Below are 54,604 nucleotides of genomic sequence, written 5' to 3' on the forward strand. Positions count from 1 at the left end.
GCGGCCCTGCTCGACGAGGCGGCGCAGGTCGCCGTCGGTGAAGATGCCCTGGACGCGGTCCTCGGCATCGACGATCACCGCCATGCCCAGGGCCTTGGCGCTCATCTCGCGCATCAGGTCGGTGAAACCCATGTCGGCCGCCACGCGTGGCAGGGCGTCGCCGCTGCGCATCAGGTCGCGCACATGGGTCAGCAGCTTGCGGCCCAGGGCGCCGCCGGGGTGGGAGCGGGCGAAGTCCTCGGCCTTGAAGCCGCGCGCATCCAGCAGCGCCACGGCCAGCGCGTCGCCCAGGGCCATCTGGGCCGTGGTGCTGGCCGTGGGAGCGAGCTGCAGCGGGCAGGCCTCCTCGGCGACGGCACTGTCGAGCACGACATCGGCATGGGCCGCGAGGCTGGATTCGGCGCGGCCGGTCATCGCGATGATGGGAATGCCCAGGCGCTTGAGGACGGGCAGGATGGCGTTGAGCTCGTCGCTCTCGCCGGAGTTGGACAGGGCCAGCACGACGTCGCCGCCGGTGACCATGCCGAGGTCGCCATGGGCGGCCTCCGCCGGATGGACGAAGAGGGCGGGCGTGCCGGTGGAGGCCAGCGTGGCGGCAATCTTGCGGCCCACATGGCCGCTCTTGCCCATGCCCATGACGGCGACGCGGCCACGGCAGGCCAGCACCAGCTCAATGGCGCCCGCAAAGGCGTCGCCCAGGCGGGGCACCAGCTCGGCGAGGGCGCGGGCCTCGACCTCGAGCGCCTGACGGCCGATGCGCACGGCGCGCTCGGCGGCAAAGACGGGAGAACTCATGCGGCCAGTGTAGACAAGCGCTTGCGCGGCGTAACCGGCGTGATTTCCGGCCGCCTGGCGAGGCTATTGGGGTCTGCACGGGTGCGATTTGCCAGCCAGCAGCAAGCCAAACCCCTGCGCTCTCAACACAATGGGCGGCTATGCAGACCGAGCTGTTAGACCGCCCCGTGCGCGCCAGGGCCCTGCCGGCTGGCACCCTGGCGATGGGGATGGCCCTGCTGGCGCTGCTGGCCTGGGACTTGAGCCACCTCGACCTCTGGGCCGTGCGCTTGGCCGGGGACGCCAGCGGTTTTGCGCTGCGCGAGGCCTGGGTCACGCGCGTCCTCATCCACGAGGGCGGGCGCCTGGTCTCCTATGTCGCGATGGGCTTCATCGTCCTGCTCAACCTGCTGCCCCGGCTGTTGCCCGGACTGAGCCGGGCCGACCGGCGCTGGTGGCTGGTGACGACACTGGTCTGCCTGGGCGTCATCTCCCTGATGAAGCGCGTCAGCCTGACGAGCTGCCCCTGGGACCTGGCCGAATTCGGCGGCGTGGCCCACTATGTTTCGCACTGGGTGCTGGGCACGCGTGACGGCGGGGGCGGGCATTGCTTCCCGTCCGGCCACGCGAGTGCCGCTTTCGCCTACTTGAGCGGCGGCTGGGCCCTGGCACGGGCCTACCCGCGCGCCGCGCGCGCCTGGGTGCTGGCTTGCGTGGGCCTGGGCGTCGTCTATGGCCTGGGGCAGATGCTGCGTGGCGCCCACTACCCCAGCCACACGATGTGGACGGCCTGGATCTGCTGGGCGGTGACGCTGGCCGCCGCCCAGGTTCGACCCTGGCGCTTCAGGCGCGCCGCCGCAGCCTGAGCCCCGCGAGGGCCGCCAGGCCACCCAGCAGCAGCAGGGCGTTCGCCGGTTCCGGCACGGGCGTGACCGCACCGGCGTCAAAGGCGATGCTGCCACCCGAGCCGAACAGTCCCATCAGCACGGTCTCGTCGCCGCTGAAGATGGCCGTGGACGAGTTGGTCTTGAGGTTGAAGCTGCCCTCCACCCAGGCCCCGAAGCCGCCCTTGTCGTCCTGCGGCCGGTAGCGCAGCTTGACGATCTCGCCCGAGGTCATGGAGGCGCTGGCGAAGAGGTCGCCCCCGCCGCCGCTGATGTGCAGGCTGCTGCCCAGCGTGTCGCTGAAGATCATCTGGAAGAAGGAGTCGTTGCGGCCGGCGGATACCTTGACCACGTCCAGCGTGACCGTCTTGACGTGCTTGCCCGACGCGACGGCGAGGAACCACTTGGGTGTCGAGACGTCGACATGCTGGGCCCAGGCCAGGTCGGAGAAGCTGGCCTTGCCGATGCCCCCGCTGCTGACCAGGGTCAGGCCCCAGGAAAAGCTTTCGATGTCGATCCAGTCCTTGTGGTCCTTGTCGGTCGACTCGCCGGGAATGCCGTCGATCTGCAGGAAATAGTCGTTGGCGGCCTGGGCGAGGCCCGCCGTGGCCAGACCGATGGCGAGCACCGCCACGCGCCAGGCCCGCTTGAAACCAGAAGCCATGTCGAATCTCCTTGCGCCCGAAATGGGCGCAGTGATGCTGAGCAGGAGCGGGGGCTCCCGCCATCCCCACGATGCAAAGGGTTTCCACAGAGTCGAGGCTGGAGCGGCCGTCCTAGACTCGCGCAGCACCACGGAGGAGACACCGTGCAGCGGACCGATATCTCGGACCCGGCCTATTTCCACAAGGTCGTCGATTGCCAATGGGCCTGCCCGGCACACACGCCGGTGCCCGAATACATCCGCCTCATCGCGCAGGGGCGGCATGACGAGGCGTATTGGGTCAACTGGGTCAGCAACGTCTTTCCCGGCGTGCTCGGTCGCACCTGTGACCGGCCCTGCGAGCCGGCCTGCCGGCGCGGTCGTGTGGAAGAAAAGCAGGCGGCCAAGCCGGAGCCGGTCGCCATCTGCCGCTTGAAGCGCGTGGCGGCGGATAACAAGAGCGACGGTTTCCGCGCCATGATCCCCAAGCCCGCCGCGCGCAAGAACAAGCGTGTGGCCTGCGTGGGCGCCGGGCCGGCCTCGTTGGCGGTGGCGCGTGACCTGGCCCTGGAAGGCTATGCCGTCACCGTGTTCGACGGCGAGGCCAAGCCCGGTGGCTTCATCCGCACCCAGATCCCGCGTTTCCGACTGCCCGAGCGCGTCATCGACGAAGAATGCGGTTACATCCTCGGCCTGGGCGTCGAGTGGCGCGCTGGCCAGCGCATCGATTCGATGAAGGCGCTGCTGGGGGAGGGTTTCGACGCCGTCTTTGTCGGCTGTGGCGCCCCGCGTGGCCGTGACCTGCCGCTGCCGGGCCGCCAGGAGGCCGCCGAGCAGATACACATCGGCATCGACTGGCTGGCCAGCGTCAGCTTCGGCCACGTGACGAGCGTCGCGCCCCGCGTCATCGTGCTCGGTGGCGGCAACACGGCCATGGACTGCTGCCGCTCGGCGCGGCGTCTGGGGGCTTCGTCCGTCACCGTGACCGTGCGCAGCGGCTATGCGCAGATGAAGGCCTCGCCGTGGGAGAAGGAGGACGCCGAGCACGAGGGCATCCCCATCCTCGACTTCCATGTGCCGCTGGCCTTCGAGCATGTCGACGGCAAGCTGACCGGCATGCGCTTCAAGAAGGCACAGACCGGCGAGGAGATCGTCATCCCCTGCGACGAGGTGCTGATCGCCGTCGGCCAGGAGAACAGCTTCCCGTGGATAGAGCGCGACTCGGGCATCGCCTTCGACGAGCACGGCCTGCCGGTGCTCAACGCGCAGAGCTTCCAGTCGTCGCTGCCCCATGTCTTCTTCGGCGGCGACGCAGCCTTCGGACCGAAGAACATCATCACGGCCGTCGCTCACGGCCATGAGGCTGCCGTCAGCATCGACCGCCTGCTGCACGGCGAGCCGGTCACGCAGCGCCCGCCGCCCCACGTCAACCTCGTGTCCCAGAAGATGGGCATCCACGAGTGGAGCTATGACAACGCCATCACCAACGACCTGCGCAGCAAGGTGCCCTGGACGGCTGCCAACATCGCGCTGGCCAGCATCAAGGTCGAGGTCGAACTGGGCTTCGACGCCGCCACGGCCTTCAAGGAAGCGCAGCGCTGCCTGAACTGCGATGTGCAGACGGTCTTCGCGCCCAAGCTCTGCATCGAGTGCGATGCCTGCGTGGACATCTGCCCGATGGACTGCATCACCTTCACGGAGAACGGCGACGACCTGCGCGAGCGGCTCAACGCGCCGGCGCTGAACCTGATGCAGGACATCTATGTGGAGGGCGGCCTGAAGACCGGCCGCGTGATGGCCAAGGACGAGGACGTCTGCCTGCACTGCGGCCTGTGCGCCGAGCGCTGTCCGACGGGGGCCTGGGACATGCAGAAGTTCCTGCTGGTCACTGCCAAGGCGGGCGCGGCTTGCCGTGACACCACGACGCGCAAGGAGGTGGTATGACCGCGACCCCCACGCGCGCTTCGCGCACTGCCCCCCGAGGGGGCTCGGCCTCCCTAGGGGCGGCCCGTCGGGAGGCCGCATGAGCCGCATCGAAGCCGTCAACGATTTCGTCGTCAAGTTCGCCAACGTCAATGGTTCGGGCTCTGCCTCGGCCAACGAGCTGTTCGCGCGCGCCATCCTGCGCATGGGCGTGCCCGTCAGCCCGCGCAACATCTTCCCGAGCAATATCCAGGGCCTGCCGACCTGGTACGAGGTGCGCGTCTGCGAAGCCGGCTGGCTGGGCCGGCGCGGCGGCGTGGACCTGATGGTGGCGATGAACCCCCAGACCTGGGCCCAGGACCTGGCCGAGATCCAGCCCGGCGGCTATCTTTTCTATGACAGCACCAAGCCGATGCCGGCGAGCGCCTTCCGCCCGGACATCCACGTCATCGGCATGCCGGCCACGGCCATCTGCAACGCCACCTATGACGTGCCGCGCGAGCGCACGCTGTTCAAGAACATCCTGGTGCTGGGGGCGCTCAGCGAGCTGATGGGCATCGAGTCGGCCGTCATCGAGGGCCTGTTTGCCGAGCAGTACAAGGGCAAGGAGAGGTTGCTGGACTCCAATGTGCGGGCCCTGCATGCCGGCCGCGAGTTCGCGCGCGACCATCTGTCGGTGCAGCCCTTCGGCCTCAGGCTCAAGACCGCCAATGCCGTGGGCGACAAGATCTTCATGGAAGGCAATGCGGCGACGGCCCTGGGCTGCGTCTACGGCGGCGCCACCGTCTGCGCCTGGTATCCGATCACGCCATCGTCTTCGGTCGCCGAGGCCTTCGAGAAGTACGCGGTGAAGTTCCGCACCGACCCCGAGACCGGGGAGAAGCGCTATGCCATCGTGCAGGCCGAGGACGAGATCGCCTCCATCGGCATCATCACCGGCGCCGGCTGGAACGGTGCGCGCGCCTTCACCTGCACCTCGGGCCCCGGCGTGTCGCTGATGACGGAGTTCCTGGGCCTGGCTTACTTTGCCGAGATCCCCTTCGTCGTCATCGACGTGCAGCGCGGCGGCCCCAGCACCGGCATGCCCACGCGCACCCAGCAGGCCGACCTGCTCAGCAGCGCCTATGCCTCGCATGGCGACACCCAGCACGTGCTGCTGCTGCCCGAGGACCCGCGCGAATGCTTCGAGTTCGCCGCCGACGCGCTGGACCTGGCCGAGCGCCTGCAGACACCCGTCTTCCTGATGAGCGACCTCGACATCGGCATGAACCAGCGCCTGTGCGCGCCGCTGGAGTGGAACGACGAACGCCGCTACGACCGCGGCAAGGTCATGACGGCCGAACAGCTGGATGCCGGCAAGGAATTCGCCCGCTACAAGGATGTCGACGGTGACGGCATCCCCTGGCGCACGCTGCCCGGCACGCATGCGAGCAAGGGCGCCTATTTCACGCGTGGCACGACTCGCAACGAGCAGGCGATCTACTCCGAGCGTGGCGACGACTACGTCCGCAACGTCGAGCGCCTGCGCGCCAAGTTCGCGACTGCGGCCCTGCTCGCGCCCCAACCCCTGGTGCGCGCGGCGGTACAGAAGACGCGGCTCGGCGTCCTGTACTTTGGCTCCACGGCGCCGGCCATGGACGAAGCATTGGCTTCGCTGACCGAGGCCGGCATCCACATCGACGCGATGCGGCTGCGCGCCTACCCCTTCGCGCCCAGCGTGGCGGAGTTCATCGCCGCCCACGACGCCGTCTTCGTCGTCGAGCAGAACCGCGACGCGCAGATGCGCCGCATGCTGGTCAACGAGCTGGAGGTGGCGCCGGCTCAGCTCATCAAGGTGCTGCATTTCGACGGCACGCCCATCACGGCCCGCTTCATCACCTACGCGATCACGCGCCATGTCCATGCGCTGGCGACGGCCCCGAGGAGTGCCGCATGACCTATCTCGCCAAGCCCAAGCTGCACCACCCGAGTCTCACGAAGAACGCGGTGGGCTACACCCGCCGCGACTACGAGGGCAAGGTCTCGACGCTGTGCGCCGGATGCGGCCACGACTCCATCTCCGGCGCCATCGTGCAGGCCTGCTGGCAGCTCGACATCGAGCCGCACCGCGTCGCCAAGCTCAGCGGCATCGGCTGCTCCAGCAAGACGCCCGACTACTTCCTCGGCGCCAGCCACGGCTTCAACACGGTGCATGGCCGCATGCCCAGCGTGCTGACCGGCGCCTATCTGGCCAATCGCGAGCTGCTGTATCTCGGCGTGTCAGGCGACGGCGACTCGGCCTCCATCGGCCTGGGCCAGTTCGCCCATGCGATGCGGCGCGGCGTGCGCATGGTCTATATCGTCGAGAACAACGGCGTCTACGGCCTCACCAAGGGCCAGTTCAGCGCCACGGCCGACAAGGGCTCGGTGGCCAAGAAGGGCGCGACCAACAACGACACCGCCATCGACCTCGCGGCCCTCGCGCTGCAGCTCGGCGCTACCTTCGTCGCGCGCAGCTTCTCGGGCGACAAGACCCAGCTCGTGCCGCTCATCGAAGCCGCCATGCGTCACGGCGGCGCGGCCTTCATCGACGTCATCAGCCCCTGCGTGGCCTTCAACAACCACGCCGGCTCGACGCGCAGCTACGACCATGTCCGCGACCACAACGAGGCGCTGAACCGCATCGACTTCATCGACCTCGCCGCCGAGCAGGTCGTCGAGCACTCGCCCGATGTCATCGACGTGCCCCAGGCCGACGGCAGCACGCTGCGGCTGCGCAAGATGGCGCCTGACTACGACCCCACGGACCGCCTGAACGCGATGAACGCGATGCAGCTGCGCGCCGCGGCGGGCGAGATCGCCACCGGTCTGCTCTACGTCGACCCGGCGGCCAAGGATTGGCATGCGGCGCAGCGCACGGCGGCAGCCGCCTTGAACACCCTTGGTGAAAAAGCACTCTGCCCGGGGTCGGCCGCCCTGGCAAAAATCAATGCCGGGCTGAGATGATGCGCGGGCCATGCGCCCACACCACCTCACCCTCCTCGCCGCCGCCCTCGTCCTGACCGCCTGTGCCAGTTCCAGCCAGGACAAGGTCACCAACGCCGCCACCACGCCGCTGAGCGACCTCAACGTCGTGCGTGCCGACATTCCGGAGGTGCTGAAGGCCGCGGCCGCCGCGCCCTATGCGATGCCGGCGGATGCCAGCTGTGGCGGCCTGGCGGCCGGTATCCGCGCGCTGGACGAAGTCCTGGGCCCGGACCTCGACGCGCCCCACACCAGCGGCAACACCGGCCTGCTGGACCGTGGCGAGGATGCTGCTACCGGTGCGCTGCAGCGCACGGCCGAGGGCGTCATTCCCTTCCGCGGCTGGGTGCGCAAGCTCAGTGGCGCCGAGCGCTATGCGCGCCAGGTCAGCGCAGCCATCACGGCCGGCGGCGTCAGGCGCGGCTATCTGCGGGGCCTCGCGACCGCCAAGACCTGCACCGCTGCGCCGGCGAAGGCAGCCTGACCGGCACACGAACCGCGCACACAGTCCTTTGCTGAGCGCCAACGTTCAGCAAACCTTTGACTACGGGGCAGCAAAGCGGCGTCGGCAGACTCGCCGGCGATGCCTGCAGCCCGCCTTCTTTCTCGCTTTCTTCCCCGCATTCCGCCGCGCACTGCCGTGCTGGCGGCCCTCGTCTTGCTGCTCTGGGCCGTCGTCGGCACGACCTGGTTCCTGCGCACCTATCTCGGGCTGGTGACGGCCGACCAGGTGCTCTATCACCTGCAGAACGGCGGCCTGGACTATGCCGACCCGCGCATGCTGTGGCGGGCCTGCCGCTGCCTGATGGCGGTGCTGGGGCTGACGGTGCTCAGCCTCTTCGCGCTCGGCCGCATGAAGCGCTGGCACGGCCGGCTGCTGCTGGCTCTGCTGGGCACGGGTGCTGTCGTGTCGGTCAATGCCACCGTCTCCGACCCCTGCCGGCCCGAGGCCGATGGCGGCGACTACCTGGCCCGTCACTACGTCGACCCTGGCCAGGTCAAGCTGCAGTTGCCGGCCGAGCGGCCGGACGTCCTCGTCGTCTTCGTCGAGTCCCTCGACGAGGGCTACACCCGCCCGCGCGAACCGCGGGCGGCCCTGCTGCCGCGCCTGACGCGCATGCAGGACGACTTCCAGACCCTGGGTGAACTGCGCAACCTCAGCGGCGCGAGCTGGACGGTGGGCGGCATGTTCAGCGCGCTGTGCGGTGTGCCGCTGCAGCCGGTCGGCCTGATGAGCCACAACTCGCTGGAGTACAGCCGCCGTTTCTTCGAGGGCGGCCAGTGCCTGACCGACCTGCTGGCAGCCCGGGGCTGGGACATCAGCTTCTACGGCGGCGCCTCGCTGAAGTTCGCCGGCAAGGGCCGCTTCCTGGAGGACCACCACGTCGCACGCCGCTTCGGCGCCGAGCAATGGCAGCAGCGCGGCATTGCCGTACCGGCGGCGGGCTGGGGCCTGCTGGACAGCGACCTGGTCGAGCAGGCCTGGGCCGACATGCAGCGCCCGCGCCAGGCCGACGAGGCGCGCATGAGCCTGCTGCTGACGGTCGATACCCATGGACCCTCGGGTGCGCATGACCGCGGCTGCATTGCGGAGGCGGTTGCCGAGGATGATGACGATGAGCCAGCCGACGTCATGCGCGAGGCGCTGCGCTGCACCGACCGCGTCGTGGCCGGTCTGGTCGAGCGCTTCATCGCCGACCGAAATGGCCGCCCCAAGGTCGTCTGGATCATGGGCGACCACCTCAACCCCGAGCCCATGCTGAACGGCGAGCTGCTGCCCGAGGCCCATGGCCGTACCGTCTTCCACGCCTTGGCCCGCTATGACGCACAGGGCCGCGCGCTGCCGGCCGACGACCTGCAGCGCGAGTTCACGCATGTCGACATCCTGCCCACACTGGCCGAGGCCATCGGCCTGCGCTGGGCGGCCCACCCGCACCGGCTGGGCCTGGGCATGTCGCTGCTGGCCGGCCCGGCCCATGCCACGCTCGCCGAGCGCGACGGCATGGCCGTCGTCAATGGCCGGCTGTCCTGCCGCTCGCCGCTGTTTCAGCGGCTGTGGATGAAGGCGGCCTAGCGTTCCATCTTCACGGCTTCCATGTTGCGGACATAGAAGACGCCGTCCCATTGCGCGCCGAGACCGACGCCCGTGCCCAGGGGCATGGTGTAGCCGAACTCCATGGCGCGCGCCGGCAGGCCGACCTTCAGCCGTGACGGCGCGTTCAGGAAGCCAAAGCCGGCCGGATTGCCGGCGAAGGCCGCTTCCAGGCTGGGGGGATAGGCCGGCGGGATGTTTTGCACCTCGCCCGAGGCGAACTCCATGAAGCGGCCCTGCAGCGCCGTCAGGTTCAGCACGTAGTAGTCGCGGCCCAGCTTCTGGCCAAGGATGTCGCCCGCATAGCGGTGGCTGTCGTCGAACTTGACGCCGCGCGCGACGTGGATGGTGTGGGCCCAGATGACAGCCTTGCGGCCTGGGTAGACGCGCTCGAGCTGCCACAGCACGTTGTTCGCCATTTCGTGGTCGCGCTGATAGTCGCCGCGCCAGAAGCCGGCCGCCTGGGCCTGCAGGCCGGCCAGGCTGCGGCACAGCAGCTCATCGCCGCCGGCCTGGCACAGCGTCGCTTTCAGCCGCGCGGCCACTGCATCGAAGTTCTTCGCGTCGCCAGCCGACGGCGGCGTCCGGTCCATCTGCATCAGCTTGTCGGCCAGGCGCTCGAACACCGGCCAGTCGGCGGCATCGCCCTGCAAGCTGGCGCGCAGTCGCTTGGGCAATTCGCTGCGGCTCAAACCGCCGCTGAGCTGGCTGTCGATGCCCGACAGCAGCATGGGCTTCGGCCCCGCCTGCGCCTCGTCCAGATAGCGCAGCAAGGTTCGGCCGGCGTCGCTCTTGGAATACATATAGAAGACATTGCCCGGCGCCAGCGCATCGAGCTTCTCGCCGCGCTGCATGGCCTGCTGCAGCAGCGCGACGTCGAAGACGCCGCTCTCCAGCAGCAGCACATCGAAGCCCCTCTTCTCGTGCAGATAGCGCACCAGCCGCGTCTTGAGTTCAAACTCCTGGCGGCCGCCGTGGGTCTGCTCGCCCAGGGCCACGACGCGGGTATTGCCGATGGCGTCGCCAAAGGCCTGCAACTGCGCGTCGGTCAGCTCGGCCGCGGAGGTCGCCGGCATGCTTTTCATCTGGGCGCGCACCCAATCCAGCGAGCCCGTTTCGGCCGCCCGTGCGCCCGTCAGCGCCACCGTCAGCGCCGCCAGCGCCATCCATTTCCTGCTCATCGCCACTCCTTCAGTGCGCGGCAGGATATCGACTTCAAACTGGTATCAGGACAGCCCCAGGCTGGGCTCCTGGGCAGCCTCGTCCACAGGCCGCGCTGGTATGGTCGCCAGCGCCAGCTCGGCGCTGTTCAGCGCCCCTTCGATGAAGCCCTGGTAGTCGGAATAGGCCTCGCCAACGATGTGCAGATTGCGCGCGCCGCTGCCGAAATCGAAGGCCTTGAAGGCGTCCATGACCTTCCATGAGCGCACGCCCGGCTGCCAGCCGTGGTTGGCCGCGCCATAGGGCGCGCGCGCCCAGTCGCGGATGCCGTAGGTGATGATGGAGTTGCGGATGTACTGGCTGGTCTCGGCCAGGCTCAGGTCGCCAAAGATGCGCCGCGCGTTGTCGGTCAGCTTCAGTGCGGACTCGGCATTCGCATCCGCCGCCCGCTTCACGTCGCGGGCCACGAACAGGGCGAAGGCGTCGACGATGCGCGCGTTCTGGTCCACCTCGGCGCGGTCGTGGCGGTCGCCGTCGATGACGTAGTGGCGCCAGAACTCGGTGGACGGACGGTCCATGTAGAGCAGCACCATGCCGTGGCCGTCGGCATCGGCCTCGGGCGCGCGGCGGAAGTAGTGGATCTCGCGCGTCGGCATGCAGTTGGCGTATTGCTGCGGCGCCTGGCCATAGCTCCACCACGGCGTGTTGCAGACGAAGAAGACCTTGAGCATGGGGAAGCCGTTGACGCAGTCCAGCTGCGAGGCGATGTGCTCGGGCAGGTGGCGCGTCAGCTTCAGCAGCGGCAGGCGCGGCAGCGCCAGGATGAGGCGCTCGGCGCGCAGCGTGAGGGCGCCGTTCTGCGTCGCCACGTCCAGGGCCAGCGTGGGCTTGCCCAGCTCCACGGGGCGCACGCCCATCAGCTTGTGGCCGCCGGCCAGCGTCACATTGGCATGGCCGCGCAGGCGCGTCAGCAGGCCCTCGGTCAGCTTGGCCGAACCGCCCTCGATGCTGGCCAGCTGCTGGCCCACGGTCTTGAGCGCGCGCAGCCACCAGATGATCCACTCGGCCGCGTTCAGGTTCTCCGGGATCATGTGATAGAAAGTTCCGGTGTCGCGCAGCTTCACCAGCGCCCGGTGGCTCAGGATGCCCTGGGCCGAAAGCGCGTTCCAGAAACCCATGTCCCACAGCGGCTGGCCGTGCAGCTGGGCGTGCTTGCGCAGCCGCATGTAGTCGGCCTCGGTCAGCGCGTCGATCCAGGCCTGGTCATCCGGGGCGCGGCCCATGATGAGCATGATGCCGCGCTTGAGCAGTTGCAACGAGTTCRGGCCGCGCTCGGCCTCGGGCAGGTCGGTGTCATCGGCCGAGACCTGATCGGACGAAGGGCCGGAGAAGTCCAGCAGGCCCACGCCCAGTTCGGCGCACAGGGCGGCAAAGCGCGGCTGCAGCGTCGGCTCGAAGCGCATCGGCCCGTACTCGGCGATGAAGCCGTCCATGTCCTCGGTCTCGATGCGCCCGCCCCAGCGGTCGGCCGCGGCCTCCAGCACGAGGATGCGGTGGCCCGCGTCGGCCAGGCGCAGCGCGCAATACAGGCCCGACACGCCGCCGCCGGCGATGACGATGTCATAGGTCGTCATGGGAATGCTCCACTTGTATGTACAACTGGGGTGGAAGCATATCGGAGCCGAGGTCCACGGCTACCATCGCGGCCCTTTTGCTGCCAGGGCGCCAGATGCGGTTCTCATGGATTTCGATTTGGGTGGGCCTGCTGCTCGTCTCATTCCTCGGCATGGCCAGCGCCGCTACGCCGGCGCCCTTGCGCACCGAGCTGACGCTGACCCATGTCGCCGCCGACAAATGGCGGGCCGACTATGTGTTTGCGGAGCCCGTCACCGCCCTCGAACTGGGCGCGCCTGTCCGCAGCTACCGCAAGCAAGCCTGGCGGGCCCTGACGCCGGGGGTGGAACTGGTCGCGCAGGGTGACAACGAAGGCCTGCGCAGTGCCAAGCCGCTGACCCGTCTCAGCGTCGAAATCAGCGCCTACGACGAGTTCACGGAGGGCGCGCAATACGCCCCGATCAACCGCTTCTCCGACGGCGGCTGGAACCTCTATCTCGGCTTCCTGTACGGCGCGCTGACCCAGGGCGAAGGCGTGCGAACCATGGAGGTCGTGCTGCGTCTACAGGGCCTGCCGGGTGAAACGGCGGCTGCGCCGATCAAGCCCAGCACCGAACTGGAGGGCTATGCCTACTTCGGCCCCCGCGAGCCGGTTCGCATGGGCAATGTCGACGTCATCATCGATCCCCAGGCCCCGGCCTGGCTGCGCGAGGTGCTACAGGACACCACCGCCAAGGTGTCGCGGTTCTACGAGCAGGCCTTGCAGCGCAAGCTGATCGGCACACCCCTGGTCTCGGTCGCCGTGGTCGGCTTCGACGGCTCGCCCGGCAGCATCAGCATCAAGGGCGGCGCCGTCGGCGGCGGTGTTGTCTACCGCTTCGAAGGGCGAGGCCTGGTTGAGGACCATCCCAAGAAACGCAGCTATATCGCGGCCCTGGTGGCCCATGAGATGGCGCATGTGTGGCAGGTCAACCTGGCGCGCGGCGGCGTCGGCGAGAACGATCCCTGGGTCCATGAAGGTGGCGCCGAGGCCCTCATGCTGGAAGCCTTGCGTTCGACCGGCATCTTCACTGAGGAGATGAGCGAGCAGTACGCGCAGAAGCTGCTTAAGGAGTGCGATCAGCTCCAGGGCGACCTGACGGTCTATCGCGGCTTCTACGCCTGCGGCTTCAAGCGGTTCAGGGGTTATGCGATCGCGCCGGTGCCGTTGTGGCGGGCCATGATGGCGCGCAGTGAAAGCAGCGGGGAGTTCTATTCGGAGGTCATGATTCAGGCCCTTCTCAGGACGGCGGTGGCAAACCCAGCGCGTTAGGGCGCCCGCGCCCCAAAAATACCGCCTTGATCATGCAACTGCTGCGCGCATGGCCAACCAAGTTTCAATGGCTTCCAGCTCTTCACGCCCGGGCCGGCCCACACCATGTGCTCATCGCCTCGTCGAGCCCACGTGCATCCCCTTCACCGACCCAGGCCACATGCCCGTCGGGCCGGATCAGCACACCCGCGGGCGGTGTGACGACCCCAAGCGCAGGGAGCTCCCAGGGGCCGTCGTATCTCGCGTGCAGGTGTCGAACGCGGCCCGCCCAGGGCGTCACGTCATCGGCGCGGCGCGCGTCGCCAAGGTCCAGCAGCACTGACTGACCATCGTGCAGCAAGCTGAAGACCCGTCGCGGGCCATTCTCGGTGACGAGGTCCAGGTCGGGCATGCGACGCCCGAGCAGCGGATGCCCGTCACCAAGGTCGTAGCGAACCCCCAGTCCCGACAGGTCTGCAGCGAGCCGCCTGCGCGGTTCGTTCATCACGAGCAGCTCGGCGAGCGTGTCGCGCAGGGCCCCCGGTGCCGGCGTCCAGCCCGAGAAGTGAGACCGCCGCCATCGCGAGCTGCAGCACGCGTGCCCCTGCCGGGTGCCGTTCGGCGTGATAGCTGTCCAGCAGGCTATCGGGCGAAATGCGCTTCACGACCTGGGCGAGCTTCCAGCCCAGGTTCATGGCATCGTGCACGCCCGTGTTGAGCCCCTGGCCGCCCACCGGCGAATGCACGTGCGCGGCGTCGCCGGCCAGGAGCACTCGCCGATCACGATAGGCCGCGGCCTGGCGAGCCGCGTTGGTGAAGCGGGAGAGCCAGGTCGGCGTGTGCACGCCGTAGTCGGTGCCGCAGGCGGCCACGAGGGCCGCGCTGAGCTCCTGCAGCGTGGGCTCGCCGCCGACGCCCAACTGAGCCTCGGGCACCATGACCCGGATCGGGCCACCGTCCGTGAAGTGCACCTCACCATCGCGAATCTCATAGTCCCGCTTGCCGAATGAGTGGATGCCCAGCGCCGTGCGGTGGATACCCAGTGGCGGTGCCTCTCGCATCTCCACCTCGGCGATCAGGTTGCTCGCCGTGGCCGCCCACCCCGGGAACGCGATGCCGGCCAGCTTGCGCACCAGGCTGCGCCCGCCATCGCAACCGACGAGGTAGTCGGCCCGCAACGAGGCGCCGTCCGTCGTCGCGACGGTCACGCCGATCTCGTCCTGGGTGAAGCCCGTCACCGCCCGTTCGCGATAGAAGCGCACACCCAGGGCCTCGGCCCAGTCGGCGAGGATGCGCTCGAACCGGTTGTGCCACAGCGCGAGCACATACGGATGACGTGAGGGGAAGTCGCTGAGGTCCAGTTTCAGCTGGGCGAATCCGCACCGTGGCATCGTCTGGCCCTCGGTGATGAAACGGTCCGCGATGCCCCGCTGATCGAGGATCTCGATCGTGCGTGCGTGCAGACCTCCTGCGCGCGCGCCGGCCAGGTCCTGGCTCGCCCGTCGCTCAACGATTGCCACGTCGACGCCGGCCAGAGCCAGCTCGCCCGCCAACATGAGTCCCGTCGGACCGCCGCCCGCAATGGCCACGCTGTGTGCGTTCATCGCTGCGCTCCCGCGGTCGTCGAGACTCCGTGCTCACCCACCCGCGGATCAACGTCCGTCCCGCACCCCTTTGGTTCGTACATCAACTGCATTTCCCTAACTAATTTTTCAATGGGCTCCCTGCATCGGGCGACTATTCTGGAATGGGGGATGGGCACTCGCGCAAGCCCCCAGGCGGTTCATATACTGGAGGCAACGCAGGACGATGCGCATGGTGGCCCCCGGCCACACCTTTTGCGGCGGCCAAGGCAGGTCGCCACAGGCAGATCCGCACTTGCCTAGCCACGGCTCTCGGGTCCTGAGCCGAGAAACGCTGACACCAGATCGGGCACCTCCGGTGCCGAGGCAATGCCGTAATGCGTGGCCCCCGGCACGATGGCGAGCCGAGCCTTGGCACGCAGGGAGCCGTCCATCCCTGCGTCCCGCTGAGAGCCACCCAGGGCCTTGTAGAACTCGGCCATGTGGTCGACCTGAATGGCGTCCGCATCCGCAAAGATCAGCATCGCCGGCATCTTCAGGGCCGCCACCTCGGCCCGCCAGTCGAATTCACGGCTTTCGAGTTCACCGATCTTGCGCAGCAAGGGCTCCCAGCGGGCCTCGGGGTACATCGTGGCCATCGGGCTGCGTTGGATGTTGTGGGCGATCTGTGGCGCGTGGGCGACCATCCCTTCGTAAGCGGCCCGCACCTCAGGGAACCAAGCGGCATGGCGCATGGGTTGAGACATGACGATCACGTGCCGCACCGTGCCGGGGTGGCGGATGGCCGTCTGCAGGGCCACACCGCCGCCCATCGAATAGCCCAGCACGTCCACCGCGCCCAGGCCTAGGTGCTGGATGAGTTGCGCCACGTCGTCGGCCATGGATTCGAAGCGCAGCGGGCGGTCGATGTCTTGCGTGTGGCCATGGCCCTGCAGATGGACCAGGATGACCTGCCGGCTCTTGGCCATCACCTCGACATTGGCCCCGAAGCAGTCCGGTGTGACGCCGCCGTGCAGCAGCAGCAGGGGTGCGCCGGCGCCCTGTGTCTGGTAGTAGAGCTTGAGACCGTTGACGGTCGCGAAGTGGGATGTCGGACGAGAGGTGGGCTTGCTCATGGGGGCTCCTTGCGTGGTGGAAGTGCTTGCGGCGAAGACGCCGGCAACCGATGCGAAGAGTGGCACGACAGTGAGGGCGATGAACGACCGGCGCCGGGCCGCTGGGGCGCCGGTCCCTGGCGGTGTGGTGGAGGGTGGATCAGAGGGCATGCGATGGCCTTTCGAGGGTGGGGAGGGGGCAGCGCCTGGCGATGCGGTGAGCAGCGAGCGCCATCGACCCGAAGCAGGTGGCACCGCTGGCACGTCGATTGCTGTGCCGGCGCGAGGTGGCAGGTCTTGCTGTATGTCCATGCCTGCAGTCTGCGACTCGATAATCACGCGGTCGCCTGCACTTGCGCCAAACGTCGTCGTGAACTTGCCAATCACCGTTTTCCTGCCCAGAAGCGCCGACGCCAGCGTCGATGCCCGGGCCTACGACGTCCAGGCGGGAGGCGGCGAACCCCTGCACGTGCACCCGCAGGAGGCCCTGCTCATCTATGCCGAGTCAGGCGCCTACACGCTCTTCACCGAAGCTCTCGTCTGGGCACTGTTGCCAAGCCGTGCCATCTGGCTGCCGCCGGGCGTACCGAGCGGCTGGCGGGCCGGCACGCGCTCGGCGGTGCGCTTGCGGCCGCTGCACTTCCCGGTGCCGCTGCCGGCGACCTTGCCGACCGAGCCCACAGTCATCGTTGTGAGCCCGCTGCTGGCTGCCGTGATCCTGGAGCTTCGCCAGATGCAAGGGGGCGGCCAGGACACCAGGAGGGATCAGGATTCCGAGGCTGCGACCACCATCGCAGCCTTGCGGCAGACCGCGTTGCACGAGGTACGCAAGAGTTCCGCCACGGTGATGCTCAGCGTGCCCCAGCCGAAGAGCCCCGGCCTGCGCCGCGTCACCGCCATGCAACTGGCCGACCTCGCCGTCGAATGGCCGCTGGCCGCATGCGCGGACGCTGCCCATGTCAGCGTGCGAACGTTCTGCCGCGTCTTCCCGCAGGAAGCCAACGGCCTCACATGGCCAGCCTGGGTGCGGCAGGCACGGCTGATGGTGGGGCGGCAGTTGATCGAACTCGGCTCGTCCGTGAACCAGGCTGCAGCACAAGTGGGTTATGACAGCCAAAGCGCGTTTTCAGCCGCCTACCGACGGATTCATGGGCTGAGCCCGTCAGAGCACGTCGCGAAGGTGTGAGGGTTGTCATGCCTGGCGGTCTTGGGCCAGCCGGTGGAAAGCGCCGGCGCGGAGTCAGCCGGCCACAGCCCGCAGCAACAACCAAGCAGGCAAGCCCAGATACAACGCGAGCAGTCCCAGCCGTTCCAGCCAGGCGCGCACCGCCATCGCCCGCTGCGGACGCATCAGCGTGCCCGCAAACGCACCCGCCTCGATCACCACCCGCACCGCCGCCGCGCACAGCACCACACCGGCAATCCACGCCGCCCACCACAGCGCAAAGGCGGTCAGATAGGCCCACAGCCCGTAGCTGTAGAACTCCCCGAAGGCGCTGCCGTAGGCGATCTTCTGGTGCAGCTGGAAGGCGGGCACGGCCAGCAGCAGGGGCAGCAGCAGGAACTTGAAGGCCGGGTGCGCGAGACGGCTTGATGGCAGCTGAGCGCGGCTGCGGGCGTAGGCCCACCAGGATTGCGAGGGCGCTTGCTCATGCACGGGCAAGCCGAGGGCGCGGGCCAGGGCCCACGGGTCGGGCAGGGCCAGGCCGTGGGGCCAGCGTTCGCCGGAGTTCAGGTGCAGCGAAGCACCGGTGCAGGGCAGCGGCAGGCGCCAGGGTTCGATGGCGGCAATGTCGTGCAGCGGAATCTCCAGCCGCTGCGTGCCGCGTGTCAGCTCCAGCAGGCCGTCTGCAAGCGCGAGCTGCGCGGAACAGCTGCGCAGCAAGAGCCAGGCGGCTGCCTCGGGGATGAGGCACAGGGCCGTGAACGTGCGCAGCAGTGCAAAGGTGTTGCTCTGCAGCGAGCCATCGCCCCACAACCAGGCTGCGCCCATGGCCAACGCGCCGCCGCGCGAGATCAATCGCAGCAGGCCGGCCACGGCACGAGCGGCGGGTGGCAGCACGACGAGCCGCGTCGGCAGCGGGACCGGGGCATTCGCGGGCACCGCACCCAACCCACGGCGCAGCGCGGTCAGCACAGCCAGGCCGGCGAGAAAGAGGGCGGCAGCGCGGCCGACCCAGTCGCCCCAGCGGACCATGAGCGTTGGCGCGGGGTCGCGCACTGGCAAGTCGCCGATGACCAGGGTGCGCTCGCCCATGCGCGTCGCGGCGATGACCTTGCCACGGGCATCGAGGACGGCGCTGAAGCCATTGGTCGTGACGCGGAACTGCGGCAGGCGCGTCTCGATGCTGCGAAAGGCCGCGACGGCCTGGTGCAGTGCGGCGCCCTGCTCGTAGTCCGTGAACCAGGAGTCGTTGGACATCGTCAGGATGACTTGAGCACCCAGGCGTGCGCCGGCGATGGCCAGGCCGGTGTCGGTGTCGTCCAGGCAGATCAGCGGCAGCACCGGGATCTCGCGGCCATCGGCCAGGCGCAGCGGGAAGACGCGTGCGCCGCTGCCGGGCTGCCAGCTGCCGGCGCCGGGCAGCCAGCCGCGCAGCGTGTCAGCCCAGGCGGGCAGGTATTCGGTGAACGGGAAGAGCCGCGTCTTGCGATACAGGCCAGCCAAGCCGCTGCGGGGCTGCACGATGGCGGCGGCGTTGTATTCGCCAGCCTCATCGCGGTCGTAGGTGCCGAACACAAAGGGCACGCCGGCCGCGTCGACGATGGCCTGGATCTCGGCGTCCAGTTCTGCACCGGCCGCGCTCTTGGGCTGGCCGAAGCTGGTGGGGTAGACGGTCTCGGACCACAGCACCGCGTCCACATGCTGGCGCTCGACGGCGTCGTAGCTCATCGCGAAATGGGTGTCGAGCACCTCGCGCACGACGTTGCCGGCACCTTTCTCGCGGCGCAGGCGCTCGTAGTCGGTGATGTTGGATTGGACCAGGCCCATGCGCAGCGGCTTGGCCATGGCGGGCGGCTCGGGCTGCAATGCAAGGAGGCCGTAGCCGGCCAGCAACAGAGGTCCTGCAACGGCCAGTGCCAAGGGCGTGGCAAAACCATCGCGACGGCGCGCCAGTGCGGCGGCAAAGGCCTCGTTGGCCAGCAGCAGCACGACGGTCAAGCCGGTGGCGCCGCCCAGCTCGGCGGCCTGGCGCAGCAGCGGCGCGGGGTAAAGGCCGTGGCCGAAGGTGTCGCCCAGCAGATGTGGCAGCGCCCATTCGGTGGCCACCCAGGCGGCCGCGCCGGCTGCGGCAGCGAGGGCCGCGCCGTGATGGTGACGCACGACGTGGCGCACGACGGCAAAGACGAGGAACTGCGGCTGGAACAGCGGCGCCGCGATCAGCAGCAGCGCCAGGCCCGCGCCCGCGCCGATCTGTGTGTAGGCGCCCAGGGCGCTGCCGAACCAGAAGAACACGGCCGCCGTGTAGGCGACCGACATGGCCCAGGCACTGAGCAGCGTGCGGCCGAGCCGGGTTTCGGCATCCAGCGTGCGCAGCCAGGGCAGCAGGGCGACAAAGCCCAGCATCCAGGCCGAGCCGCCGCGGGCGTGGAGGCCGCAGAGCAGCGCGGCCATGACGACGCCGCTCCACCGGCTGCGGGCGAGCCGGCCGGGCCAGGCGGCGCGGATCAACGCGGGCCGTCCACCGGGGCAGGGACGGCGATGCGCCGGATGGGCAGGCCGGGCGGCGCGAGTTCGGGTGTCACGATGCGGTCGGCCGGCACGGCGACCGTGCGGCCGTTGACGACCACGGTCTGCGCGTCCGGCGAGAACATCAGCATGGGCTCGATGCGCTGGCCGTCGTCAGTGGCCTGGTGATGACGCACATAGCCCGGTGGCAGCTCGAAGCCGTCGGGCACGGCCAGGCCGATCAGGGGCGGGCGGGTGCCGGGGGGATTGAAGGCGCCCAGGCCGGTGCGCACGCCGGCCGCGTGCAGGCGCTGGATCACTTCGGCCATCGTGGGGCGTTCGCCTTCGTTGATGTAGTCGGCCAGGTCGGGCGTCGGGTCGCCGTTGGGATCACGCAGGCGCGGGATGCGAGCGGCCGGTGCCATGTTCGTTGGGGTCATGACGGCCACCGTGACGGGTGTGCTGGCTTCGGGCAGCGGCGCCGCCGGTGGCGCTGCCGCCAGTGGCGCTTGGGCAGGCAGCGCGGCGACGGGCGGCGCGGCTGCCTCGGCCGTCGGCCACCACCAGGCCAGCCCACCGGCTACCGCAGTGAGCGCGAGCACCAGCACCCACGGGGAGGGCCCCCAGGAGGTGTTTTGGCGATCACTGGGTCGCGTCATGCCAGCCTGCCCTCAGCTCAGGGGGCGGCCGGGTTGGACGTCGAGATCGCCCAGCCCATGCGCTCGTGGCCGTACTGGTTCCAGATCGGGTTCTTGCCGTTGCTGAACGAGGTGTAGCGCGCCGCGCCCGAGCCGGTGGTGCCGCCGAAGATGCCGGCGGACACGGTGCCGCCGCTGTAGGTCGGGTGCGTGTCGTCGGACTGGATGTAGTCGTAGCTGCTGCTGCTGGAGACGAACTTGGCGTTGGCGTCGCGGATGGTGGGCTTCAGCGTCGTCGTGATGCGGGTCACGTAGCTGGCCTCGCTCTCGCCGGCCACATAGCGCAGGCCGTCGGAGTCGATGACGCCGTCGCCGTTGCTGTCGTAGTCGGCGCCCATGTACTGCGCGAAGTTGTCGGCGCACTGGAATCCCTTCTGGCGCGCGTATTCGCACATCCAGTAGTTCATCGTCGCGATCTTGGGCAGGAAGCGGTCGCGCATGTTCACGGTGGCGCCGGTGCTCGCGTCCTTGCAGCTGCTCTGCGTGTTGTCGGCGTTGTAGCCGGGGTAGTGCAGGTTGGAGATCTGCTTGAGCTTCACGCCCGCGTAGGCATTGGCGTTGATGAAGTCCATCGCGGCGGCCACATAGGTCTTGCAGCTGTTCACGGCGGCGTCCATGCCTGCGTAGTTGCAGGTGCCGGTCTGGCTCTTGAAGGCCGAGCGCGCCTGCAGGCCGTCGTTGCCGCACATCTCGAAGGTGACGACGCGCGTGGACGCCGCCTGCATATAGGACTTCTCGGCCACGATCTTGTTGCTGTAGACGTCCGAGGCGACGGCGCCGGACTTGGCGCGGCGCACGCTCTCGATGTCGGCGTTCCAGAGTGCCGACAGGTATTCGGCGTTCACCGTCGGCGCGGCGTATTTGGCGGCGTTCAGCACCGAGCCGTTGTAGCCGGCGTAGATGGAGTCACCGTAGGCGACGATGCGGTATTTGGCGGTCGTGCCGGCGCGGTCGATGGTCCAGGACACGTTCTGCGTCAGCGTGCTGGCGGCGGCCGGCGTGGCGAGGCTGACGGCGGCCAGCAGCGGCAGCCCCAGTCGGCAGGCGGCGCGGCCTATGGTGCGGTGGATAGCGGCGCTAAGGGAAGTCCTCATCTGTGTCTCCTTGCTTGTGTTTTGCGACGGGAACCAACAGAGCGTCCGGCCGCGCGTCAGCACCGCCGGAACCACGAACAACATCTCACGCTAGCACCCCACCTGCGGGGTGAATCGGGGACATTCCCTCTGTGTGCGCTGCAGCAAGAGGGACAGGCGAACCCGGGTTCTTCCTCAAAGCTGGGGAGGCGCCGTCGGGCCTTCGCCGCTACGTTTGCGCTGCTCATCCATCGGTGAGCAAGGAGTCCTGCCATGGCCACCAAAAAGGGCGCCGCCGGCGCCAAGTCCGCTGCCCCCGTGCTGAAGCGCAAGTGCGGCTGCATGTCCGTTCACTACTGGCTGCTGGAGCAGCATCCGCAGTACCGCATCGCGCAGAGCGCCATGGAGCATTCCTTCATGGACTCCCGGCGCATGGCCAAGGTTGCGCCCAAGAAGCCCTACCGCATCAACGTCGTGGTTCACCTGCTGCAGTCGCCGGGCGCGCCCAAGGTCACGGCCGCGCAGGTCGCCTCCCAGATCAAGATCCTCAACCAGGATTTCCGCGCCAAGAACGCCGATCGCAACAAGGCGCCCGTCGTCTGGAAGGGCCTGGTCGCGGACCCCATGATCGAGTTCCAGCTGGCGACCAAGGATCCCAAGGGCAAGCCGACCACCGGCATCCTGCAGGTGCCGACCAAGGAGACGGCTTTCGGTCAGAACGACTCGATGAAGGATCCCAAGCGCGGCGGCAGCGCGCCCTGGCCGGCCGCCCGCTACCTGAACATCTGGGTCTGTCCGCTCAAGGATGGGCTGCTCGGCTATGCGCAGTTCCCCGGTGGCCCGGCGGCGACCGACGGCGTCGTCATCTCCGTCAACGCCTTCGGCACCGGTGGCACGGCAAAGGCGCCGTTCAACAAGGGCCGCACCGCCACCCACGAGATCGGCCACTTCTTCAACCTGCGCCACATCTGGGGCGACACGCCGGACTGCAGCGGCGGCGACGGTGTCGACGACACGCCCAATGCGGAAGGCCCCAATTTCGGCGCGCCGGGCTTCCCCAGTGTCAGCTGCCAGAACGGCCCCAACGGCGACATGTTCATGAACTACATGGACTATGTCGACGACGTCGCCATGTTCATGTTCACGCCAGAGCAGGTGGCGCGCATGCACAGTGCGCTGGACGGCCCGCGAAAGTCGCTCATCACATGAACAAGCAGCAACTCCTTGGCGCCTGGGTGCATGCGCACGAGCGCGACAGCGCGGGTGCCAGCGTCTTCGTCGACGCCGCTGAATCCCTGCCACCCAGCCGTGGCCGTCAGCGGCTGACCTTCCTGGAAGACGGGCGCTTCGAGGAGGGGCGGCCGGGCGCCGACGACAAGGCGGTCCAGTCGGGCGGCACCTACGAGTTCGACGGCAAGCGCCTGCTGCTGCACCGCAGCGGTTTCGCGACCGCCACCTTCGAGGCATCGCGCAGCGAAGACGGCGCCAACCTGCGGCTGAAGAAGCTGGAAGGCTGACGCGCCTCGCTCGCCTCAGTACAGCCGGATCGCCGAGTCGAAATGCCAGGTGCGGCGGATCTCGACGACGTCGTATTCGCGTGCCAGGGCCGGCGGGAAGGCCGGGTAGTTGGCCTGGCTCTCGATGACGCGGCGGATCGCGTCGTCCAGGGCCGGCACGCCGCTCGAGCGGTAGAAGCTGACGGACTCGACCGTGCCGTCGGCGCGGATGGCGACCGTCACCAGCGGGTCGGTGTAGGGCTGCTTCAGCGTGTCTCGCACCAGGTCGAAAGTCTGGTTGAGCTGGATCTTGCGCGCCCAGGCCTCGGCGTAGAGCACCATCTCCGCGTTGGCATCGGTGCGGCCGAACAGGCGGCCGCGGCGGGCGCTGCTCCAGGAGGACGGCAGGTTGGAGGGGGCCTGGCGTGCCGCATCACGTTTGGCGGCTTCCTCGTTCAGCTGCTGGCCGATGGCGCGCAACTTCGCTTCGCGTTGCTCCTCGACGGCCCTGGCCTCGGCCAGCTTGGCGGCCGCGGCGCGGGCGGCTTCCTGGCGAGCGGCCTCCTGGCGACCCGCTTCCTGCCTGGCTGCTTCCTGCCTGGCGGACTCGGCGGCTTGGCGGGCGGCTTCAGCACGCGCCGCTTCCTGGCGCACGGCCTCCTGGCGGGCCGCCTCTTGCCGAGCGGTTTCCGCGCGAGCCGCTTCGGTGCGCGCGCTCTCCTGCCGGGCCGCTTCCTGTTGGGCGGCGGCCCGACGTTCCGCCTCCAGGCGCGTCGCGTCCGCCTTCGCGGCGGCCTGGCGCTGGGCCTCGGCGCGTTCAGCCTCCAGCCTTGCCGCCTCGGCACGGGCCGCGGCCTCCTGACGCGCGGCCTCCTTGCGAATCGCGTCCTGCCGGCTGGCTTCCTGCTTCGCCGCTTCCAGGCGCTCCGCCTCGGCCAGTCTTTCCGTCTGCTGCTGGGCCTGTTGCTGGGTCTCGCGTCGGGCGCGGTCGAGCTGGGCCAGTTCCGCGGCGCGCTCGCGGGCTTCACGATCCAGGGCGGCCCGGGCCGTGTCATCGCGGGTCAGCGTGGTCAGGGCGCTGGACGCTGCGGACAGCGCGGCGATGACGGGCGCCGACGCGGGCAGGGCGGCCGGTACGGCCCAGTTCGTCTCGGTCGGCTTCTCCACGGCGATGACGGCGGTGGCCGGCGGCGGCGCGGGTGGCGCCAGTGCGGGGGCCTCGGGCGCTGCTGCCGGTTCGGCGTGGGGCTCCGTGCTTGATGTCGGCGCGGTGACGGGCTCCGGGGGCGGGACAGCAGGCACTTCGATCGCCGGCGTGAGCAGCACGACACGCAGGTCGGGCACTTCGGCGCGCCGGGCCTGCCAGGGCAGGCTCAGGCCGGGCAGGCCCAGGCCTTCACCGCCGAAGGTCAGGCTCAGCAGCAGAGCATGGAAAAGCAGCGAGATCCCCCAGGCGAGCCCAGGGCGGGAGGGCGCGCGCCGCCGCGGCCAGGGGGCGAGCGTCGGTACGCGGCTGGGATCGGAGGACCAACGGCTCAAGCCGGCCCCATCAGGCGGGGGCGGTTCAGCTCGGAGCAGGCCAGGCAGCGCATGCGCCCATTGTCGTCAGACGTGCTGGTCGATCAGCACCGGGTTGCCATCAGGGTCGGTCAGCGAGATATGGCCCGGCCCCGTGGATGCGGGGTCGGCCGCCTGGTCCAGCGCCAGGCCCTGGGCCTGCAGCCGGGCCTGGATCTGCCTCACGTCGAGGAAGGCCGGCAGCGCCTGGGCATTGCTGTCCCAACCGGGGTTGAAGGTCAGCATGTTCTTGTCGAACATGCCCTGGAAGAGGCCGATGACGGTCGCTCCGTTCTTCAGGATGAGCCAGCGCTGGTCCTGGTTGCCGCCGAAGACGCTGAAGCCCAGCGCCTCGTAGAAGGCGCGGGAGGCCGCGATGTCCTTGACCGCGAGGCTGATCGAGAAGGCACCCAGTTCCATGGCGAATCCTTGGCGAGCTTGAAGCCGCAGGGTATCGCCAAGGACTCAGTTCGGATTGCCGGTCTGCGAGGTCACGTTGTCGCCCGTCTTGGGCACCTGGCAGCCGTTGAAGCTGATGGCGACCGACTGGCCCCAGTCGAGGGAGTCGGCCTGCACCTGGAAGTGCAGATGCGGCCCGGTCGTGCGGCCGGTGTTGTCGCTCAGCGCGATGACGGTGCCGGCCTCGACCTTGTCGTTCTCCTTGACCTTGACGCTGTTGGGCGTCAGGTGGAAGTACCAGCTCGTGAGGCCGCCCAGGTGGCGGATGCGCACCGTGTTGCCCCAGTTGTCCTGGCTGCCGCCGGGGAAGGGCTGGTTGGTGGCCGTCGTGGGCGACGAGGGGTCGTAGGTTGTCGTCTGGCTCTGGCGCACCCACTCGACGGTGCCGGCACGCGCCGCGCGGACTTCGGTGCCGGAATCCATCATGAAGTCGAAGGCAAAGGCCTGGCTGCCGTTGTGCGAGCCCGGTGGCGGGCTGTTGTTGCCCTGGCCCACGTTGCGCGTGACGCCGTTCTTCCAGGGGTAGTGGTAGGCACCCTGGGCCTCTTCCTGCATCTTCAGGAAGCCCAGGCGAAGGCCCTTGCCGAAATAGGCCATGTCCTCGGTCGCGAGGTCGATCCAGCAGCGCCGGTGCACCCAGTACTGCGTGCCCGAGCCGGGGCGCCACACGGCGGCGTAGCTGCCGCCGTCCGACGACATCGTCTTCAGCCGCAGGCCTTGCGGGAAATAGGTGGCGTCCTTGGCCTCCATGGCGGCGCCGTTCATGCCCCAGTGGATCCACTGCGTGCCGCTGCCCGGCTGCCACACGGCGGCGAGCTTGCCGTTGTCCAGCTCGATCTGCGTGACGCGCAGGCCGGCCTTGAAATAAGGCGCGTCCTTGGCCTTGAACTGGTCGCCAGTCAGGTCCCAGTGCACCCACTGGGTGCCGCTGCCCGGGCGCCAGGCGGCGGCGAAGCGGCCGTTGTGCAGGGAGAAGGCGGCGATGCGCAGGCCCTGCTTGAAATAGGCCGTGTCCTTGGCCTTGAAGTCGGCCGCGCTCATGTCCCAGTGCACCCATTGCGTGCCGCTGCCGGGCTGCCAGACGGCGGTCAGCTTGCCGTCCCGCACGGTCAGCGACACGATGCGCAGGCCCTGCTTGAAGTAGTCCATGTCGGCCGTCTTGAACTCGTCGGGCGACACGCCGGCCTTGACCCATTGCGTGCCGGTGCCGGGGCGCCAGACGGCGACATAGCCGTCGGCCAGGGCCTGAGAGGCGGACAGCGCGGCGGCGGCCAGCAGGGCGGCCGCCAGGACATGACGCTTGGACATCGTCGGCTCCTTGTTCTGCCAGGGGGCCGGATCAGTATCTGGACAGGCGCGCCACGCGCCAATCGTGGAATTAGGGAAGGGTTGGTGCGGGGGCTTGTCGCAATCGGGGCCGCCATGGCGTCTGTTCCATAAGCCCGACAGTTTTCGGAGATTCCATGATGGCCTCCCTGCCCGATCCCCGCCGCCTGCTGACCCTCGATGCGCTGTTCGCGCGCCGCCGTCCGGCGCGGGTCGAGCGTGAGGAGCCGCCGCTGACGCGCATGCCCGACGACGCCGACGTGCTGATGATGCAGGCGATGGCCAGCACCCAGATCGGCCGCCTGGCCGCCGAGGTGGCGCTGGAGGAGGGTGGCCGCCGCCAGTACGCGGCCCGCGGCGAGAGCCAGGTGGTGGAGGCCCGGCGCGGCTGAATTCAGAGGGCGGTCGGCAGCGCCTCGCCGCGCCGCCAGGCCTCGACGTTGGCGATGAAGTTTTCCACCGTCGCGCGGATGGACTGCGGCGACCAGCCGGCCACATGGGGCGTCAGGATGACGTTGTCCAGGCCCAGCAGCTCCTCGGGCGGCCGGGGTTCGCTCTCGTAGACATCCAGGGCCGCGCCGGCGATCTGGCCGGCCCTCAGCGCCGCGGCCAGGGCGGCCGTGTCCACGCAGCTGCCGCGCGAGATGTTGACGACATGGCCCCCCGGGCCCAGGGTGGCCAGCACCTGCGCATTGACGATGTGCCGGGTTGCGGCGCCGCCGGGCGTGGCGACGACGAGGTCGTCGGCCCAGGCGGCCAGGCTGGCCACGCTGTCGAACCAGGTCGCGTCGCCAGCACCCTCGCGCGGGCGGCGGTTGTGATAACCGATGACCATGCCGAAGGCGGCGGCGCGCGTGGCGATCTTGAGGCCGATGCCGCCCATGCCGATGACGCCGAGGCGCCGGCCCTTGAAGTTGGGAAACAGCGGCAGCGCATCGCGCCAGATGCCGGCGCGCAGGGCCACGCCCTGCTGGGGCAGGGCGCGCACGCTGGCCAGCAGCAGCGCCAACGCGTGGTCGGCCACGCAGTCGTCATTGGTGCCGGCGCCGTTGCAGACGAGCACGCCGCKCGCCTTGGCCGCCGCCACGTCGAGGTTCTCGTAGCCAGCGCCCTGGGCGGCCAGCAGCTTCAGCTGGGGGCAGGCGGCGATCTCGGCGGCGGTGAAGCCGACCGAGCCATTGGTCAGCACCAGCTCGATGTCGGCGCCGCGGGCCGCGATGGCGGCGGCACGCGCGGCGGGGTCCAGCGCCTCGATGACGGCGAAGCGCTGCAGCAGCAGGGCCTTGTGTTCGGCGGCGATCGGGACGAGGAGGAGCAGGGTGTTCATGGGCGGGGCTGGCGAATCAGAATGCGCCCATCATGGCTGAATCTCTTGAGCCGGCGGCGCCTCTGACGAATGGCGCGGGCCGGCCGAGCACCCACAATCCGCCCACTTGAAAATTTCCCGCCCCACCATGAAACGACTGCTGCTTCCCGCGCTGCTCGCGGCGACGCTGGCCCATGCGGCCAACGAGACGCCGCTCGACGCCCTGCCCTACACGCCCAGCCTGGACGTGACGGCCATGGACCGCACGGTTGACCCCTGCGACGACCTCTACAAGTTCGCCTGCGGTTCCTGGACCCAGACCAACCCCATCCCGGCAGACCAGTCGCGCTGGTCGGTCTACGCCAAGATGGCCAACGAGAACCAGCGCTACCTCTGGGGCGTGCTGAACAAGCTGGGCACGCCGGGCGCCGAGCGCACGGCCACCCAGGTCAAGCTGGGCGACTACTTCGCTGCCTGCATGGACGAAGGCGCCGTGCAGGCCGCCGGCCTGACGGGCCTGCAACCGCTGCTCGACCGCATCGCCGCGCTGAAGGACAAGCAGGCCCTGCCAGCCCTGCTGGCCGAGCTGCAGCAGGCGGCCGGCAATGACCGCTTCTTCTTCGGCTTCAGCGCCGGCCAGGATTTCGCCGACGCGACGCGCCAGATCGCCTTCGCCTCGGCCGGCGGCCTGGGCCTGCCCGATCGCGACTACTACCTGAAGCGCGACGACAAGACGCTCAAGATCCGCACCGCCTACGAGGCCCATGTGGCCCGCCTCTTCGAGCTGCTGGGCGACTCGCCCGCGGCCGCCAAGACGGGGGCACGCAGCGTGCTCGCCACCGAGACGATGCTGGCCAAGGCGTCGCTCAGCAAGGTCGACAAGCGCGACCCCTACAAGACCTTCCACGTCGTCGATGCGCGCGGCCTGAAGGCGCTCGTTCCCGGTTTCGACTGGGCCAGCTACCAGGCCGCACTCGGCAGCGCGCCCTGGCATGCCCGCTACAACGTCACCGAGCCGGCCTTCTTCAAGGCGCTGGGCGCGCGGCTCAAGGCCATGAGCCTGGCCGACCTGAAGACCTATCTGCGCTGGCAGCTGGCCAGCAGCCTGGCGCCGGCGCTGGACAACGGCTTCGTGCAGGCCAACTTCGACTTCTACGGCCAGACGCTGACCGGCACGCCGCAGCTGAAGCCGCGCTGGAAGCGCTGCGTGCAGCTCGTCGACGCCCAGCTCGGCGAGGCCCTGGGCCAGGAGTTCGTCGCGCGCAACTTCACGCCCGATCTGAAGGCCGCCACGGTGCAGATGACGGACGAGATCGAGGCCGCGATGGCGCGCAGCATCGACGGCCTGAGCTGGATGAGCGCCGAGACCAAGGCGCGCGCCCACGAGAAGCTCAAGGCCATCGTCAACAAGGTGGGCTACCCCGAGCGCTGGCGCGACTACACGGCCTTTGCCGTGAAGCCCGGCGACTTCCTCGGCAACGCCATGCGCGGCAATGTCTTCGAGGCCAGGCGCCGCCTGGCCAAGATCGGCCAGCCGCTGGACCGCGGCGAATGGAGCATGACGCCGCAGACGGTGAATGCCTATTACGACGCGCAGATGAACGACATCAACTTCCCCGCCGGCGTGCTGCAGGCGCCGCTGTATGACGCCGCACTCGATGAAGCGCCCAACTATGGCAACACCGGCGGCACCATCGGCCACGAGCTGACGCATGGCTTCGACGACGAAGGCCGCCAGTTCGACGCCCAGGGCAATCTGAAGAACTGGTGGACCAAGAAGGACGGCCAGGCCTTCGAGAAGCGTGCCGCCTGCGTGTCCGACCAGTACGCCACCTACACCGTCGTCGACGACATCAAGATCAACTCCAAGCTGACGCTGGGCGAAGACCTCGCCGATCTCGGCGGGCTCATCCTGGCCTGGGAGGCCTGGAAGGTGCACATGACCGGCAAGACGCTGGAGAACCGCGACGGCCTGACGCCCGAGCAGCGCTTCTTCGTCGGCTTCGCTCAGTGGGACTGCGCCGATGCCCGCCCCGAGGCGCTGCGCGTGCAAGCCAAGGTCGACCCGCATTCGCCGGCCCGCTGGCGCATCAACGGCGTCGTCGTCAACATGCCGGAGTTCGAGAAGGCTTTTGCCTGCAAGCCGGGCGCCAAGCTGGTGAAGAAGGCGGGAGAGCACTGCAAGGTGTGGTGAGGCTCGTGCAGATAGCCTGCGCGTTTGCGCTGGGCAACGCTTGGGCGCGCGCCATCGCGGCGCCCGGCGTGCCGCGTGCAGACCGGGGGGCTCGGGTCACGGCATGAGTCGCCCACTCCGCCCGCCCCATGCCCGTGTTTTGTTCGAATTGCTGGCCAGCAGGGCAGACGGGACCGTGAAGTGCGTACTTTCGGGGTATCGGCCTGTCTACGACGTCAGGCCGGACTGCTGGACCAGCGTGCATCACGAATTCGAGGCCGACAGCGAAGTCCGGACGGGCGGCCAAGCTTCGGCGGACATCTGGTTTGTTTCACCAGAAGCCTATCCGGGTGTGTTGTGGCCCGGCCGGGTTCTTCGCGTCGCTGAGGGCTCTCGAATCGTTGGCAAGGCAACCATCGAGCAGGTCTTCGATGCGGGTCTCATGAGGCCGGTTGACTTGTAGTACCTCTTTGCAGCGATTGCTGCCTGTCGCGTGCATCGCCTCGGAGGTCAGGTTTCGGCCAGGAGCGGTCTCCGAAGAATGGCAGTTGTCGGGTAGGCTGCCGGAGCTTTCCTGGAGGTCAAAGGCACATGGATCATCTACGGCGAGTCACCGAACGGGTTTCAAGACTGGGACATCCAGATGATGCAGATACGCCTCGTCCGCTGCTTAGCCTGGAGGAGTTCTTCACTGGCAATACGTGCGTCGGAAGCATCGGCTGCAATCTTCCATCCGCTCCTAGTCCGGACGAAATCCATCAAGCGCTGAAACGCATCGCCGAGCGGCCAGACGTCGCGGACGTCCGCGTTCAGATTACCCAGTTCGATGACCCGGACTGGCCGTTTTCCGACACGGTCTTCATCTTCACAACCTCTACGCCGGAAGACGTCTTGGAATGGTTTCCTGAGGATCTGGCGCCTGATGAGACATGGGACGGCTTTGACCCCTCTGTCCGTTATGAGCCCTATGCCGTGCCGAAGGGAACCCGACCGATCGCATGCTGGTGGGACTGAGACTTGACGCCCGCAACCGGCCAGGAGCTGCCAGTCGCTAGCGATGGCTTTCGTACCTCGGCCAGCGACTGCGCTACTCGCTGCCCTGCCGCAGCGGCCTGCGCTGGCCCTCAAGGCAATCTCGGGCGCAATGTCAACACCTGCGCCTGACTTGGCCCCTTCGCCACCCCGAGCAAGCGGCGAGACTTGATCTTTCCAGTCGATGAGGAGGCGGGGATGTGCGCGTCGGCTCTGTGGCGTCCGCGCAGAGCAGCAGGCGGGCTGAAGCGGGCCTGGTCGTGCTGCTGGTCCCGGCATCGGCTGTCCTTGGTGAAGGGCTGCTTTCAGGTTTCCCATCGATCGGTTCGTCGCCCAAGCGGCCCTATATGTGATGGCCGGACGCATACGGCAAGATCGCGGGTTTGCGCCAAGTACTGGACGCCGCGGCCGCAGCGGCAGCGCGACGACCGCGGCGATTTCGGGGAGCGGGGCGACAGAGCGCAGCTTCCCTACGAAGGCCGTCCAGAACTCCCCGCATTCAGCAGCGAGCACCGCTTCTAGAGTCGTCTACCGTGAAGACGCTCGCTGGCAAGATCGATGAAGGGCCCGTTGTGGATGATCTGGCCTTTTGGGCCTGCGTTCTTGACGTCGCCGAAGCGCAACTCGAATTCGTGGTGCGCATGGTGGGCCGTGATGCGAACGCTGTCGCACGCTACATGGTGATGATCAGGCAGCTGAGCATCCACGGTCACTAGCTCCTGCTCAGGGACACCAGAATGACGCCTGGTCGATCGGGTGCATCAATCGCATCACCGGCGCCTTGCAACATCTGAGCCTCTGGCTGGCCTGGCCACAAGGCGTTCATGATCTGGATTCATCCCGGGCCCCATGACGTGCTGAGCACCCCCACTCTTTTTGTCGCTCTCTTCGCCGCGTTTGCCCTGTTCGGCCTGACGCTCGCCGTAGCCAGGCGCTCGCTGCCTGAAAGTCCGGCGCTGGGTATCTGGGCGCGCGGAACCTGGCTGATGATTGCAGGGTTCATCTTGGTCGTGACCCGGGCTGTCGGCCCCGCGTGGCTTGCCATTGTTGGCGGCAATGCGCTGGTGATGGCGGGGCTCTGGTTCAACGCCCACGCGCTTCACCGATTCATCCGGGACCGTGCCGCCCCCAAGTTGCAGTTGGGCCTGCTTCTGCTTGGCGTGGTCGCTGTCGTATCGCTCGTCAATCAGCCCTTGCCGCTTCGCACCGCGGTTGTTTCGCTGTTGATTGCCGCCCAGATTGCACCGATGGCCATCCTCGCGCTGGGCAAGGGGTGGCACGCCGAACCGTCCTTGCGCACGGTCGGCATCACGTTGGCACTGACAGCGGTTGCCTTGGTGGTGCGTGCGCTGCACGCGAGCTTGTCTCCTGAGCAATACGTCGACTTCTTTCAGGGGAGTCTGGGCAACGGCCTCACCTACCTTGCGTCCTACCTTTTTCCGCTGGGCGCGGGCATCGGGTTCATCCTGGCCAACCTCGAGCGCGCGACGCGCAGCATGGCCCTGCTGTCCGGGCGGCTTCAACAGGTGACGCGTGAGCAGCAGGCCATGCTCGATACCGAGTTGATCGGCATCACAAGGCTTCGTGATCGAAAGTCCATGTGGACCAACCGGGCGCTCGAGACCATGTTCGGGTATGAAGCCGGCGAGCTGGCGGGAACACCCTCCCGGCTGCTGTACCTGCATCAAGAGGCGTACGACGCGCTGGGGCGGGAGGCCTACCCCGTCCTGCAGTCGGGGCTGACGTATCGCACCCAGATGCAGATGCGAAAGAAGAATGGCGATCCGATCTGGGTGGACTTGAGCGGTGTCCTGCTGACTGCCGACAAGGGTGAGTCGCTTTGGATGATGCAGGACATCACCGAGCAGAAGCTGCATCAACAGCGCGTCGAACAGATCGCTTTTCATGATGCGCTGACGGGCCTGCCGAACCGCGTGTTGCTGGGCGACCGGATCGGCCAGACCCTGCTGCTGTGCGAGCGACTGAAGTCATGCTGTGCCGTCTGCTTCCTCGACCTGGACGGTTTCAAGGCGGTCAACGACATCAGGGGGCACGACGCCGGCGACCGGCTGATGAAGGAAATCGGCCGCCGACTTCAATCCTGCATTCGGGCCAGCGACACCGCGGCGCGGCTCGGGGGCGATGAATTCGTCCTGCTCCTGTCCCCCGTTGACACGCAAGAAGACTGCGACGAGATCTTGCGCCGCGTCCTGACCTCCATCGCCGAACCGATCTTCCTTGGCGAAGGCCCTCCAGTGACCGTGACGGCCAGCATTGGCGTCGTCACCTATCCCGACGTGCCTGCAGGCGCAGACGAGCTGGTGTCTTATGCGGACCGCGCCATGTACATGGCCAAGCGAGCGGGGCGAAACCAGGTCTGCTATTGGCGATGAAGGCGCAAGCGGCTGGGGAAGTCAGGTTGACGGCCTTGCCTCGGCCTGCCGCACAGCCTCAACGTTGAATGGCCACTTCCCGGAAGCCTGGTAAGCCTGTGCGAAATCCGCTCTGGGTCGACAGCGACCGCTCGAAGCGCTTTCATTGAAGGACCGCGTTCAGCCTAGAGCGGTCGGCGACGGCCCTCGTCCCTCACTCCAGCGCGTACAGCCTGCCGTCCGCGCTGCCGATGTAGACCACCCCGCCGACCACCAGCGGTGTCGAGAAGAAGGAACCCACGCCCTGCTGGCGCTCCGCGCCCAGGGCCGTGGCGTCGTGCCAGCCGGATGGGAACAGCAGCGGCCCGTTGAAGCGCCGGTCGGCCGTCAGCACCCAGCCGCGGTTGGCGCGCGAGGCCTCGGTCTGGAACTCCCACAGCGGCGCGCCGCTGGCCTTGTCGCGGGCCTGCAGCACGCCGTTGAGCACGCCCACCAGCACCACGTCACCGGCGATCGTCAGCGAGCCGAACACATAGGCCTGCAGGTCATGCTCGCGCACCAGCTTGCCGGTGGCGGCGTCCAGCACCTTGTAGAGCGCGGAATCCGAGGTCGCGACGTGGACCTGGCCGGCGCTGACCGCCGGCGAGCTGTTGACCCAGCTGCCGTTGGTGTTGTGCTTCCACAGCTCGCGGCCGGTGGCGGCGTCGACGGCGTAGACATGGCCGTCGCGGCAGCCGCTGTAGACGACACCGCCCACCACGGCCGGCGAGGACTGGAAGCCCTGCTGGTTGTGCATCAGCGGGTCGACACCCGCCTGGAAGGCCCAGACCTGGGCGCCGGTCTTGGCGTCCAGCGCGTAGAGCTTGCCGTCCCAGCCGCCGACATAGACACGCCCGCCGGCATAGGCCGGCGAGGCATGCACGACGTCGCCGGTGCGGTGCTTCCACAGCAGCGCGCCGCTGGCCGCGTCGAGGGCGTAGACATGGCCGTCGCTGCTGCCGAAATAGACCCGGCCGTCGGCCACCAGCGGGCTGGAGAGGTAGACGTCGAAGGGGTCGCCGAAGGTCTGGCTGCGCGGCTGCATGCCGTGCAGGCCGCGCGCCTCGAAGCGGCGCTCGCCCTCGGTGGCGAATTTCCACAGCAGCTCGCCGGTGGCGGCGTTGGCCGCGTAGAGGCGCCCGTCGAAGCTGAGGGCATAGACCCGGCCGGCCGCCACCGCCGGCGTGGAGGCCAGCGGCCCATCGGTGGCCAGCATCCAGCGCTGGCGGCCGCTTGCCGCGTCGACGCTGTAGAGATGGCCGTCGTCGCTGCCGAACAGCAGCGCACCCTCATGCCAGACCGGCGAGGACACGATGCGCTGGCCGGTCGGGAAGCTCCACTTGACCCGCTTGAACTGGCGCGGCGCCTGGGCCTGCAGCACACCGGTGTGGGCGGCATCGCCGCGGTACATGCCTTGGGCCGCGGCCGGCAAAGCGGTTGTCGTGGCCAGCCCGAGGGCGAGCAGGAGATGGCGGCGCTTCATGGCTTGTCTCCCGCTGCGGCGCGGCGCAGCACGATGGCGGCTTCGAACGGCCCCTGCACCACCTGACCCTCGATGCGGTCCGCCGCATGGCGGCCTTCGATGCGGTAGTTGGCCGCGCTGGCCTTGAGGGTCAGGAACTCGCGGCCTTGCACGACATGGTCGATCGCGAGTTCGGTGCGCCGCTTGCCCACCACGACCAGTTCGCCCGCGCCCAGGCCGGCCGGACCGTTGTTGAGCGTCAAGGTGACCTCGCGCGGATAGCCGCCAAGTTCGTAGCGCCCGACCCAGCGCCCGAGCAGGGCGGGGCTCAGCGCGGTGGGCGCCACGGGCAGGTCGACCTGGGGCTCGCCGGTGCGCTGCAGCCGCAGCGGCGCAGTCTGGCCGGCCTGCAGGAATTCACCCGCCAGCGAACCGTCGGCCTGCCAGCGCAGGCGCACCTGCGGCGCCGGGTTGGCGGCGATGTTGAAGGCGGCCGCCAGGCTGAAGCCCAGGCCGGCTTCATCGCTGCCGAGGGCCTGCAGCGGCGCGCCCTTGACGCCGCGCCCCGGCAGGATCACCGAGCCCTGCAGCACCCCGGCCGGCGTGCGCGACAGGTCGACCACCAGCGGCAGCGGCGCGCCGGGAATCTCGGCCGTCCCCTCCCAGCGGCCGCTGGGCTCGGGCGCGGCCTGGGCCCAGCAGGCCGTCGTCAGCAGGGCCGCGAACAGCGGCAAGGCGTTGCGTTTCAAGCGGTGCTCCATCCAACGGGGATGGGCGCACCTTAGCCAGCGCCTGGCCCGACGCCAGACGTCATGGCCGCGAGGCTTCAGGACAGCAGGCGGAACAGCATATTGGGGTGGATGGGCAGGTCCATCAGCCCGGCCACGCCCATCAGCACGCCGAAGAAGGTGGGCAGCAGGGCCACGAAGTACAGCGGCCAGAGCCGGGTCAGCGCCGTCACGGCCAGCAGCGCGATGGCGATGGCGAGCAGGGCGTCGGACAGGTCGAACTGGTCGTCGCGGCGGTTCAGCGTCTCGTAGGCCGTCTGGGCGGCCTCGGCCTGGGCCTTGAGTTCGTCGCGCTTCTTGAGCTGGTCGGCCTGCTTGGCGCGGTAGCCGGCGATAGCCTTGTCGTAGTCGGCCGCCTGGGCTGCCGGGGCACCGCCCTTGGCGAGCTCGAGCTGGGTGGCCGCCTGCTCGGCGACATCGGCACGGATGGTGCGCGCCTGGAAGTAGGCCCAGTAGTCGAGCTTGTCGGCCTGGGCCTGCTGCATGCCCTGCACGATGTTGTCGTCCTTGACCTTGCAGATGCCCATGAAGGTGGCCAGCACCGCCACCGTGATGGCGACCGCGGCGTTCAGGCGCGCGGTTCGCGCCTCCTTGGCAGCTTCGGCGGCTTCGGCGGCCTGGTCGACGAGGTCTTTGGGGTCGAGATCCATGGGGGTGGTGTGTAGTTGGCGGCGGAACTATGCGCGCAGCACGGCCCCCGTCTGTGGCAATCTCACAGCCTTCAGTTCCGCCGCAAGCCGAATGAAAGCCAAGAAACTGTTGCTGCCGCTGCTGTTCGCCCTTGCCGCCGCCGTGCGAGCGGAGCCTGTCACCTTCATGCTGGAGGCGCCCCAGGCCCGCCAGGTCTTGCTTGCGGGCGAGATGACGGACTGGGACAAGCACAAGCAGGCCATGGCCCGGGGCGCCGATGGCATCTGGCGGCTGCGCCTGGACCTGGCGCCTGGCCAATGGCTCTACAAATTCGTCGTCGACGGCCGCTGGGTGCACGACCCGGCCACGGGCCGCGGGCGCGTCGAGACGCACGAAGTGGCCTCGACCGCCTTTGGCAGGCCAGCCAAGGTCAACGTCTATCTGCCGCCGGGCTTCGAGCGCGGCCAGAGCCTGCCCGTGTTGACCCTGTTGCATGGCGGCGGCATGGATGCCGATCAATGGTTGCGCACCGGCCATATCGAACGCTATGCCGACCGCCTCATCGCCAGCAGTCGCGCCAGGCCCTTGGTCATCGTCATGCCCAGCAGCAATGGCCGGCAATACGACGGCCCGGCGGAGCGCTTCATCGTCGACGAACTGCCGGCCTGGCTGAAGCAGCGCTACGGCCTGGCGCCCACGCGCGCGCAGTCGGCCATCGCAGGCATGTCCATGGGCGGCTACGGGTCGGTCAAGCTGCCGCTGGCGGCGCCGCAGCGCTGGGGCTATGCCTATGCACTGGCCGGCTGGTATCCGGACGAGCTGATTGCCGAGGTGAAGCGTGCGGGCCGCATGCCGGTCGAGCTGGTGCTGCGCTGCGGGACCGAGGACGAACTGGTTGCGACCAACCGCGCGCTGCTGGCTGCGTTGCGTGCTCAAGGCGCCAGGCCCGACTATCGCGAAGACCCGGGCGGCCACACCTTCCACTACTGGAGCCAGGTCACCGAGGAGATGCTGCTCGGCGTGGACGCCTATTTCAGGGCCGCCCGCTAGGCTTGCACCACGTTGCGGCCCTGGTTCTTGGCGCGATAGAGCGCCGCATCGGCGCGCGCCAGCACGGCGCCGACGCTGGTGTCGTCCCGCTCGGCCTCGGCGATGCCGAAGCTGGCGCTGAGCGGCCAGTCCTGCTCCAGCCAGCGCAGCGGCGCGATGTCGACGAGGCAGCGCATGCGCTCGGCCACCAGGGCCGCACCGGCGATGTCGGTGTCGGGCAGCAGCACACAGAACTCCTCGCCGCCCAGGCGGCCGAAGCGGTCGACCTCGCGCACGCAGGGTTGCAGCTCGTGCACCATCTGGCGCAGGGCGGCGTCGCCGGCGGCGTGGCCCAGGGTGTCGTTGAGCTGCTTGAAACGGTCCATGTCGATCATGACCAGGGCATAGCCGCGGCCGCGCCTAAGCCAGGCATGGGCCTGCTCCAGGGACTGGTCGAAGGCCCGGCGGTTCAGCGTGTCGGTCAGCGGGTCGCGCTCGAGCAGGCGCTCGATGCGCGTGATCAGCCGCATCAGCACGAGAAAGGCCAGCGTCGCGTTCTGCAGCAGGGCCAGCACCAGCGCCGTCCACAGGAAGGCGAGGTTGAACTCGGTGGGCACCCGCATGTCGGGCGTGCGGCCGGGGTTGACGAAGGTCTCCAGACCGCGCGCCGCCATCAGCGCCGCGATCAGGAAAAGCGGCAGGGCCAGCGGCGCGGGCGTGCGCCGGCCTCCCGCCGAGCGCGCCAGGCTGCGCCAGGCCGTGATGCCGGCCGCCAGCGTCAGCGCGGCACCGACGCCGTTGACGATGCGGGCCTGCCAGCGCAGGTCACCCTCATAAGGCAGGGCCAGCAGCAGCAGGGCCGTGGCCGCCACCACGGCGGCGCCGGGCTTCCAGTTCAAGGCACGCGTCGTGATGCCGGGTACCGCCGCGCCGAGCAGGGCGAAGGAGGTGATGGCCAGCACGTCGCCGGGCCAGTAGGTGAAGGCGTCGGGCAGCACGCCGCGCAGGGCATGCAGGGTCAGCGAGCCCGCCGCCGCCGCGTTCGCGCCGGCCATGGCCAGCGAGGCCCGCGGCGCGATGCGGGCGACGCCGGCCAGCGCGACCCAGACCAGGGTCGCCACCACCGCGACCAGGATGATGCTGGCCAGCAGCGTCTGGGTCTGGGTGGCCGTGATCATGCGGCGGCCATGCCGGCCAGATGCGTCGCCACGCAGACGCGGTTGCGGCCCTCGGCCTTGGCGCGGTAGAGCTCGGCGTCGGCACGCGCCATGCCCACCTCGCCCTGCGGGTCACCGGCCACCGGCAGGGCCACGCCGAAGCTGGCCGACAGCGGCAGCTCCACGTCCTTCCACTTCAGCGGTTGGGCGGCCAGGCTGTGGCGCAGGCGCTCGGCGACGCTGGCTGCGGTGGCCAGGTCGGCCGGCCCGGCCAGCGGCAGCAGGGCGCAGAACTCCTCGCCACCCAGGCGCCCGAGGCAGTCCACCTCGCGCAGGGCGGCCTGCCAGACGCGCACGCAGTGCTGCAGCGCCGCATCGCCGGCTTGGTGGCCATGCTGGTCGTTGATGCGCTTGAAGTGGTCGATGTCGATCATGGCCAGCGCGTAGCCGCGGCCGCGCTGCAGCTGGGCCTGGGCCTCGGTCAGCGCCAGCTCGAAGGCGCGGCGGTTGAGGGCGCCGGTCAGCGGGTCGCGGTAGGTCAGGTGCTGGATGCGCGTGATGAGGCGCCAGATCATCAGCGCGATCAGGCTGAGGGTGATGGCGGCCGTGATGACGAACCACAGCACGGCGCGCGCCGGCGAGGGCAGCTCGCCGCTGAGGAGGTGGTTGTCCCAGCCCGGCTTGAACAGCAGTTCGGCGGCGTGCGCCAGCCCCACGGCCGCCATCGCGGCGAAGGGCAGGGTCATGAAGAGGGTGACGGGGCGCGACAGCTGGTCGCCGATGCCGTTCACGATCTCACGCACGGCCAGCAGGGCAAGCAGGCTTGCGCTGACGGTGCTGGCGAGCTGGGGCGCGAGGCCGGAGCCGCTGGCCAGGCCCAGCGCGATGCCGATGGCGCCGAGGGCGGCGATGCCATTGATGTCGCGCGGGCGCCGGCGGCTGCGCAGCATGCGGCGCAGGGCCATCAGCAGCAGCACGGCACAGGCCAGCAGGCCGAATTCGGGGATGGCCTGTTGCACCAGGGCGGGCCAGCCGGCCATGCAGTCGCCGCAGCCCTGGGAGGCGATGCGCACCAGATGCGCCGCCGCCATCAGCCGGCCTGCGCGGGGCGCGATGCGGAAGGCCTGGGCGAGCGTCAGCCAGGCCAGAGCCGCCATCAGATTGAAGAGGGCGCTGACCTGGAGGACTGTCGGGACGTCGAGGAAATCCATGCAGTGAGGAGTGGGCCAGCGCATCTTCTCCGACCCGCCACAATCGTGGCCATGTCGGCTTGGGTATTGATCACGGGGGGATCGCGTGGCATCGGCGCGGCGACGGCGCTGCGTTGCGCCGAGGCCGGCTGGGACGTGGCCATCAACTACGCCCAGGATAGCGCCGCGGCGCAGGCGCTGGCGGCCAGATTGCACGGACTGGGCCGCCGCGCGCTGACGCTGCAGGCCGACGTGGCCGATGCGGTCCAGGTCGCGGCCATGTTCGAGCAGTTGGACACCGCCGGCGGGCGGCTGGCGGGCCTCGTCAACAACGCCGGCATCGTCGCGCCGGCCGCGCGGCTGGCCGACATGACGCCCGAGCGCTGGCGGCGCCTCTTCGACGTCAACGTGATGGGCACGCTGCTGTGCTGCCAGCAGGCCGCGCGACGCATGAGCACGGCCCAGGGCGGCTCGGGGGGCTGCATCGTCAACCTCAGCTCACGCGCGGCCGAATTCGGCTCGGCCGGCATCTATGTGGATTACGCCGCGACCAAGGGCGCTGTCGACACGCTGACCAAGGGCCTGGGGCGGGAACTCATCGCAGAAGGCATCCGCGTCAACGGTGTGCGCCCCGGCATCATCGAGACCGAGATCCATGCGGCCAGCGGCATGCTGGAGCGCGCCCAAGGCCAGGTGAAGGACATCCCCATCCAGCGCATGGGCCGGCCCGAGGAGATTGCTGCGGCCATCGTCTGGCTGCTGAGCGACGCGTCCAGCTACACGGTGGGCACACTGCTGGACGTGGCGGGCGGCAGGTGAACCGCCCCTCGCCCGCTCTCGCTCGCTGAACGCGGCGAGCCCGGTCGGTCTTGCAGACCGCGCAGCCGACGGAGCGGCTACTCTTCGGCAGGCACGACAAGTCCACCGGACTTGCCGTGTCCGGCCTCAGCCCCCCGGGGGACGACGATGCTTGCGGCGTTGAGCCGCAAGCACATCGCCTGCGGGCCGGCTAGGGGCGGCCCGGCGTTCGCCCCGCACTGCCGTACGCTGCGATCAGCGCTTCTCCACGAGCGTCGACTCCACGCCGCTGTCGTCGCGCAGCCGCGCGGCCGTGGCACGCGCCTCGTCGGCGCTCGGGAAGGGGCCCGCGCGCAGCCGGTGCAGGCCGCCCTCGCGCACGACGGTCAACAGCGGCAGCAGGGTCAGGTCGGCCTCGGCGATGCGCTGGCGCAGGGCTTCGGCGCCATCCAGCTTGGCGAAGGCGCCGAACTGCAGCCAGGCGCCCGCGCCGGTGGTTTCGGCGGGGCCCGTCGTCTCGCGCTGCGGCGCGCCGGGCGGTGTGTCGGGCACGAAGACGGGCGCCGGTTCACCCGTCGGCTTCTGGAAATTGCCGGCGCGGATCTCGGCGTAGGTGATGCGGCGGACCTCCACCGGCGCGACGCCGCGCAGCAGGTCGAGCTTGAGGGCGGCGGTGTAGCTGAGGTCGATGATGCGGCCCTTGTGGAAAGGCCCACGGTCGTTGATGCGCACGATGACCTCGCGGCTGTTGGCCGGGTTGCGTACGCGGGCATAGCTCGGGATGGGCAGCGTGGGATGGGCGGCCGTCATCGCATACATGTTGTAGACCTCGCCGCTGGCGGTGGGCCGGCCGTGGAATTTGCGGCCGTACCAGGAGGCCAGGCCGCGGTCGGCATAGGGCGCGTCGCCGCTGATGGGTTCATAGCGCTCGCCCTGCACTTCATAGGGCTTGTTGGGGCCGCCGCTGCGCACGGCCTCGATGCGCGGCGCGGCGTCGGGCACCTTGGCGAGGTCGGGCGGCGGGTTGGGCAAGGCGCCGTCGCGGTCGATGCCCACGGGTGGCACGCTCGGGCGCGTCGTGGAGCAGCCGCTCTGCAGCGCCAGCAGCAGCAGCGCGAGCAGCATTGAAACAGCCCCAGTATGCTGTGCGCTGTTCCCCCAATGTCGAAGCCATGCCATGAGCAATTTCGTCTTTCCTGCGGCCGAGATTCCTAGCGCCGCCGTGCGCGGCACGGACGCCCGTTACGCGGTCAGCCGCATCTTCTGCGTCGGCCGCAACTATGCCGATCATGCCCGCGAGATGGGTGCGGACCCGACGCGCGAGCCGCCCTTCTATTTCACCAAGCCCGCCAGCGCCTTGGTCTCGTCGATTGCGCCTTCGGGCGCGACGGTGCCCTATCCGACCGAGACCAAGAACTACCACTACGAGATGGAGCTGGTGCTGGCCATCGGCGCGCCGGTCTTCAAGGTCACGCCCGAAGCGGCCGTGGCCGCCATCTGGGGCTATGCCGCGGGCCTGGACATGACGCGCCGCGACCTGCAGGCCGTTGCCAAGGCGGCCGGCAGGCCCTGGGACACGGCCAAGGGCTTCGACCAGTCGGCCATCCTCAGCGAGATCGTGCGCAGGAGCGAAGTCGGCAGCCTCGACAAGGGGGCCATCACGCTGGCCGTCAACGGTGTCGAGAAGCAACGCGGCGACCTGGCCGAGATGATCTGGAACCAGGCCGAGATCGTCTCCAACCTCTCGCATCTCTATCACCTGCATCCCGGCGACCTGATCTACACGGGCACGCCGGCCGGCGTGGGTGCCGTCGTCCCTGGCGATGTGATCGTCGGCCGCATCGAGGGCCTGGGCGAGATCGCGTTGACGGTCGGCCCGGCGGAGTGACGACGATGTTTTCTGCTGAGGAGACGCTGGCGCAGGCGCGCTCGCGCAATATCCACGAGGCGCTGGCCGAGGACATCGGCAAATGCGACTGGACGGCCCTGCTGGTGCCGGCGGGCCGCCGCGTGGCGGCCCAGGTGCGCGTGCGCGAGGCCGCGGTGCTGTGCGGGCGCGACTGGTTCGACGGCGTGTTTGCCGCGCTGGACGCGACCGCGCGCATCGAGTGGCTGTACGACGAGGGCGCGCTGATGGCGGCGGACAGCATCGCCTGCCGCATCGAGGCCGATGGCCGCGCGTTGCTGAGCGCGGAGCGGCCGGCGCTGAACTTCCTGCAGCTGCTGTCGGGCACGGCGACGATCACGCGCGCTCATGTCGACGCGGTGGCGGGCGCCAGCCCCAATGCAGCTGGCTGCGCCATCCTGGACACGCGCAAGACCATCCCCGGCCTGCGCCTGGCGCAGAAGTACGCGGTGCGCGTCGGCGGCGGGCAGAACCAGCGGCTGGCGCTGTATGCCGGCATCCTCATCAAGGAGAACCACATCGCCGCGGCGGGTGGCGTGGGTCAGGCCTTGCGTGCGGCCCAGGCACTGAACGCCGGTGTCGACATCCAGATCGAGGTCGAGACGATTGCCCAGCTGCACGAGGCGCTGGACGCCGGCGCCGTCAGTGTGCTGCTGGACAACTTCAGCGAGGCGCAGATGCGCGAGGCCGTGGCCGTCAATGCCGGCCGTGCGCTGCTGGAAGTCTCGGGCGGCGTGGCCCTGGACCAGCTGCGCTGGATCGCCGCGACCGGCGTGGACCGCATCTCCATCGGCCGGCTGACCAAGGACGTGCGCGCGGTTGACTACTCGATGCGGGTGCTCGGGCCGGTCTAGCGGCGGCGCTTCAGCAAGCCGAGCAGGGCCAGGCCGGTCAGGCCCAGGCTGCCGGGCTCGGGCACGCGGCCTGGCGGCGGCGCCACGGCTTCACCGGCGACCAGGAAAATGTCGCCGAAGCCGCCGGTGTCGCAGGGGCCGACGGAGCCTCCGTTCAGCAGGGCCGGGCCGGAGGTCGGGTCGGGCGCGCCCTTCTTGTCCTTGGTGTTGAAGCAGCCCATCCAGATCTGCACGGACAGCGTGTCATAGCCCTGGTTCTGAAGGGCGAGCAGGTCCAGCGAAGGCAGGTAGTTGATGAACTCGACCTCGTTGGAGGCGCGGTTGGTCTTCACCAGGTCACCGCCGTTCGGGCAGTTGGAGCCGTCCGGCGACGGATAGGACACGGTGGCGTTGACGACGCAGATGGCACCGACGGTGAGGGCGAAGTCCGCCGCGCCGGGCGTCGTGATGCTGTTGCCGTCAAAGGTCTTGGTTGACGAGTGCAGCGATGGATCCTTGAAGATGTCGCTGGGATCGAGGCTCTGGGTCTCGAAGTATTTGTTGCCCAGGTTGCCGTCGGTGTCGCGCACCGTCACCAGCACCCAGATGGGAATGCTGGAGGTGTCGTTCTGCGGGTTGTTGAAGTCGAAGGCGACGGCCATCCGGTGGTAGGCGCCGCCGAAGGTCAGCTTCTGGTTGAGCGCGCCGATGTTGGTGTCCCAGCTGAAGGGCGTGTCACCCGCCAGCCCGCCGTTGTTCGTCGGGTCGTTGCCGTCGCCGGTGAAGAAGTACTTCTTGTTGCCGCCGTTGTTGGTCGAGAAGCCGTTTTCCGACGGATTCAGCTGGTCACCGTTGTTCAGGATGTTGCCGTTGTTGGCCGTGACGACGATGGTGTCGAGCAGGGCGCCCTGGCTGGCGGCGAAGCTGTAGGGGCCGGTGAAGCCCGCGTAGTTCTTGGACGCCAGGTAGTCCAGCACCGTGGTGGAGCAGGACACCACATTGCCAAAGGTGGCGCAGGCGGAGTTGGGCGATGGGTAGCTTGGCGAGTAGACCGGCAGCGGCGTTGCGCTGGCCAGGCCGGCCGGAAGAAGCAGGGCCAGAAGCCACTGCGGACGGGTGCCCCAGAACGTCTTGTTCATGTTCTACCTCTCACGCGAAGCGGTGGCTCCGCGATGAGAAATGAGCATTTATCGGGCCACACCCCCTAAGTTGTTGATTCCGCGACCATTGATTTTTGGGCTGCCATCGATCTGTCAAATGACTCGACAGCCCCGAATGAGGGAGACACCGTTGTCACCCTTCGTGCCCCGAGATGGCAGGGCGGCAGGTGCTGTGCCTCAGGCGTCGAACCAGGGCTCGTGGGCCGGTCTAGCCGAGCAGGTACGAACGCACCTGGACTGCGGTGTCGGCCGGGTGCTGTTGCATGAAGCAGTGGCCGCCGTCGACGGCCCGGGTCGTAATGGCGGGGTTGGATGCCGCCGCCCGCTGCGCACCGGCCTGCACGAAGGGCATGGTGTCGCGGCCGTAGGTGATCAGCGTCGGTGTGCTCACACGCTTCACGGCGGGCCACAGCCCGCGCGGGCCAGAGGCGAAGATGGTCGCTTCCAGTTCCGGCGTGCACTTGAGCGAGACGCTGCCGTCGGCTTCGTCACGTAGCGCATGCGTGACGAAGGCCTGCAGCGCGTCGTCCGTCCAGCCTCTGTAGGTGCCGCGGCCCTGCAGCGCCTTGGCGGCGGCCGCGCGGTCCGGCCACTGGCGCCGGCGGCGCTGCGAGGCACGCGCCAGCGGGTTGAAGCGCGCCACGCCCAGTCGCATGCCCAGCAGCATGGGCGTTGAGAACAGCACCGGGTCCAGCAGCACCGCACGCTGGAAGGGCTGGCCGGGAGTGGCCAGCATCAGCGTCGTCAGCACGCCGCCCAGGCTGTGGCCCAGCGCCAGCCTGGGCACGTCGCCGTAGCGGGCCGCGGCGGCCTGCGCCGACTCCAGCGCCAGCTGCGCGAAGGCGTTCCAGCCAGGGAAACGCGCCATGGCATCGCTGTCGCCGTGGCCGGGCAGGTCGCACAGCCACAGGTCGAAATCGGCTGCCAGCGCGCGCAGCAGGGGCTCGTAGACCCGACCGCAGAAGCCGTTGCCGTGCAGCACATGCAGCAGCGGCTTGCCACTGGCAGGCGTGCACCAGCCGCCCAGCATCACGCCCGCGTTGGACGATTCGTGCGCCCAAGGTTCCAAAATCATCAGTTCAGTTGTCCAGAGTTCTTCGGGCCGAGCGCTGGGCCGCTCCCGAGCCGGCCCGTCTGGCGATGTGCTCGCGGCCCCATGCCGTGAGCATCGCCGTCCCCTCGGGGGACCGGCTGGGCGCGCCTGCGTTCAGCGTGGCGCGACCAGGCGAGGGGCGCCATGTCAAGCGTCGAACCAAGGCTCGTTGGGCAGGTCGTCGAAGACCTTGCGCAGGCCGGCGCTCCAGCCCGTGCGCAGGGCCTGGAAATAGGGGTCGTCGCGCCCGATGCGGTGGGGCGGCTTCATCGCCATCTCGAACTGGTTGGCGCGCAGCATCAGCATGTCGATGGGCAGGCCGACCGACAGATTGGACTGGATGGTCGAGTCGAAGCTGACCAGCGTGCACTTGGCGGCCTCGTCCAGCGCCGTCGTGTCGTAGCGGATGACGCGGTCGATGATGGGCTTGCCGTATTTGCTCTCGCCGATCTGGAAATAGGGCGTGTCTTCCGTGGCCTCGATGAAGTTGCCCTGCGGGTAGACGTGGAAGAGGCGCGGGCCTTCGCCCTTGATCTGGCCGCCGATCAGCATGTTGGCGCCGAAGTCCACGCCGTTGTGCTGGTTGTCGCTGTCGCGGTTGACGATTTCCTTCAGCGTGCGGCCCAGCAGCACGGCGGCGTCGTAAAGGGTGGGCACGTTGAGCAGATGCTCGCCATCGCCATGCAGGCGCTGGTTCAGTACCGAGATGACGGATTGCGTCGTCGCCAGATTGCCCGCGGTCAGGATGGCGATCTCGCGTTGGTGCGGGATCTGGAACTGGTACATCTTGCGGAAGCTCGCGATGTGGTCGACGCCCGCGTTGGTGCGGGTGTCGGACGCGAACAGCAGGCCCGCACGCAGGCGCATGGCGACGCAATAGGTCATGGGGAGGTCCCGGCGAATGAGCTGGAGGCCATGTTACGGCCGCCCTGCGTCGTTGTTGATGCAGGCGGCAGGCAGCCCAGCCCGCGCAGCGCCGCCTCGACGGCCTCGTCCAGCGGCGTGTGCGGCTCGTGGCCCAGGGTGGCGACGAGGTGGGCGTTGTCCATGCGCACCGGTTGCTGCCAGAGGTAGCGCATCTCGCGCATCTCCTTGAAGGTGACGACGAGGAGCGACGCGATATTCAGCAGCCACCAGGGCAGGGCGCCGATGCGCGGCTTGCGGCCATGGCGGGCGGCAACGCGCTGGATGGCCTCGGCCATCTGGCGGCCGGTGGCGTCCCAGTGGCCGGCCATGTGGAAGCTGGCGAAGGCGGGCAGGCTGTCGCGCCGCGCCAGCAGTTCGACCATGGTGCGCGCCACGTCGGGCAGATAGGCCCATTGGTGGCCGACACCGGGTGCGGCGGGGTTGCTGATGCTGGCGACCGCCTTGCCGGGCTTGATGAGGCCCTGCGAGAACCAGTTGTTGCCCGCCCGCGGCCCGAAGAAGTCGCCGGCCCGCACGATGAGGGCGCGCATGCCGCGCTCGCTGGCCGCGCGCAGCCGCGCTTCCATCTCCACGCGGATGGCGCCCTTGCGGGTGACGGGGCGCTGCGGCGAGTCTTCCTGCAGCATCGGGAAGGCGTCGGGGCCGAAGTTGTAGACGGTGCCGGGCAGCACCAGCGTGGCCCGCTGCGCCGTGGCGGCGGCGATAGCGTTGTCCAGCATGGGCAGCACGAGGCGGTCCCAATCGCGGTAGCCGGGCGGGTTGACGGCGTGGACGATGACGCTGCAGCCCTGGGCCGCGCTGGCCACTTCCGAACCGTTCAGCGCGTCGCCACGCAGCCAGTGGATGCCGTCGCGCACCTCGTGGGCCGCGGCCAGACCGCGCTGCAGCGCCTTCACCGTCCAGCCCGCATCGCGCAACTGGCGCGCCACCTCGCCGCCAATGCCGCCGCTCGCGCCGAGCACCAGGGCCGTCTTGTCCTTGCCTTGCATCGCTGTTCTCCAGAAGAAGTTGATGGGGTGGATTCTGGAAACTGGCGGCCCTGTTGAGAATTGCCGAAGATGGTGGTGTGGCTATACATTTATGAATGGCTTCAACCTTGCCCTGGGACTTGCTGCACACCTTTCTCGGCGTGTTGCGCGAGGGCTCGCTGTCCGGCGCCGCACGGCTGCTGGACCTGACCCAGCCCACTGTGGGCCGCCATGTCGCCGCGCTGGAGCAGGCCCTGGGTCAGCCTCTGTTCACCCGTTCGTCCACCGGCCTGCTGCCGACCGAGGCCGCCCTGGCCCTGCGTAGCCATGCCGAGCAGATGGAGGTGGCCGCGGCCGCGCTGCAGCGGGCTGCCACGGCTCGGGGCGACGAGGTCCGGGGCACGGTGCGGGTGACGGCCAGCGAAGTCATCGGCGTGGAAGTGCTGGCCGGCGTCTTCGCCGCGCTGCGCGAGGCCCACCCCGGCCTGGTGCTGGAAATGGCCCTCAGCAACCAGTTGCAGGACCTGCTGCGCCGCGAGGCCGACATCGCGGTGCGCATGACGCCGCCCGAGCAGGGCCAGCTGATCGCGCGCCGCATCGGCAGCATCGAGCTCGGCCTGCATGCGCGGCCCGACTACCTGGATCGCCACGGCCGGCCGGAAAGCTTCGCCGACATGGCGGGCCACACCCTGGTCGGTTTCGACCGCGTGACGCCCTTCATCCGCGCCGGAGCCAAGCGCCTGGGTGGCATCACCCGCGACAGCTTCTCGCTGCGCTGCGACTCCGACCTGGCCCAACTCGCACTGATCCGCGCCGGCGCAGGCATAGGTGCCTGCCAGGTTGCACTGGCGCAGCGCGAGCCGGTGCTGGAACGCGTGCTGGCCGACCAGTTCGGCTGGCCGCTGGAAACCTGGGTCGCCATGCACGAGGACCTGCGCCAGAACACGCCCTGCCGCGTCGTGTTCGATGCCTTGGTGGAAGGCCTGTCGCGCTACGTCGGCGGCTGAAGTTCAGCGGATCGGACTCGAGGCCGGCCAGGACGGCGGCGCGGAAGCGGGCGGGAAGGACGGCGGCGCTACCGAAGGCGGCGACGGCGATGGCGGCAGCACGGGCGGCGGTGCCACCGGTTCCCGCGGGACGCTGGCAGCTTCGGCCGGCGGCGTTGCGGCGGCAGTGGGCTGCGTCGCGGGCTGGCCGCAGGCGACCAGCATCGCCATCACGGTGGCCGTGACCGCCAGCCACGGCCACGGGCTGCGCGTGAGGTTGTCGCTGGGCATGGCGGGCTCCTTGGATGCGGACGTGGTGCCGCAGTCTTGATTGGCGCCGCCAGCCGGCGCAGCGCGCATCGGCAGGCGCCTATCCCTCTGTAGGAGAGCAGGCGGCCCGAGCCGACAGCGGACCGTCGTGCTGGCCGACAAGGGTCAGCAAGAGGCCTGCCTAGGCTTGGAATTCAGTCAACGCCAAGGAGCCGACATGCAGGACGACAGCCGCAAGGACAACGACGTGAGCACCGAAGAAGACCTCAGCGGCCCGGCCGCCGCGCAGAAGATTGCCGACCTCGTCAAGTCCGGCAGCAGCTGCTTCTTCTGCACCTTCGGCATGGGCTCGCAACTGCATGCGCGACCGATGACCGTCATCGAGGTGGACGAGGGCGGCACGCTGTGGTTCTTCACCGAGATCGACAGCCTGAAGAACATCGAGCTGGACCGCGACCCGCGTGTCACGCTGTTCTTCAAGGAAGGTGACAACGGCGGCCATCTCAAGCTTGACGGCGAGGTGGCCCAGGTCACCGACAGGGCCACCATCCACCGGCTCTGGAGCCCCAAGCTGCGCGCCTGGTTCACCGAGGGCGAGGACGATCCGCGCATCTGCGTGCTGCGCGTCGACCCCATCAGCGGCGAGTACTGGGACACCCGCGGTGGCAGCCTGGTTGCCGGCCTCAAGATGCTGTTCGGCGCCATCACGGCGCGGCGCGTCGACGAGGGCGTGCATGGGCAGTTGAAGTTCTGACGACAACGCGTGGGCGGTAGCGCCCGTGACGCCCCTCCCCGTGAAGCTTCGTGACCTACAAATCTGAGGGGCTGCAGGCAAGGATGAAACCACTGCGCGTGTCAGCGCCCTTCGCCGCTTGCCCGGTTCCTGGCCGAGAGGGCTTGCGCCACCTTCTGCTCCCCGAAGGCCTGGGTCACGAAATCCACAAAGGCACGCGTCTTGGCGGGCAGCAGTTTCTGGCTGGCGAAATACAGTGAAAGCGGGCCGACGTCGCTGTGCCAGTCGGGTAGCAGCCGCTCCAACGCACCGCTTTGCAGATGTGGCAGCGCATGCGGCATGGCCACCAAGGCCACGCCCAGACCCAGCAGCGCGGCGGGGCAGAGAGCATCCGGCCCGTTGACGAACATCACGGGCTTGAGCGTCGCAGCCATCTCGGCACCCGTGCCGTTGCGCATGACGTAGTTGCGAGGGCGGCCATGTAAGGGCGAGCGCATCACGATGCCCGCAAGGTTGGCCAGACCCACCGGGTCCTTGGGGCGGCGCTTGCCGCGCAGGAACGCGGGCGACGCGACGGCGACCAGATGCAGCCGTCCCAACTCGCGCGCCACCATGCCCGAAGGCAGGTCAAAGCCACCACCGACGGCGGCGTCAAAGCCCGCGGCGATCAGGTCCAGCGGCCGGTTGTCGAAGGTCCAATCCGGCGTTACCGCGGGGTAGCGCTCCATGAAGGCGGGCATCAGCGGTAGCAAGAAGTCCATGCCTATGCCCGGCGGCGCGTTGAGTTTGAGCACGCCGGCCGGCTGCCCGGCGTTGACGGTGATGTCCGCGATGGCGCCCTGGATGCTGTCCAGCCCACCTCGTACCGATGCCAGGAAACGCTCGCCCGCCTCGCTCAACGTCAGCCCGCGTGTGCTGCGCTGGAACAGTYTGACACCGAGATTGCGTTCCAGCTGTGCCACGTTGCGGCTGATGGCCGCGGGCGTCAGCGCCAGCCGGCGTGCCGCCGACGAGAAGCTGCCCGTCTCGGCGCTACGCACGAAGGACTCCAGGTTGGCCAGGGTTTCCATGCCGGTATCTCAACGAATACTTGAAACTGATTCTAGTCGGCTACAACTATCGGTGAATTGGTGAGGTGCCTAGAGTTCATCCCGGCAACGCAAATCCTCAACATCACCTGAAAGCCAGCTCATGAACATTTCCATCATCGGCGCCGGTGCCATCGGCTCCGTCATCGCTCGCCAACTCGCCCGTAACGGCATCGCCGCCTCCATTGCCAACAGTCGCGGCCCGCAGTCGTTGAAGGCGCTGACCGACGAACTGGGTCCTCAGATCAAGGCCGTCAGCGTGAGGGAAGCCGCCCAGGCCGACCTCGTGTTCGTGGCCGTCAACTGGCAGCGCCTGCCCGATGCACTCAAAGACCTCGGCCCCTGGAACGGTCGCATCGTCGTGGACACCAACAATGCGGTTCAAGTCCCGTCCTACCAAGCCGTGGACCTGGGCGGGCTAGCCTCTAGCGAAGCGGTGGCGGCGCTGGTGCCCGGTGCACGCGTGGTCAAGGCATTCAACCATCTGCCGGCCGCCGTGTTGGGCACCAACCCGCAAGCCGACGGTGGCCGCCGCGTGCTGTTCGTGTCGGGCCCAGATGCCGATGCGAAGAAGGCCGTGGCCGATCTGGCCGCGCGGCTGGGCTTCGCGCCCATAGACCTTGGCGGTGTGAACGAGGGCAGGCTGGTGCAATTCCCTGGCGGCCCGCTAACCATCCTGAACCTGGTGAAGCTCGGCTGACCGCCGAGACATCTCCAAATGCCAAGGTGCCTTTACGGTACACCCAACAAAAAAGCACTTGGCTGTGAAGCTAAGTGCTTGATTCGCTGGTGCGCCCGGTTGGGATCGAACCAACAACCCCTGCCTTCGGAGGGCAGTACTCTATCCATTGAGCTACGGGCGCGAAGCCGCCCATTCTAGCAGCCGGGGTCGGCGCCCCTGGGGCGGGGCTGGGGCCTGCCTATAATTCGGCGGTTTTTCGTGTCGCGCAGCCAGCCGACATGAGCACAAGCAGACAGCCCGACGCAGATCGACAAGAGGATTTCATGAGCGCCAGCCACGATCACGACCACGACGACGCCCACACGGGGCCGATCAAGACCCCCCAGCAACTGGCCTGGGCCGTGCTGTTCGCCTTCGTGGTGCCGGTCATCGTCATCATCCTGTTGGCCAACTATGTGACCACCGACACCAAGCCGGCCGCTGGCACGGCTGCCTTCGAAGCCCAGGCCGTCGCCGCGCGCATCGCGCCTGTGGCCCATGTCGAGGTCAAGGACGTCAACGACGCCGCCACGATGAAGTCGGGCGAACAGGTCTTCCAGGCCCAGTGCTCGGCCTGCCACGCCACCGGCGCGGCCGGCGCTCCCAAGCTGGGCGACGCCTCGGCCTGGGGCCCGCGCATCAAGAGCGGCTTCGACGCGCTGGTGCATTCGGCCCTCAAGGGCAAGGGCAATATGGGCCCGCAGGGTGGCGGCGACTTCAGCGACTTCGAAGTTGCCCGCGCCGTGGCCTATATGGCCAACAACGGTGGCGCCAAGTTCGACGAGCCCAAGATGCCGGCACCGGCCGCCTCGGCCGCGCAGTAAAGCTCTGGCTTGATTCCCGCAAAGGGCTGCTTCGGCAGCCCTTGTCGTTTCTGGCTCAGGCTGGATCAGGCATCGGCCGTCGCACGAAGCCGAAGCGTTGCGGCAGCTCGCTCGACAGGCATTCCTGCGGCGCCCAGCGCCCCTGTTCGACGGCATCGGCCGCCGGGCCCATGTCGGCGGTATGCACCAGGCCCAGGCCGAGGTCCGCGAGCAGGTAGAGGCGCCCGGCCTCGTCCAGCCAGCTCGACTGCACGGAGGCTTCGGTGCCGGTGTGGCCGAGCACGCGGCCATCGGGCTGCAGGCGCCAGACCCAGGGCGTGGATTCCAGCTCCACATAGACGCGCTGCGGGCCGTTCTGGAAGAACCAGCAGCCAGCCTCGTCCGAGGCGTAATTGCGCTCGATGAAGGCACGCAGCTTGTCGTGGTTGATGCGGCTGCCCTTGACCTCGGGAAAGGGCCCGGCGTGCTGGATGCGCTCGTCGCGCATATACCAGTCGCCGCGCGCGTCCAGGGCCAGCCAGCCGTAGCAGTGCGGGACGTTGGGCCACTTCTTCAGGGCCGCTTCGACGATGGGGTCCATCAGCGGTGCCTCCAGAGCCAGTCGCAGACCTGCTCGGGCATGGTCAGCAGATGGCCCGGCAGCCGCCCGGCCGGGAAGCCGACGTGGCCGCCATGGCCGGGTTGCCAGAGTGTCACATGGGCGCCCACTTCAGCGGCATGCGGCAGGCTGTGGCCGGGCACGAAGGGGTCGTTGCGCGCGTTCAGCACCAGGGCCGGGATGCGGATGCGGTGCAGATGCGGTTTGGCCGCCGCGCGGGCCCAGTAATCCTCGGTGTTCCTGAAGCCGTGCAGTGGCGCGGTGAAGAGGTTGTCGAACTCGTAGATGGTCGACGCGCGCTGGAGCCGCTCGCCGTCGAACAGCCCCGGGTGCTGCTGCAGCTTTCGCAGGGCCTTCGGGATCATGGTGCGCAGGAAACGGCGCGCATAGACCTGCTTGTTGAAGCCGCGGTCGATGGCCGCTCCGGCGGCGGCCAGGTCGATGGGCGAGCAGATCGAGCTGACGGCCTGGGCAATGTGGGCCGCGCTGTGGCCGGCCTCCTCGGCCCAGCGCATCAGCGCATTGCCGCCCAGGGACACGCCGGCGACGAGCAGGGGCCGGCCATGGCGCTCGCGCAGGCGCTGCAATATCCAGCCCACCTCCTCGTAGTCGCCCGAGTGGTAGGCGCGCGGGCCGCGGTTCAGCTCGCCCGAGCAGCCGCGGAAGTGGGGCAGGGCCATGGCCCAGCCGCGCGCGCGTGCGGCGCTGGCGAAGGCGACGCTGGAATGGCTGCTGCGGTCGCCCTCCAGGCCGTGGAACAACACGAACAGGGGAGCGTTCTCCGGCGCATCGGCCAGGAAGTCGACATCAATGAAATCACCGTCCGGCGTGTCCCAGCGCTCGCGCGTCCAGTCGGGCGGCGGGCCGTCGTGCTGGCGGCTGAAGAGGGCGGGCCAGATGGTCTGGGCATGGCCGCCGGGAAGCCAGCGAGGCGCTCGGTACTGCATGGCGCCGAAGTCCTAGTGCAGGGTGCCGGCGTCAGCCACCAGTTCCTGCACGTCGCCCGCATTGCCGGGGCTGGCGTGGTGCAGCACCAGGCGCCAGCCGAGCGCCGTCTTCAGATAGACATTGGTCGCGATGACCCAGGACTGCTGGGCTTCACCATGCAGTTGCACGCGCTCCAGCACATGGTGGATGGCGCAGTCGCCGCTGTGCAGGCGGCGCACGCGCTCCGGGTGGACGCTGACGGCGCCACGCTGGAACACGGCCTCGAAGGCGGCGCGGATGGCGGGCAGGCCGACGATGCGCGGGCCGCCGGGATGGACGCAGGCCACTTCCTCGTCATCGGCCCACAGGGCCATCAGATGGTCGAGGTCGGCGTGCTGCAGGGCCTCGTAGAACTGGGCCTCGGTGTCGTCGGGCGAAGCGAGCAGGGCGGCGGTCTGGGCGGCGGAGCGGGGCATCATTCCATTGTAGGTAGAGCGCCTTGACGAAAGCGCGCCGGCGCCGCCACCGCGGCGTAGCATCGCCACGCCTTGCCGCGGGCGCGGCATCGACGGTTCAGCGCAGGAGGGGCTCATGGGCTATCACCTCGAAGGTCGGCTGCTGGAGGTCTGCAATTGCAAGGTGCTCTGTCCTTGCTGGATCGGCGAGGACCCCGACAACGGGACCTGCGACACCATCGTGTCGTGGCGCATCGACAAGGGCGTCATCGAGGGCACCGACGTCTCGGGCCTGACCATCGCCGCCGTGGCCCATGTGCCCGGCAACATCCTGCAGGGCAACTGGACGGCCGCCATCTTTGTGGATGCCAAGGCCAGCGCGGCGCAGGAGCAGGCGCTGCTCAAGGTCTATACCGGCCAGGCGGGCGGGCCGGTGGCCGATCTGGCCAAGCTGATCGGCACCGTCGTGTCGGTCGAGCGCGCCGACATCCGCTTCGACGTGCAAGGCGGCAAKGGCACGCTGGAGATCGGTAACGACTACTACGCCGAGCTGGAGCCCTACCTCGGCGCCACCGGTGGCCAGACGACGCTGTCGGACACGGTGTTCTCGACGGTGCCGGGCGCGCCTGTCTTCGTCGGCAAGGCGCCGCGCTACCGCTCGAAGAACGCCGCGCTCGGCATCGACATCGACCTCAAGGGCCACAACGCCCTCCAGAGCATCTTCGTATTCGATGCTTGAAGCGTTGGCCGGCGGCCGTGATGGCCGCGCGGCACGCCATCGCCGCGCCTTCCTGCCGG

General features: G+C 68.8%; 54 protein-coding genes and 1 tRNA gene (2 of these 55 only partly in view). 25 read left to right on the plus strand and 30 right to left on the minus strand.

Translation table 11 applies throughout. The features are described from left to right. On the minus strand, positions 1-795 hold the 5' portion of the coding sequence (locus AC1DW3_RS00285) for a KpsF/GutQ family sugar-phosphate isomerase (RefSeq protein WP_477927530.1). 192 nt of this gene lie to the left of the window's left edge; the window shows 795 of its 987 coding nt (coding positions 1-795); its start codon is at positions 793-795; its stop codon lies off the left edge, out of view. A gap of 140 nt (positions 796-935) precedes the next feature. Here AC1DW3_RS00285 and AC1DW3_RS00290 point away from each other — a divergent pair, with 140 nt between their 5' ends. Next, positions 936-1,640, plus strand: a complete 705-nt coding sequence (locus tag AC1DW3_RS00290) for a phosphatase PAP2 family protein (RefSeq protein WP_477927532.1) — start codon at positions 936-938, stop codon at positions 1,638-1,640. Here AC1DW3_RS00290 and AC1DW3_RS00295 read toward each other — a convergent pair. Continuing rightward, positions 1,618-2,322 (minus strand): Hcp family type VI secretion system effector, encoded by a 705-nt coding sequence (locus AC1DW3_RS00295; RefSeq protein WP_477927534.1) that lies wholly within the window; start codon positions 2,320-2,322, stop codon positions 1,618-1,620. The two genes, AC1DW3_RS00290 and AC1DW3_RS00295, sit on opposite strands and share 23 nt — an antisense overlap. Before the next feature lie 144 nt (positions 2,323-2,466). On the opposite strand from AC1DW3_RS00295, the gene AC1DW3_RS00300 reads away from it, so the two are divergent. The 5 genes from AC1DW3_RS00300 (at position 2,467) to AC1DW3_RS00320 (ending at position 9,301) form a co-directional block, all read left to right on the plus strand. Then, positions 2,467-4,245: an FAD-dependent oxidoreductase gene (locus AC1DW3_RS00300; RefSeq protein ID WP_477927536.1), complete on the plus strand. Its 1,779-nt coding sequence runs from the start codon at positions 2,467-2,469 to the stop codon at positions 4,243-4,245. 79 nt (positions 4,246-4,324) lie between these two features. After that, a complete protein-coding gene (locus tag AC1DW3_RS00305) occupies positions 4,325-6,160 on the plus strand; it encodes a 2-oxoacid:acceptor oxidoreductase subunit alpha (RefSeq protein WP_477927538.1) in 1,836 nt (611 codons plus the stop codon). Beyond that, the gene (locus AC1DW3_RS00310; protein WP_477927540.1) at positions 6,157-7,209 is read left to right on the plus strand and encodes a 2-oxoacid:ferredoxin oxidoreductase subunit beta; all 1,053 of its coding nucleotides are present in this window, start codon (positions 6,157-6,159) and stop codon (positions 7,207-7,209) included. The genes AC1DW3_RS00305 and AC1DW3_RS00310 overlap by 4 nt, the downstream gene beginning before the upstream one ends. Before the next feature lie 10 nt (positions 7,210-7,219). Then, on the plus strand, positions 7,220-7,711 hold the full coding sequence (locus tag AC1DW3_RS00315; protein WP_477927542.1) for a hypothetical protein: 492 nt from the start codon (positions 7,220-7,222) through the stop codon (positions 7,709-7,711). Between the two features lie 156 nt (positions 7,712-7,867). After that, entirely contained in the window at positions 7,868-9,301 is a 1,434-nt protein-coding gene (locus tag AC1DW3_RS00320) for a sulfatase-like hydrolase/transferase (protein ID WP_477927544.1), read from the plus strand. Here AC1DW3_RS00320 and AC1DW3_RS00325 read toward each other — a convergent pair. Further along, entirely contained in the window at positions 9,298-10,500 is a 1,203-nt protein-coding gene (locus AC1DW3_RS00325; RefSeq protein ID WP_477927546.1) for an erythromycin esterase family protein, read from the minus strand. The genes AC1DW3_RS00320 and AC1DW3_RS00325 overlap by 4 nt on opposite strands. A 45-nt stretch (positions 10,501-10,545) precedes the next feature. Next, positions 10,546-12,114 (minus strand): flavin monoamine oxidase family protein, encoded by a 1,569-nt coding sequence (locus AC1DW3_RS00330; RefSeq protein ID WP_477927547.1) that lies wholly within the window; start codon positions 12,112-12,114, stop codon positions 10,546-10,548. Positions 12,115-12,131: 17 nt separating this feature from the next. On the opposite strand from AC1DW3_RS00330, the gene AC1DW3_RS00335 reads away from it, so the two are divergent. Further along, positions 12,132-13,406, plus strand: a complete 1,275-nt coding sequence (locus AC1DW3_RS00335) for a hypothetical protein (protein ID WP_477927549.1) — start codon at positions 12,132-12,134, stop codon at positions 13,404-13,406. An 82-nt stretch (positions 13,407-13,488) separates the two neighbouring features. Here the strand turns inward: AC1DW3_RS00335 and AC1DW3_RS00340 are convergent, their stop codons facing one another. The 3 genes from AC1DW3_RS00340 to AC1DW3_RS00350 form a co-directional block, all read right to left on the minus strand. After that, a complete protein-coding gene (locus AC1DW3_RS00340; RefSeq protein ID WP_477927551.1) occupies positions 13,489-13,797 on the minus strand; it encodes an aromatic-ring hydroxylase C-terminal domain-containing protein in 309 nt (102 codons plus the stop codon). Between the two features lie 25 nt (positions 13,798-13,822). After that, positions 13,823-14,989, minus strand: a complete 1,167-nt coding sequence (locus AC1DW3_RS00345; protein WP_477927553.1) for an FAD-dependent monooxygenase — start codon at positions 14,987-14,989, stop codon at positions 13,823-13,825. Between the two features lie 278 nt (positions 14,990-15,267). Next, on the minus strand, positions 15,268-16,083 hold the full coding sequence (locus AC1DW3_RS00350; protein ID WP_477927555.1) for an alpha/beta fold hydrolase: 816 nt from the start codon (positions 16,081-16,083) through the stop codon (positions 15,268-15,270). 349 nt (positions 16,084-16,432) lie between these two features. Here AC1DW3_RS00350 and AC1DW3_RS00355 point away from each other — a divergent pair, with 349 nt between their 5' ends. Continuing rightward, complete coding sequence (locus AC1DW3_RS00355) at positions 16,433-17,248, plus strand: AraC family transcriptional regulator (RefSeq protein ID WP_477927557.1); 816 nt, start codon at positions 16,433-16,435, stop codon at positions 17,246-17,248. 54 nt (positions 17,249-17,302) lie between these two features. On the opposite strand, the gene lnt is transcribed toward AC1DW3_RS00355, so the two are convergent. Genes lnt through AC1DW3_RS00370 form a run of 3 tightly spaced genes read right to left on the minus strand, consistent with a single transcriptional unit; the run spans position 17,303 to position 21,524 of the window. Next, complete coding sequence (gene lnt / locus AC1DW3_RS00360; protein WP_477927559.1) at positions 17,303-19,735, minus strand: apolipoprotein N-acyltransferase; 2,433 nt, start codon at positions 19,733-19,735, stop codon at positions 17,303-17,305. Beyond that, complete coding sequence (locus tag AC1DW3_RS00365; RefSeq protein WP_477927561.1) at positions 19,732-20,391, minus strand: hypothetical protein; 660 nt, start codon at positions 20,389-20,391, stop codon at positions 19,732-19,734. Before AC1DW3_RS00365 ends, lnt begins: the two co-directional genes overlap by 4 nt. A gap of 17 nt (positions 20,392-20,408) precedes the next feature. After that, positions 20,409-21,524, minus strand: coding sequence for an SGNH/GDSL hydrolase family protein (locus tag AC1DW3_RS00370; RefSeq protein WP_477927563.1), 1,116 nt, complete (start codon positions 21,522-21,524; stop codon positions 20,409-20,411). A 252-nt stretch (positions 21,525-21,776) separates the two neighbouring features. Here AC1DW3_RS00370 and AC1DW3_RS00375 point away from each other — a divergent pair, with 252 nt between their 5' ends. After that, positions 21,777-22,712 (plus strand): zinc metalloprotease, encoded by a 936-nt coding sequence (locus tag AC1DW3_RS00375; RefSeq protein ID WP_477927565.1) that lies wholly within the window; start codon positions 21,777-21,779, stop codon positions 22,710-22,712. Then, positions 22,709-23,020, plus strand: a complete 312-nt coding sequence (locus AC1DW3_RS00380) for a hypothetical protein (RefSeq protein ID WP_477927567.1) — start codon at positions 22,709-22,711, stop codon at positions 23,018-23,020. The genes AC1DW3_RS00375 and AC1DW3_RS00380 overlap by 4 nt, the downstream gene beginning before the upstream one ends. Before the next feature lie 15 nt (positions 23,021-23,035). Here the strand turns inward: AC1DW3_RS00380 and AC1DW3_RS00385 are convergent, their stop codons facing one another. From AC1DW3_RS00385 to AC1DW3_RS00395, 3 genes are all read right to left on the minus strand, one after another. Further along, positions 23,036-24,538 carry a TonB C-terminal domain-containing protein gene (locus AC1DW3_RS00385; RefSeq protein WP_477927569.1) on the minus strand — a complete coding sequence of 501 codons (1,503 nt, stop codon included), beginning with the start codon at positions 24,536-24,538 and terminating at the stop codon, positions 23,036-23,038. Between the two features lie 66 nt (positions 24,539-24,604). Beyond that, positions 24,605-24,976 carry a VOC family protein gene (locus tag AC1DW3_RS00390; protein WP_477927571.1) on the minus strand — a complete coding sequence of 124 codons (372 nt, stop codon included), beginning with the start codon at positions 24,974-24,976 and terminating at the stop codon, positions 24,605-24,607. 45 nt (positions 24,977-25,021) lie between these two features. Then, the gene (locus AC1DW3_RS00395) at positions 25,022-26,323 is read right to left on the minus strand and encodes a M23 family metallopeptidase (protein WP_477927573.1); all 1,302 of its coding nucleotides are present in this window, start codon (positions 26,321-26,323) and stop codon (positions 25,022-25,024) included. 155 nt (positions 26,324-26,478) lie between these two features. Between AC1DW3_RS00395 and AC1DW3_RS00400 the strand changes: the two genes are divergently transcribed. Next, on the plus strand, positions 26,479-26,733 hold the full coding sequence (locus AC1DW3_RS00400) for a hypothetical protein (protein ID WP_477927575.1): 255 nt from the start codon (positions 26,479-26,481) through the stop codon (positions 26,731-26,733). Between the two features lie 2 nt (positions 26,734-26,735). On the opposite strand, the gene AC1DW3_RS00405 is transcribed toward AC1DW3_RS00400, so the two are convergent. Then, positions 26,736-27,668 (minus strand): NAD(P)-dependent oxidoreductase, encoded by a 933-nt coding sequence (locus tag AC1DW3_RS00405; RefSeq protein ID WP_477927577.1) that lies wholly within the window; start codon positions 27,666-27,668, stop codon positions 26,736-26,738. Between the two features lie 127 nt (positions 27,669-27,795). On the opposite strand from AC1DW3_RS00405, the gene AC1DW3_RS00410 reads away from it, so the two are divergent. The 4 genes from AC1DW3_RS00410 (at position 27,796) to AC1DW3_RS00425 (ending at position 33,245) form a co-directional block, all read left to right on the plus strand. Then, positions 27,796-29,841 carry a M13 family metallopeptidase gene (locus tag AC1DW3_RS00410; protein ID WP_477927579.1) on the plus strand — a complete coding sequence of 682 codons (2,046 nt, stop codon included), beginning with the start codon at positions 27,796-27,798 and terminating at the stop codon, positions 29,839-29,841. Between the two features lie 570 nt (positions 29,842-30,411). Beyond that, positions 30,412-30,834, plus strand: coding sequence for a hypothetical protein (locus AC1DW3_RS00415; RefSeq protein WP_477927581.1), 423 nt, complete (start codon positions 30,412-30,414; stop codon positions 30,832-30,834). Between the two features lie 551 nt (positions 30,835-31,385). After that, positions 31,386-31,568: a hypothetical protein gene (locus AC1DW3_RS00420; RefSeq protein ID WP_477927583.1), complete on the plus strand. Its 183-nt coding sequence runs from the start codon at positions 31,386-31,388 to the stop codon at positions 31,566-31,568. 108 nt (positions 31,569-31,676) lie between these two features. After that, positions 31,677-33,245, plus strand: a complete 1,569-nt coding sequence (locus AC1DW3_RS00425; RefSeq protein ID WP_477927585.1) for a diguanylate cyclase domain-containing protein — start codon at positions 31,677-31,679, stop codon at positions 33,243-33,245. A 193-nt stretch (positions 33,246-33,438) separates the two neighbouring features. Here the strand turns inward: AC1DW3_RS00425 and AC1DW3_RS00430 are convergent, their stop codons facing one another. The 3 genes from AC1DW3_RS00430 to AC1DW3_RS00440 all read right to left on the minus strand — a co-directional run bounded on the left by AC1DW3_RS00430 (position 33,439) and on the right by AC1DW3_RS00440 (position 36,163). Further along, entirely contained in the window at positions 33,439-34,746 is a 1,308-nt protein-coding gene (locus AC1DW3_RS00430; RefSeq protein ID WP_477927588.1) for an outer membrane protein assembly factor BamB family protein, read from the minus strand. Continuing rightward, positions 34,743-35,474: a hypothetical protein gene (locus tag AC1DW3_RS00435; protein ID WP_477927590.1), complete on the minus strand. Its 732-nt coding sequence runs from the start codon at positions 35,472-35,474 to the stop codon at positions 34,743-34,745. Before AC1DW3_RS00435 ends, AC1DW3_RS00430 begins: the two co-directional genes overlap by 4 nt. Before the next feature lie 77 nt (positions 35,475-35,551). After that, positions 35,552-36,163, minus strand: a complete 612-nt coding sequence (locus tag AC1DW3_RS00440; protein WP_477927592.1) for a DUF4337 domain-containing protein — start codon at positions 36,161-36,163, stop codon at positions 35,552-35,554. Between the two features lie 91 nt (positions 36,164-36,254). Here AC1DW3_RS00440 and AC1DW3_RS00445 point away from each other — a divergent pair, with 91 nt between their 5' ends. After that, on the plus strand, positions 36,255-37,193 hold the full coding sequence (locus AC1DW3_RS00445; RefSeq protein ID WP_477927594.1) for an alpha/beta hydrolase: 939 nt from the start codon (positions 36,255-36,257) through the stop codon (positions 37,191-37,193). On the opposite strand, the gene AC1DW3_RS00450 is transcribed toward AC1DW3_RS00445, so the two are convergent. Further along, positions 37,190-38,350 carry a GGDEF domain-containing protein gene (locus AC1DW3_RS00450; RefSeq protein WP_477927596.1) on the minus strand — a complete coding sequence of 387 codons (1,161 nt, stop codon included), beginning with the start codon at positions 38,348-38,350 and terminating at the stop codon, positions 37,190-37,192. The genes AC1DW3_RS00445 and AC1DW3_RS00450 overlap by 4 nt on opposite strands. Then, complete coding sequence (locus tag AC1DW3_RS00455) at positions 38,347-39,540, minus strand: GGDEF domain-containing protein (RefSeq protein ID WP_477927598.1); 1,194 nt, start codon at positions 39,538-39,540, stop codon at positions 38,347-38,349. Before AC1DW3_RS00455 ends, AC1DW3_RS00450 begins: the two co-directional genes overlap by 4 nt. 51 nt (positions 39,541-39,591) lie before the next feature. On the opposite strand from AC1DW3_RS00455, the gene AC1DW3_RS00460 reads away from it, so the two are divergent. Continuing rightward, positions 39,592-40,338, plus strand: coding sequence for an SDR family oxidoreductase (locus tag AC1DW3_RS00460; RefSeq protein WP_477927600.1), 747 nt, complete (start codon positions 39,592-39,594; stop codon positions 40,336-40,338). 234 nt (positions 40,339-40,572) lie between these two features. Here the strand turns inward: AC1DW3_RS00460 and AC1DW3_RS00465 are convergent, their stop codons facing one another. Then, positions 40,573-41,442, minus strand: a complete 870-nt coding sequence (locus AC1DW3_RS00465) for a septal ring lytic transglycosylase RlpA family protein (protein WP_477927602.1) — start codon at positions 41,440-41,442, stop codon at positions 40,573-40,575. A gap of 52 nt (positions 41,443-41,494) precedes the next feature. Between AC1DW3_RS00465 and AC1DW3_RS00470 the strand changes: the two genes are divergently transcribed. Further along, a complete protein-coding gene (locus AC1DW3_RS00470; protein WP_477927604.1) occupies positions 41,495-42,205 on the plus strand; it encodes a fumarylacetoacetate hydrolase family protein in 711 nt (236 codons plus the stop codon). A gap of 5 nt (positions 42,206-42,210) precedes the next feature. Next, positions 42,211-43,077, plus strand: coding sequence for a carboxylating nicotinate-nucleotide diphosphorylase (gene nadC / locus AC1DW3_RS00475; protein WP_477927606.1), 867 nt, complete (start codon positions 42,211-42,213; stop codon positions 43,075-43,077). Here the strand turns inward: nadC and AC1DW3_RS00480 are convergent. From AC1DW3_RS00480 to AC1DW3_RS00495, 4 genes are all read right to left on the minus strand, one after another. Beyond that, a complete protein-coding gene (locus AC1DW3_RS00480) occupies positions 43,074-44,195 on the minus strand; it encodes a PEP-CTERM sorting domain-containing protein (protein WP_477927608.1) in 1,122 nt (373 codons plus the stop codon). The two genes, nadC and AC1DW3_RS00480, sit on opposite strands and share 4 nt — an antisense overlap. 229 nt (positions 44,196-44,424) lie before the next feature. Beyond that, positions 44,425-45,291 (minus strand): alpha/beta fold hydrolase, encoded by an 867-nt coding sequence (locus AC1DW3_RS00485; protein ID WP_477927610.1) that lies wholly within the window; start codon positions 45,289-45,291, stop codon positions 44,425-44,427. 165 nt (positions 45,292-45,456) lie between these two features. Next, positions 45,457-46,194, minus strand: a complete 738-nt coding sequence (locus AC1DW3_RS00490; protein WP_477927612.1) for a proteasome-type protease — start codon at positions 46,192-46,194, stop codon at positions 45,457-45,459. After that, on the minus strand, positions 46,191-47,225 hold the full coding sequence (locus AC1DW3_RS00495) for an NAD-dependent epimerase/dehydratase family protein (protein ID WP_477927614.1): 1,035 nt from the start codon (positions 47,223-47,225) through the stop codon (positions 46,191-46,193). The genes AC1DW3_RS00490 and AC1DW3_RS00495 overlap by 4 nt, the downstream gene beginning before the upstream one ends. A 95-nt stretch (positions 47,226-47,320) precedes the next feature. On the opposite strand from AC1DW3_RS00495, the gene AC1DW3_RS00500 reads away from it, so the two are divergent. Continuing rightward, the gene (locus tag AC1DW3_RS00500) at positions 47,321-48,211 is read left to right on the plus strand and encodes a LysR family transcriptional regulator (protein WP_477927615.1); all 891 of its coding nucleotides are present in this window, start codon (positions 47,321-47,323) and stop codon (positions 48,209-48,211) included. A gap of 3 nt (positions 48,212-48,214) precedes the next feature. Here the strand turns inward: AC1DW3_RS00500 and AC1DW3_RS00505 are convergent, their stop codons facing one another. Beyond that, on the minus strand, positions 48,215-48,481 hold the full coding sequence (locus tag AC1DW3_RS00505) for a hypothetical protein (protein ID WP_477927617.1): 267 nt from the start codon (positions 48,479-48,481) through the stop codon (positions 48,215-48,217). 196 nt (positions 48,482-48,677) lie between these two features. Here AC1DW3_RS00505 and AC1DW3_RS00510 point away from each other — a divergent pair, with 196 nt between their 5' ends. After that, a complete protein-coding gene (locus AC1DW3_RS00510) occupies positions 48,678-49,214 on the plus strand; it encodes a pyridoxamine 5'-phosphate oxidase family protein (RefSeq protein WP_477927619.1) in 537 nt (178 codons plus the stop codon). 101 nt (positions 49,215-49,315) lie between these two features. Here the strand turns inward: AC1DW3_RS00510 and AC1DW3_RS00515 are convergent, their stop codons facing one another. Then, positions 49,316-50,263 carry a LysR substrate-binding domain-containing protein gene (locus tag AC1DW3_RS00515; RefSeq protein WP_477927621.1) on the minus strand — a complete coding sequence of 316 codons (948 nt, stop codon included), beginning with the start codon at positions 50,261-50,263 and terminating at the stop codon, positions 49,316-49,318. A gap of 121 nt (positions 50,264-50,384) precedes the next feature. On the opposite strand from AC1DW3_RS00515, the gene AC1DW3_RS00520 reads away from it, so the two are divergent. Further along, on the plus strand, positions 50,385-50,981 hold the full coding sequence (locus AC1DW3_RS00520; protein ID WP_477927623.1) for an NADPH-dependent F420 reductase: 597 nt from the start codon (positions 50,385-50,387) through the stop codon (positions 50,979-50,981). Between the two features lie 87 nt (positions 50,982-51,068). Here the strand turns inward: AC1DW3_RS00520 and AC1DW3_RS00525 are convergent. Next, positions 51,069-51,144: transfer RNA gene (locus AC1DW3_RS00525), tRNA-Arg, on the minus strand. Between the two features lie 142 nt (positions 51,145-51,286). Here AC1DW3_RS00525 and AC1DW3_RS00530 point away from each other — a divergent pair. Beyond that, positions 51,287-51,826, plus strand: coding sequence for a c-type cytochrome (locus AC1DW3_RS00530; protein WP_477927625.1), 540 nt, complete (start codon positions 51,287-51,289; stop codon positions 51,824-51,826). 55 nt (positions 51,827-51,881) lie between these two features. On the opposite strand, the gene AC1DW3_RS00535 is transcribed toward AC1DW3_RS00530, so the two are convergent. From AC1DW3_RS00535 to AC1DW3_RS00545, 3 genes are read right to left on the minus strand one after another with little or no spacing between them, the layout of a single operon-like run. Beyond that, the gene (locus AC1DW3_RS00535; protein ID WP_477927627.1) at positions 51,882-52,406 is read right to left on the minus strand and encodes a DUF2946 family protein; all 525 of its coding nucleotides are present in this window, start codon (positions 52,404-52,406) and stop codon (positions 51,882-51,884) included. Next, on the minus strand, positions 52,406-53,371 hold the full coding sequence (locus AC1DW3_RS00540) for a YheT family hydrolase (protein WP_477927629.1): 966 nt from the start codon (positions 53,369-53,371) through the stop codon (positions 52,406-52,408). The genes AC1DW3_RS00535 and AC1DW3_RS00540 overlap by 1 nt, the downstream gene beginning before the upstream one ends. 12 nt (positions 53,372-53,383) lie before the next feature. Further along, the gene (locus AC1DW3_RS00545; RefSeq protein WP_477927631.1) at positions 53,384-53,827 is read right to left on the minus strand and encodes a YybH family protein; all 444 of its coding nucleotides are present in this window, start codon (positions 53,825-53,827) and stop codon (positions 53,384-53,386) included. 115 nt (positions 53,828-53,942) lie between these two features. Between AC1DW3_RS00545 and AC1DW3_RS00550 the strand changes: the two genes are divergently transcribed. Then, entirely contained in the window at positions 53,943-54,545 is a 603-nt protein-coding gene (locus AC1DW3_RS00550) for a DUF1326 domain-containing protein (RefSeq protein WP_477927633.1), read from the plus strand. Next, positions 54,538-54,604 carry the beginning of a DUF2182 domain-containing protein gene (locus AC1DW3_RS00555; protein ID WP_477927634.1) on the plus strand. Its footprint extends 752 nt past the window's final position, so the window shows 67 of its 819 coding nt (coding positions 1-67); the start codon lies at positions 54,538-54,540; its stop codon lies beyond the right edge, outside the window. The genes AC1DW3_RS00550 and AC1DW3_RS00555 overlap by 8 nt, the downstream gene beginning before the upstream one ends.

It is taken from the genome of Roseateles sp. P2_H4, assembly GCF_056403315.1.

Excerpts from the sequence above, each read along its gene's own strand:
- AC1DW3_RS00415 (WP_477927581.1), top strand. The coding sequence starts at position 30,412 with ATGGATCATCTACGGCGAGTCACCGAACGGGTTTCAAGACTGGGACAT.
- AC1DW3_RS00295 (WP_477927534.1), bottom strand. The coding sequence starts at position 2,322 with ATGGCTTCTGGTTTCAAGCGGGCCTGGCGCGTGGCGGTGCTCGCCATC.
- AC1DW3_RS00490 (WP_477927612.1), bottom strand. The coding sequence starts at position 46,194 with ATGACCTATTGCGTCGCCATGCGCCTGCGTGCGGGCCTGCTGTTCGCG.
- AC1DW3_RS00495 (WP_477927614.1), bottom strand. The coding sequence starts at position 47,225 with ATGCAAGGCAAGGACAAGACGGCCCTGGTGCTCGGCGCGAGCGGCGGC.
- AC1DW3_RS00440 (WP_477927592.1), bottom strand. The coding sequence starts at position 36,163 with ATGGATCTCGACCCCAAAGACCTCGTCGACCAGGCCGCCGAAGCCGCC.
- AC1DW3_RS00290 (WP_477927532.1), top strand. The coding sequence starts at position 936 with ATGCAGACCGAGCTGTTAGACCGCCCCGTGCGCGCCAGGGCCCTGCCG.
- AC1DW3_RS00315 (WP_477927542.1), top strand. The coding sequence starts at position 7,220 with ATGCGCCCACACCACCTCACCCTCCTCGCCGCCGCCCTCGTCCTGACC.
- AC1DW3_RS00540 (WP_477927629.1), bottom strand. The coding sequence starts at position 53,371 with ATGCAGTACCGAGCGCCTCGCTGGCTTCCCGGCGGCCATGCCCAGACC.
- AC1DW3_RS00400 (WP_477927575.1), top strand. The coding sequence starts at position 26,479 with ATGATGGCCTCCCTGCCCGATCCCCGCCGCCTGCTGACCCTCGATGCG.
- AC1DW3_RS00335 (WP_477927549.1), top strand. The coding sequence starts at position 12,132 with ATGTACAACTGGGGTGGAAGCATATCGGAGCCGAGGTCCACGGCTACC.
- AC1DW3_RS00430 (WP_477927588.1), bottom strand. The coding sequence starts at position 34,746 with ATGAAGCGCCGCCATCTCCTGCTCGCCCTCGGGCTGGCCACGACAACC.
- AC1DW3_RS00455 (WP_477927598.1), bottom strand. The coding sequence starts at position 39,540 with ATGGATTTCCTCGACGTCCCGACAGTCCTCCAGGTCAGCGCCCTCTTC.
- AC1DW3_RS00305 (WP_477927538.1), top strand. The coding sequence starts at position 4,325 with ATGAGCCGCATCGAAGCCGTCAACGATTTCGTCGTCAAGTTCGCCAAC.
- AC1DW3_RS00485 (WP_477927610.1), bottom strand. The coding sequence starts at position 45,291 with ATGATTTTGGAACCTTGGGCGCACGAATCGTCCAACGCGGGCGTGATG.
- AC1DW3_RS00395 (WP_477927573.1), bottom strand. The coding sequence starts at position 26,323 with ATGTCCAAGCGTCATGTCCTGGCGGCCGCCCTGCTGGCCGCCGCCGCG.
- AC1DW3_RS00365 (WP_477927561.1), bottom strand. The coding sequence starts at position 20,391 with ATGACGCGACCCAGTGATCGCCAAAACACCTCCTGGGGGCCCTCCCCG.
- AC1DW3_RS00460 (WP_477927600.1), top strand. The coding sequence starts at position 39,592 with ATGTCGGCTTGGGTATTGATCACGGGGGGATCGCGTGGCATCGGCGCG.
- AC1DW3_RS00370 (WP_477927563.1), bottom strand. The coding sequence starts at position 21,524 with ATGAGGACTTCCCTTAGCGCCGCTATCCACCGCACCATAGGCCGCGCC.
- AC1DW3_RS00345 (WP_477927553.1), bottom strand. The coding sequence starts at position 14,989 with ATGAACGCACACAGCGTGGCCATTGCGGGCGGCGGTCCGACGGGACTC.
- AC1DW3_RS00465 (WP_477927602.1), bottom strand. The coding sequence starts at position 41,442 with ATGCTGCTCGCGCTGCTGCTGCTGGCGCTGCAGAGCGGCTGCTCCACG.
- AC1DW3_RS00500 (WP_477927615.1), top strand. The coding sequence starts at position 47,321 with ATGGCTTCAACCTTGCCCTGGGACTTGCTGCACACCTTTCTCGGCGTG.
- AC1DW3_RS00340 (WP_477927551.1), bottom strand. The coding sequence starts at position 13,797 with ATGCCCGACCTGGACCTCGTCACCGAGAATGGCCCGCGACGGGTCTTC.
- AC1DW3_RS00425 (WP_477927585.1), top strand. The coding sequence starts at position 31,677 with ATGATCTGGATTCATCCCGGGCCCCATGACGTGCTGAGCACCCCCACT.
- AC1DW3_RS00535 (WP_477927627.1), bottom strand. The coding sequence starts at position 52,406 with ATGGACCCCATCGTCGAAGCGGCCCTGAAGAAGTGGCCCAACGTCCCG.
- AC1DW3_RS00390 (WP_477927571.1), bottom strand. The coding sequence starts at position 24,976 with ATGGAACTGGGTGCCTTCTCGATCAGCCTCGCGGTCAAGGACATCGCG.
- AC1DW3_RS00510 (WP_477927619.1), top strand. The coding sequence starts at position 48,678 with ATGCAGGACGACAGCCGCAAGGACAACGACGTGAGCACCGAAGAAGAC.
- AC1DW3_RS00530 (WP_477927625.1), top strand. The coding sequence starts at position 51,287 with ATGAGCGCCAGCCACGATCACGACCACGACGACGCCCACACGGGGCCG.
- nadC (WP_477927606.1), top strand. The coding sequence starts at position 42,211 with ATGTTTTCTGCTGAGGAGACGCTGGCGCAGGCGCGCTCGCGCAATATC.
- AC1DW3_RS00375 (WP_477927565.1), top strand. The coding sequence starts at position 21,777 with ATGGCCACCAAAAAGGGCGCCGCCGGCGCCAAGTCCGCTGCCCCCGTG.
- AC1DW3_RS00545 (WP_477927631.1), bottom strand. The coding sequence starts at position 53,827 with ATGCCCCGCTCCGCCGCCCAGACCGCCGCCCTGCTCGCTTCGCCCGAC.
- AC1DW3_RS00350 (WP_477927555.1), bottom strand. The coding sequence starts at position 16,083 with ATGAGCAAGCCCACCTCTCGTCCGACATCCCACTTCGCGACCGTCAAC.
- AC1DW3_RS00520 (WP_477927623.1), top strand. The coding sequence starts at position 50,385 with ATGAACATTTCCATCATCGGCGCCGGTGCCATCGGCTCCGTCATCGCT.
- AC1DW3_RS00480 (WP_477927608.1), bottom strand. The coding sequence starts at position 44,195 with ATGAACAAGACGTTCTGGGGCACCCGTCCGCAGTGGCTTCTGGCCCTG.
- AC1DW3_RS00380 (WP_477927567.1), top strand. The coding sequence starts at position 22,709 with ATGAACAAGCAGCAACTCCTTGGCGCCTGGGTGCATGCGCACGAGCGC.
- AC1DW3_RS00310 (WP_477927540.1), top strand. The coding sequence starts at position 6,157 with ATGACCTATCTCGCCAAGCCCAAGCTGCACCACCCGAGTCTCACGAAG.
- AC1DW3_RS00470 (WP_477927604.1), top strand. The coding sequence starts at position 41,495 with ATGAGCAATTTCGTCTTTCCTGCGGCCGAGATTCCTAGCGCCGCCGTG.
- AC1DW3_RS00445 (WP_477927594.1), top strand. The coding sequence starts at position 36,255 with ATGAAAGCCAAGAAACTGTTGCTGCCGCTGCTGTTCGCCCTTGCCGCC.
- AC1DW3_RS00450 (WP_477927596.1), bottom strand. The coding sequence starts at position 38,350 with ATGATCACGGCCACCCAGACCCAGACGCTGCTGGCCAGCATCATCCTG.
- AC1DW3_RS00410 (WP_477927579.1), top strand. The coding sequence starts at position 27,796 with ATGAAACGACTGCTGCTTCCCGCGCTGCTCGCGGCGACGCTGGCCCAT.
- AC1DW3_RS00505 (WP_477927617.1), bottom strand. The coding sequence starts at position 48,481 with ATGCCCAGCGACAACCTCACGCGCAGCCCGTGGCCGTGGCTGGCGGTC.
- AC1DW3_RS00325 (WP_477927546.1), bottom strand. The coding sequence starts at position 10,500 with ATGAGCAGGAAATGGATGGCGCTGGCGGCGCTGACGGTGGCGCTGACG.